At 32.7% G+C, this 50,363-nt stretch carries 44 protein-coding genes and 1 riboswitch; of the genes, 23 read left to right on the plus strand and 21 right to left on the minus strand.

All coding sequences use genetic code 11. The annotated features are described in order from the left end of the window. Positions 1-303: 303 nt before the first annotated feature. Positions 304-1,665: a CitMHS family transporter gene (locus LQ677_RS13610; RefSeq protein WP_159315977.1), complete on the minus strand. Its 1,362-nt coding sequence runs from the start codon at positions 1,663-1,665 to the stop codon at positions 304-306. A gap of 148 nt (positions 1,666-1,813) precedes the next feature. Beyond that, positions 1,814-2,776 carry a biotin synthase BioB gene (gene bioB, locus LQ677_RS13615; RefSeq protein WP_126477985.1) on the minus strand — a complete coding sequence of 321 codons (963 nt, stop codon included), beginning with the start codon at positions 2,774-2,776 and terminating at the stop codon, positions 1,814-1,816. 173 nt (positions 2,777-2,949) lie between these two features. Here bioB and LQ677_RS13620 point away from each other — a divergent pair, with 173 nt between their 5' ends. Both LQ677_RS13620 and LQ677_RS13625 read left to right on the plus strand, forming a co-directional pair. Beyond that, on the plus strand, positions 2,950-3,579 hold the full coding sequence (locus tag LQ677_RS13620; RefSeq protein ID WP_037590173.1) for an NDxxF motif lipoprotein: 630 nt from the start codon (positions 2,950-2,952) through the stop codon (positions 3,577-3,579). A gap of 447 nt (positions 3,580-4,026) precedes the next feature. Continuing rightward, positions 4,027-4,401, plus strand: coding sequence for a hypothetical protein (locus LQ677_RS13625; protein WP_204173484.1), 375 nt, complete (start codon positions 4,027-4,029; stop codon positions 4,399-4,401). 56 nt (positions 4,402-4,457) lie between these two features. Here the strand turns inward: LQ677_RS13625 and add are convergent, their stop codons facing one another. Continuing rightward, a complete protein-coding gene (gene add / locus LQ677_RS13630) occupies positions 4,458-5,435 on the minus strand; it encodes an adenosine deaminase (protein ID WP_204173483.1) in 978 nt (325 codons plus the stop codon). Between the two features lie 242 nt (positions 5,436-5,677). Between add and LQ677_RS13635 the strand changes: the two genes are divergently transcribed. From LQ677_RS13635 to LQ677_RS13660, 6 genes are all read left to right on the plus strand, one after another. After that, entirely contained in the window at positions 5,678-7,027 is a 1,350-nt protein-coding gene (locus LQ677_RS13635) for an amino acid permease (RefSeq protein ID WP_204173482.1), read from the plus strand. A gap of 209 nt (positions 7,028-7,236) precedes the next feature. Further along, entirely contained in the window at positions 7,237-8,175 is a 939-nt protein-coding gene (locus LQ677_RS13640; RefSeq protein ID WP_204173481.1) for an ABC transporter substrate-binding protein, read from the plus strand. 70 nt (positions 8,176-8,245) lie between these two features. Continuing rightward, on the plus strand, positions 8,246-9,232 hold the full coding sequence (locus tag LQ677_RS13645) for a FecCD family ABC transporter permease (RefSeq protein ID WP_103361815.1): 987 nt from the start codon (positions 8,246-8,248) through the stop codon (positions 9,230-9,232). Then, entirely contained in the window at positions 9,229-10,200 is a 972-nt protein-coding gene (locus LQ677_RS13650) for a FecCD family ABC transporter permease (RefSeq protein ID WP_204253277.1), read from the plus strand. The genes LQ677_RS13645 and LQ677_RS13650 overlap by 4 nt, the downstream gene beginning before the upstream one ends. A 118-nt stretch (positions 10,201-10,318) precedes the next feature. After that, positions 10,319-10,882, plus strand: coding sequence for a cysteine hydrolase family protein (locus LQ677_RS13655; protein WP_191836696.1), 564 nt, complete (start codon positions 10,319-10,321; stop codon positions 10,880-10,882). 16 nt (positions 10,883-10,898) lie between these two features. Next, positions 10,899-12,263 (plus strand): MFS transporter, encoded by a 1,365-nt coding sequence (locus LQ677_RS13660; RefSeq protein ID WP_204173478.1) that lies wholly within the window; start codon positions 10,899-10,901, stop codon positions 12,261-12,263. Between the two features lie 738 nt (positions 12,264-13,001). On the opposite strand, the gene LQ677_RS13665 is transcribed toward LQ677_RS13660, so the two are convergent. Then, positions 13,002-13,925 carry an ABC transporter substrate-binding protein gene (locus LQ677_RS13665; protein WP_206166652.1) on the minus strand — a complete coding sequence of 308 codons (924 nt, stop codon included), beginning with the start codon at positions 13,923-13,925 and terminating at the stop codon, positions 13,002-13,004. Positions 13,926-14,094: 169 nt separating this feature from the next. Between LQ677_RS13665 and LQ677_RS13670 the strand changes: the two genes are divergently transcribed. The 3 genes from LQ677_RS13670 to LQ677_RS13680 all read left to right on the plus strand — a co-directional run bounded on the left by LQ677_RS13670 (position 14,095) and on the right by LQ677_RS13680 (position 17,574). Next, positions 14,095-14,364, plus strand: a complete 270-nt coding sequence (locus tag LQ677_RS13670; RefSeq protein WP_037590157.1) for a hypothetical protein — start codon at positions 14,095-14,097, stop codon at positions 14,362-14,364. Between the two features lie 29 nt (positions 14,365-14,393). Continuing rightward, on the plus strand, positions 14,394-15,152 hold the full coding sequence (gene yidC / locus LQ677_RS13675; protein ID WP_239749035.1) for a membrane protein insertase YidC: 759 nt from the start codon (positions 14,394-14,396) through the stop codon (positions 15,150-15,152). 295 nt (positions 15,153-15,447) lie between these two features. After that, on the plus strand, positions 15,448-17,574 hold the full coding sequence (locus tag LQ677_RS13680) for a SpaA isopeptide-forming pilin-related protein (protein WP_239749037.1): 2,127 nt from the start codon (positions 15,448-15,450) through the stop codon (positions 17,572-17,574). A 639-nt stretch (positions 17,575-18,213) separates the two neighbouring features. On the opposite strand, the gene LQ677_RS13685 is transcribed toward LQ677_RS13680, so the two are convergent. From LQ677_RS13685 to LQ677_RS13695, 3 genes are read right to left on the minus strand one after another with little or no spacing between them, the layout of a single operon-like run. Next, a complete protein-coding gene (locus tag LQ677_RS13685) occupies positions 18,214-18,567 on the minus strand; it encodes a hypothetical protein (RefSeq protein WP_191836416.1) in 354 nt (117 codons plus the stop codon). Positions 18,568-18,580: 13 nt separating this feature from the next. Continuing rightward, complete coding sequence (locus tag LQ677_RS13690) at positions 18,581-20,044, minus strand: sensor histidine kinase (protein ID WP_239749038.1); 1,464 nt, start codon at positions 20,042-20,044, stop codon at positions 18,581-18,583. 4 nt (positions 20,045-20,048) lie between these two features. Next, positions 20,049-20,708 (minus strand): response regulator transcription factor, encoded by a 660-nt coding sequence (locus LQ677_RS13695; protein WP_204173474.1) that lies wholly within the window; start codon positions 20,706-20,708, stop codon positions 20,049-20,051. 134 nt (positions 20,709-20,842) lie between these two features. Here LQ677_RS13695 and LQ677_RS13700 point away from each other — a divergent pair, with 134 nt between their 5' ends. Continuing rightward, positions 20,843-22,018, plus strand: a complete 1,176-nt coding sequence (locus LQ677_RS13700) for a DUF418 domain-containing protein (protein WP_126476546.1) — start codon at positions 20,843-20,845, stop codon at positions 22,016-22,018. Between the two features lie 7 nt (positions 22,019-22,025). Next, on the plus strand, positions 22,026-22,247 hold the full coding sequence (locus LQ677_RS13705) for a hypothetical protein (RefSeq protein WP_037590487.1): 222 nt from the start codon (positions 22,026-22,028) through the stop codon (positions 22,245-22,247). A 56-nt stretch (positions 22,248-22,303) separates the two neighbouring features. Here the strand turns inward: LQ677_RS13705 and LQ677_RS13710 are convergent, their stop codons facing one another. Further along, positions 22,304-22,750 carry a MarR family winged helix-turn-helix transcriptional regulator gene (locus LQ677_RS13710; protein ID WP_025906982.1) on the minus strand — a complete coding sequence of 149 codons (447 nt, stop codon included), beginning with the start codon at positions 22,748-22,750 and terminating at the stop codon, positions 22,304-22,306. A gap of 214 nt (positions 22,751-22,964) precedes the next feature. On the opposite strand from LQ677_RS13710, the gene LQ677_RS13715 reads away from it, so the two are divergent. Continuing rightward, positions 22,965-24,608, plus strand: coding sequence for an alpha-keto acid decarboxylase family protein (locus tag LQ677_RS13715; protein WP_159315955.1), 1,644 nt, complete (start codon positions 22,965-22,967; stop codon positions 24,606-24,608). Positions 24,609-24,783: 175 nt separating this feature from the next. Here the strand turns inward: LQ677_RS13715 and LQ677_RS13720 are convergent, their stop codons facing one another. Then, complete coding sequence (locus LQ677_RS13720) at positions 24,784-25,368, minus strand: LysE family translocator (protein ID WP_204259048.1); 585 nt, start codon at positions 25,366-25,368, stop codon at positions 24,784-24,786. A gap of 118 nt (positions 25,369-25,486) precedes the next feature. Between LQ677_RS13720 and LQ677_RS13725 the strand changes: the two genes are divergently transcribed. Further along, entirely contained in the window at positions 25,487-25,993 is a 507-nt protein-coding gene (locus tag LQ677_RS13725) for a P-loop NTPase family protein (protein WP_126476543.1), read from the plus strand. 104 nt (positions 25,994-26,097) lie between these two features. Continuing rightward, positions 26,098-26,979 (plus strand): nuclease-related domain-containing protein, encoded by an 882-nt coding sequence (locus LQ677_RS13730; protein WP_239749039.1) that lies wholly within the window; start codon positions 26,098-26,100, stop codon positions 26,977-26,979. Positions 26,980-27,634: 655 nt separating this feature from the next. Here LQ677_RS13730 and LQ677_RS13735 read toward each other — a convergent pair. The 8 genes from LQ677_RS13735 to LQ677_RS13770 form a co-directional block, all read right to left on the minus strand. After that, the gene (locus tag LQ677_RS13735) at positions 27,635-28,672 is read right to left on the minus strand and encodes a galactitol-1-phosphate 5-dehydrogenase (protein WP_239749040.1); all 1,038 of its coding nucleotides are present in this window, start codon (positions 28,670-28,672) and stop codon (positions 27,635-27,637) included. 26 nt (positions 28,673-28,698) lie between these two features. Continuing rightward, on the minus strand, positions 28,699-28,857 hold the full coding sequence (locus tag LQ677_RS13740) for a hypothetical protein (protein ID WP_088592136.1): 159 nt from the start codon (positions 28,855-28,857) through the stop codon (positions 28,699-28,701). A 41-nt stretch (positions 28,858-28,898) separates the two neighbouring features. Then, positions 28,899-29,930: a zinc-binding dehydrogenase gene (locus LQ677_RS13745; RefSeq protein WP_239749041.1), complete on the minus strand. Its 1,032-nt coding sequence runs from the start codon at positions 29,928-29,930 to the stop codon at positions 28,899-28,901. A 20-nt stretch (positions 29,931-29,950) separates the two neighbouring features. After that, complete coding sequence (locus LQ677_RS13750; RefSeq protein WP_239749042.1) at positions 29,951-31,210, minus strand: PTS galactitol transporter subunit IIC; 1,260 nt, start codon at positions 31,208-31,210, stop codon at positions 29,951-29,953. A gap of 84 nt (positions 31,211-31,294) precedes the next feature. Next, a complete protein-coding gene (locus LQ677_RS13755; protein ID WP_037590477.1) occupies positions 31,295-31,573 on the minus strand; it encodes a PTS sugar transporter subunit IIB in 279 nt (92 codons plus the stop codon). A 57-nt stretch (positions 31,574-31,630) separates the two neighbouring features. Beyond that, positions 31,631-32,098 (minus strand): PTS sugar transporter subunit IIA, encoded by a 468-nt coding sequence (locus tag LQ677_RS13760; protein ID WP_037590476.1) that lies wholly within the window; start codon positions 32,096-32,098, stop codon positions 31,631-31,633. A gap of 19 nt (positions 32,099-32,117) precedes the next feature. Beyond that, positions 32,118-34,145 (minus strand): BglG family transcription antiterminator, encoded by a 2,028-nt coding sequence (locus LQ677_RS13765; RefSeq protein ID WP_239749043.1) that lies wholly within the window; start codon positions 34,143-34,145, stop codon positions 32,118-32,120. A gap of 305 nt (positions 34,146-34,450) precedes the next feature. Next, positions 34,451-36,079, minus strand: a complete 1,629-nt coding sequence (locus LQ677_RS13770; RefSeq protein ID WP_204188179.1) for an APC family permease — start codon at positions 36,077-36,079, stop codon at positions 34,451-34,453. A 287-nt stretch (positions 36,080-36,366) separates the two neighbouring features. On the opposite strand from LQ677_RS13770, the gene LQ677_RS13775 reads away from it, so the two are divergent. After that, the gene (locus LQ677_RS13775) at positions 36,367-37,077 is read left to right on the plus strand and encodes a MerR family transcriptional regulator (protein ID WP_239749044.1); all 711 of its coding nucleotides are present in this window, start codon (positions 36,367-36,369) and stop codon (positions 37,075-37,077) included. Positions 37,078-37,147: 70 nt separating this feature from the next. Here the strand turns inward: LQ677_RS13775 and isaB are convergent, their stop codons facing one another. Further along, positions 37,148-37,654 (minus strand): immunodominant staphylococcal antigen IsaB family protein, encoded by a 507-nt coding sequence (gene isaB, locus LQ677_RS13780; RefSeq protein WP_103361795.1) that lies wholly within the window; start codon positions 37,652-37,654, stop codon positions 37,148-37,150. Between the two features lie 777 nt (positions 37,655-38,431). Beyond that, positions 38,432-38,537, plus strand: a riboswitch (SAM riboswitch). An 81-nt stretch (positions 38,538-38,618) separates the two neighbouring features. Here isaB and LQ677_RS13785 point away from each other — a divergent pair. The 3 genes from LQ677_RS13785 (at position 38,619) to LQ677_RS13795 (ending at position 42,353) form a co-directional block, all read left to right on the plus strand. Continuing rightward, complete coding sequence (locus LQ677_RS13785; protein WP_239749045.1) at positions 38,619-39,434, plus strand: MetQ/NlpA family ABC transporter substrate-binding protein; 816 nt, start codon at positions 38,619-38,621, stop codon at positions 39,432-39,434. A gap of 200 nt (positions 39,435-39,634) precedes the next feature. Beyond that, complete coding sequence (locus LQ677_RS13790) at positions 39,635-40,903, plus strand: pyruvate MFS transporter (protein WP_126476535.1); 1,269 nt, start codon at positions 39,635-39,637, stop codon at positions 40,901-40,903. A gap of 130 nt (positions 40,904-41,033) precedes the next feature. Then, on the plus strand, positions 41,034-42,353 hold the full coding sequence (locus LQ677_RS13795) for an Nramp family divalent metal transporter (RefSeq protein WP_126476534.1): 1,320 nt from the start codon (positions 41,034-41,036) through the stop codon (positions 42,351-42,353). Between the two features lie 27 nt (positions 42,354-42,380). Here LQ677_RS13795 and LQ677_RS13800 read toward each other — a convergent pair whose 3' ends face one another. Next, entirely contained in the window at positions 42,381-42,971 is a 591-nt protein-coding gene (locus LQ677_RS13800; RefSeq protein WP_126476533.1) for a TetR/AcrR family transcriptional regulator, read from the minus strand. A gap of 126 nt (positions 42,972-43,097) precedes the next feature. Between LQ677_RS13800 and LQ677_RS13805 the strand changes: the two genes are divergently transcribed. Continuing rightward, entirely contained in the window at positions 43,098-44,591 is a 1,494-nt protein-coding gene (locus LQ677_RS13805; RefSeq protein WP_239749046.1) for a CoA transferase, read from the plus strand. A 410-nt stretch (positions 44,592-45,001) separates the two neighbouring features. On the opposite strand, the gene LQ677_RS13810 is transcribed toward LQ677_RS13805, so the two are convergent. Beyond that, on the minus strand, positions 45,002-45,289 hold the full coding sequence (locus LQ677_RS13810; protein ID WP_037590620.1) for a putative quinol monooxygenase: 288 nt from the start codon (positions 45,287-45,289) through the stop codon (positions 45,002-45,004). A gap of 97 nt (positions 45,290-45,386) precedes the next feature. Further along, complete coding sequence (locus LQ677_RS13815; protein ID WP_239749047.1) at positions 45,387-46,766, minus strand: amino acid permease; 1,380 nt, start codon at positions 46,764-46,766, stop codon at positions 45,387-45,389. A 258-nt stretch (positions 46,767-47,024) separates the two neighbouring features. Between LQ677_RS13815 and LQ677_RS13820 the strand changes: the two genes are divergently transcribed. Together LQ677_RS13820 and LQ677_RS13825 are read left to right on the plus strand one after the other, a co-directional pair. Further along, a complete protein-coding gene (locus LQ677_RS13820; RefSeq protein WP_239749048.1) occupies positions 47,025-48,026 on the plus strand; it encodes an NADP-dependent oxidoreductase in 1,002 nt (333 codons plus the stop codon). Positions 48,027-48,223: 197 nt separating this feature from the next. Next, a partial coding sequence (locus LQ677_RS13825) for an NEAT domain-containing protein (RefSeq protein WP_239749049.1) occupies positions 48,224-50,363 on the plus strand: 2,140 nt, incomplete at its 3' end.

Raw genomic sequence — 50,363 nt, forward strand, 5'->3', positions numbered from 1 at the left:
CAAAATTAAAAGGCTTATCTCCCAAAAATTACAGGAGACAAACCTTTGAAATAATATACTAATTAAGGTTTAGATTTTTGGGTTCAGTACAGTCGTGGCTTAAGTACAGAATAAAGCCAAGAGATGGTCCAAGTCGTGGCTTAACGCCAGAATAAAGCCAAGAGATCGTCAAAGTCGTGGCTTAACGCCAGAATAAAGCCAAGAGATAGTCCAAGTCTTGGCTTAAGTAGTGAATAAAGCTAAGAGATCGTCAAAGTCTTTCCTTAAACCCTAAACATCCTCACTTTTTTCAAAAATCACATTCTATATCGTCACAATGCCCATCAAGATAGCGATAAATAGCATTAGGATGGAGAAGCCCCAAACCCAGAAGAATGCGTATTTGATATATCTACCCATATTGATTTCTGCAAGTCCAACGGCTAACCATACTGCTGGTGCGAATGGGCTGACGAATGTTCCGATTACGTTACCTATCATAAGTGAAAAGGCTGTTGATTGTGATGGAACACCAAATTGACTGGCTGTTGATTCTACTATAGGTAAGATAGCGAAATAATAAGCATCTGTACTTGTTAATAAATCTAAAGGAACACCTAATACACCGATTATAATGTGTAAATATGGTCCTACAACTGTTGGTAATACTGCAATTAACGATAATGCAATCGATTCTAACATACCTGTTTCATTAAGTATTCCTAGGAAGACGCCGGCTGCTAATATAACAGCTGCCATCATTAAGGCATTTGGTGCATGTGCTCGAATACGCTCCATTTGTTCGTCGACATCTCTAAAGTTTAATGGTAACGCGATTGCGACACCGAGCATAAATGCAAATTCAGGTGGAACAATATCTAATAACATCATAGCTACGACGATGACTGTAAGTATTAAATTGAGCCAAAGTATGTAAGTATGCTTAGTAGCTTCACCTTTAATAGTAGCATTCTCTTCTTGGTCTTTTTCATAGTTTGCAATAATTTCATCCATATTGATTTTCACAACATCTTCATTAGGAAAAGCTTTAGCAATACGTCTTTTTTCGCGGATTCCTAAATAGATAGAGAATAGAATTGCGAGTACGATTCCGACTAGTTGAATAGGTATAACTTGATACCATAAGTCGTTGATATTATCGACTTTAAGAACTGAAGCGGTTCTTGCCATTGGTCCTCCCCAAGGTACCATGTTGATAATTGCTGCACTTAATGCAAGAAGTAGTACTAATAAGTATGGGCTCATTTTTAGTGCCCTGTATAATGGTAATAAAGCAGGAATTGCTAGTAAGAAAGTAGTGGCACCAGCACCGTCTAATTGTGCAAAAGTACCGATAATCGTTGTAACAATTGCTACGATAATAATATTACCTCGTGTTAATTTAATCATTCCTCTAACAAAAGGTCTGAATAAACCACTATCTGAGATAATACCGAAATAGATAATTGCAAAAATAAACATGATTGCGACATTAAATACTTGATCAATACCGGATTCGACATATTTTCGAATATCTCCAAATCCATGACCAATGACTAATGCGCCAATTACAGGTATTAAAATCATTCCTACAACTGGACTAATTTTTTTCATAATTAACATTGCGACAATTGAAATAATAATAACGAGTCCAACTATTGTCAGCAGCGTATTTGGTTCTTCCATTTTTATCCCCCTCAGTTTAATATAGCGCTTACATTATTAAAAATTAAAAAGCTTTCTACAACACATTAAAGTGTAATAGAAAGCATATGTTTATTATATCATTTTACATTAAAAATTAATATAATAATTTGAAAATTCTAATAATACTTTAATAATCAATTTCAAATCCTAAATCTTGAATCATGTCATAATCCATTTGATTTGGTTGACCACCAGTAATTAAATAGTCTCCAACAAAAATAGAATTCGCAACCATGAGTGATAATGATTGAAGCGATCTTAAATTTACTTCACGTCCACCAGCAATACGTATTTCTTTTGTAGGATTAATGAGCCTAAACATACATAGAATTCTAATACATTTCATAGGTGTTAAGTCATCCATACTACCAAACTTCGTACCTTTTATAGGATGTAAGAAATTGACTGGAATACTATCAGCATCTAATTGATTCAATGTAAAAGCCATATCGATAATATCTTCGTCAGATTCACCCATACCACAAATCACACCAGAACATGGTGAAATATTCTTTTCCTTCATTATATTAATTGTATTTACACGATCATCAAAACTATGTGTTGTCACAACTTCATCATGATAGTTAGCACTAGTATTTATATTATGATTATATCGGTCTACACCACTGTTTTTAAGAGACTCTGCTTGTTGTTCATTTGTTAATCCGAGACATGCACAAATTTTAAGTTGAGGATGATTTCTTTTAATTTGCTCAACAGAATCAGTAATGTGAGAAATCTCTTTATCGCTAGGACCACGACCACTCATAACAATACAGTAAGTTCCAATTTTATTTTCAGAAGCCACTTTAGCACCTTCAACAATTTGATTCTCCGGAATCAGTGCATATCTTTGAGATTTTTGTTTAACATCTCTTGATTGTCCGCAATAACCACAGTCTTCGGGGCAAATACCACTTTTGGCATTTAAAATCATATTCAGTTTTACTTTCTTACCATAATAATGATGTCGAACTTTATAAGCTTCTTGAACAAGTGTTAATGTATCAATCGATTCATCTTGATAAATTTTTAAAGCTTCATCAAATGTTAAGTGATGACCATTGATTACGTTATTTCCTAAAGTCATTAAAATTCCCCCTCTATAATTATTAATAGAATACTAATAATATTCTTAATTGTAAACCTAATTATTTTTAAGGTTAACAATTAATGATTAATTGCTAAAATATGGTAGAAATTACAATGAACTAGTGATAGCATATATATTGAAAGGTTTAAATTATACATAGGGGAGATAAAATGAAGGGGTTTAAATCAGTCATTATATATAGTAGTTTAGCTTTATTACTTGTAGGGTGTGGAAACGAAGAAAGTTCAGCAAGTAAAGATAATGAGCACAATAATTCAGAACAGCAGTCAAATAAACATGAAAATGCTAAGTTGCCTACTGTTGTATTTGAATCTGATTTAACAAATGAAAAATTATCAAAGTCAGAAATACATAAAAGTATTCAACGTTATTTAGATACAAGTGAAAGTATTTATAAAGTGACAACAAAGATTGAAGAAAAAGTATGGGACGAACAACCTTTAACGAAGAGAGAAGCAGATCAATTAGAAGAAGGTAGAAAACTTTTAGAAAAGAATGACCAGAACTTCTCAAATTATATAGAAAATAATACACTCCCAAAAGGCTATCAAAAAGAAACAAATAGAATCAGTCAGTACTTTACAAGTTACAATCAAACAGTTAAAAATTTAGACCAACAAGTGCAAAAAATAGAAGATAAAGCAGAAAAAGGTACCATCTCAACAAAAGATATAAAAGATATCGTACCAGATAGTCAAAATGTAAATGGTAGACAACAAGCAAAAATAGAAAAATTCCTTAAACAAATCAATGTGACGACAAATGCGTTTAAAAGGTAAAAAGTTATTTTGAAAGATGGTGGTTGTATGCAGAAGCGACTATTAGAGAATCAAACACTAATAAGAGGAGCAAGCTTGTTTTTAATCTTTGTAATTGGAGCGCTTCTATATTCATTTATGTCAGTTCCGAAAATGCTCGTTTTCATGGTTCCATTGTGTATATTATTGGTGATATTTTGTGATTGGTTAAGAGGTGTAGAAAAAGCCAAGAACATACAACATTTTATGACCTATAGGCTAATTGTACTCTTAATAGGTGTTGTATTATTGGTTCAATATTTTTTAAGTATTTATCGAGAAGACATAAAGTCTTTATACTTGTTTGCATGGCTTATAATATCATTTATCGCTGACATTATTGAAAATAAATATTTCCTTAAACAAAACAATATGAACACGAATTTGGATAAAAGCTAAAAGGTTATTTTGAAAGATGGTGGTTGTATGATGAAACAATTAATTAAAAATAGAGAGTTATTAACGTTGATATTTGTATTTATCATGATAGGAATATGTTTGTTGTTGGGTTTATTCCTAAATCTTGAACAAATTTTGATATGTATATCTCCTGTATTAATCATTTTCATGATGTTTAGAGATTGGCTAAAGGGACAAGAGGAAGCAAAAAATTTGAAGCATTTTATGATATTTAGGCTCATCATTAACATAATAATCTTTGTATTAATGATTCTATATATTTTCAGTTCATACCAAAGTGATAGTGGACCAAATATTTTGTATATGCTTGGCTGGTGTATTGTTATCTTTATCGGCTACATTATTGAAAATAAATATTTCATAAAAAAAGAATCAGGTAAATAATAATCAAGAAACTTAAAAGGCTGGGACAGTACGATCTGTCTCAGCCTTTTGGTATTTTAATATTTCGTCTTTAATTGTTCTTTTTCAATGTCTGATATAAATGCATGGTCTATTGCTTTAATATTAATGTCTTTCATTTCTGGTATTGTTAACAACTGATGGTTGTACAAGAGTTGATATTCTTTGTTTAAGTTTGTATTCGAAACTGTTCTATTATCTGTATTAATATTAAATGGAATGCCTTGTTCTATAAGCTTTCTAATATTAAGTTCTTCTACTGATTGAATTGCTTTTGTTTGTAAGTTGCTCGTTGGACAAATTTCTAATAATGCGTTGTGTTGTTTAATGTATGATAATGCTTGATTGTCTTGAATTGCAGCAACGCCATGTCCTATTCTTCGTGCACCGAGTTCGATTCCTTCTATTATATTATGTATACATCCGCATTCACCGGCATGCAATGTTAAGTGGTGGCCAGAATCTGTAGAATGTTGAATGGCTTCCTGTATGACTTTTGTAGGAAATGCTTCTTCAGGACCTGCAAAATCAAAACCTACAATGTGACGATTGGTTGTATTTAACTGATCTACTGATTTAAATAGTTCAATGTTTGTTTGGTTGTCGTGATGTCGCATGCCACAAATTAGCAAATTGACTTTAATATCATATGTATCTTCAGCTTCGATTGCTCCGTTGTTAACAGCTTCTAAAATTTTTTCAATGTTTAAGCCTTTATCTGTATGGAAAAGTGGCGCAAATCGTATTTCTATATATTTAATGTTGTCGTGATGTGCTTGTTGTGCGACATCGACAACTGCTTTCTCTAAACTATCTTTTGTTTGTAAAACTTTTAAAATGGTGTCGAAAGATTTTAAGTAGTCATCTAAGCTTTCGCAATTTTGGTCTACTTGAATATCTTCTAAATTAATAGATACATGTTGTTCTCGTGCGAGTTGCTGGATTAATTCGATGCTAACAGAACCGTCTAGGTGACAGTGTAACTCTGTTTTTGCTACTTCATTTATTGTAGACATTGGGAATATCCTTTCTTTATCTATTGGTATGATTTTTAAATATAGTTATATATTATAAACAAATTCAGAAATATCTGGTAGTATTTAGCACAAATGTGTAGAATTTGTGAGAAAGTTTATAAAAATATTATTTTTTTATCTGAAAATTCTTGGTTTCGAATTATTAAAAATGCTATATTTATAGAATATTTTTAAAATTACAGTTTCAAAATTTAGTACATACATATTAAGAAGGGTCAGACATGAATAATAATTTGAAAAGAGCGTTAACGTCAAGACAAATGCAAATGATTGCGATTGGTGGCACAATTGGTGTTGGTTTATTTATGGGGGCATCAAGTACGATTAAGTGGACAGGACCATCCGTGTTATTAGCATATGCGATTGCAGGTGTATTTGTATTTTTAATTATGAGAGCGTTAGGTGAAATGGTTTACGTTTATCCAGACACGGGTTCATTTGCTAAGTTCGCAAATGATTATATTCACCCGTCATTTTCATTCGTAACCGCTGGAAGTAGTACATTTAACTGGATTATTGTCGGTATGAGTGAAGTTATAGCAGTAGGGTCGTATTTTAAATTTTGGTGGCCAGATTTACCTTCATGGATACCAGGTTTAGCTGTCGTTCTTATATTGCTTTCTGCAAACTTAGTTTCTGTTAAGTGGTTTGGTGAATTTGAATTTTGGTTTGCCGCTGTAAAAGTTGTAACGATTATATTAATGATTATTGCAGGGTTAGGGTTAATACTTTTTGGAATAGGTAATAACTTTAATCCGATTGGAATCAGTCATTTATGGGATCGTGGTGGTTTCTTCACAGGTGGTCTAAGTGGTTTCTTCTTTGCATTATCGATCGTATTTGGTTCTTATATTGGTATTGAATTAATTGGTATTACTGCAGGTGAAACGAAAGATCCACAGAAAAATATAGTAAAAGCTATTAACGGTGTTGTATGGAGAATATTAATTTTCTATATCGGTTCGATTTTCGTTATTGTAACTGTTTATCCATGGGATGAAGTGAATCAAATTGGTTCACCGTTTGTTGCGACATTTGCAAAAGTAGGTATCACTGCAGCTGCAACTATTATTAACTTTGTTGTGATTACAGCAGCAATGTCAGGGTGTAACTCTGGTATTTTTAGTACGAGTCGTATGCTTTATACGTTATCTAAACAAAAGCAAATTTCTCAAATATTCTATAGAACGAATAAAAATGGTGTCCCACATATAGCTGTTATCGCAGTATCAATTGGTATCTTCTTCGGTATCGTCTTAGATATTGTATTACCTCTGATATTAGGTAAAGATACGAATATATTTGTATATGTGTTCAGTGCAGGTGTGCTTCCAGGTATGGTACCTTGGTTTGCTATTTTAATTAGTCATATGAATTTTAGAAAGAGAGAACAAATTAAAGATCATCCATTTAAGATGCCATTCGCACCGGTTAGTAATATAATCACAATTATTATGCTTGTATTAGTTGTCATTGGCATGTTGTTCAACGCTGAAACAAGAATCTCAGTCATTATTGGGATTGTATTTATTGCGATCATTAGTTTATACGCATTTATTAAAAAACCATAATATATGAATAAAAATACATGTACATTTTGAATGTATATGTATTTTTTTATAGTCTGAATCAAAATAAAGTAAATCTATTTTATAACTACGAATTGTTATATAACAGTTAAATAAAGGGATTTATAAATTAAATATTCAAAATTGACTATAGACATTATTTTATGAATATAATACAATTGATAACAGTTATCAATTAATAGGAGGACATCATGAATAAATATTCAAGAATTTTTATGGCAGTATTAGTTGTTTCAGCAATGTTTCTAGCAGCATGTGGCAATAATAAAGGTAGTGAAGCAGGTGCTAAGAAATCTGAAACAATAGAAATAAAAGACGAATTAGGTACTCAAAAAGTTAAAAAGAATCCTAAAAACATTGTCGTGTTAGAGTATTCTTTTGCAGATGCAGTTAAGAATCTTGGCAATACACCAGTGGGTATTGCGGATGATAATAAGAAAGAAATTATTAAAAAATTATATGGTGAAGATGTGAAATATACATCAGTTGGTACGCGTAAACAACCAAACTTAGAATCAATCAGTTCGCTTAAACCAGATTTGATTATAGCCGATGTTCAACGTCATAAAGGTATAAGTGAAGACTTGAAGAAAATTGCACCAACACTTGTATTGAAAAGTAGAGAAGCAAGCTACGATGATGTGAATGGCTCATTTAAAACAATTGGTAAAGCTTTAGGTAAAGAAGATAAAGCGAATCAATTACTTGAAGAGCAAGATTCAAAAATTAAAAAAGCTAAAGATAAAATAGATACAAAAGAAAACGAAGGTCAAAAAGTGATGATAGCTGTTGCGAGGGAAGATGCATTCCAAGCTCATACTTCTACTTCTTATGCTGGTCAACTATTAACGAAATTGGGATTAGACAACGCTGTAGAATCTAAAAATGCATATGAAGATATTAATCTAGAAAATTTATCTAAAATTAATCCGGATAAAATCATTTTTACAACTGACAAAAAGCATCCAATAACAGATGATTGGAAAGAAAAAGCGATTTGGAAAGATCTTAAAGCATATAAAAAAGGTCAAATATACCAAGTAGATAGAGACTTCTGGACAAGATTTAGAGGTATTAATGCAAATGACTATATCATAAAAGATTTAGAAAAATATAACGAAGAGAAATAAATACTTGAACAATGAACGTACATACAATTGTCCGTTCATTGTTTTATTTCTGAGTTGAGTTGGTGATGTTATGAAAAAAGAAACGATAATCATTATAGCAACAGTCATAATTTTAATAATAGGCATTTTTATAAATTTAAGCTTTGCTTCATCAATTATGAGTTTTAAAACGATATTTCATGCTTTATTACATAATGATCATTCGAAAGATACATTAATTATTAGAACGGTAAGACTGCCAAGACTATTAGTTGCGATTATGGTTGGTGTGAGTTTAGCGCTAGCAGGTGCAATCATGCAAGGTATTACGAGAAATGCACTTGCTTCACCTCAAACTTTTGGTATTAATGCCGGTGCTTCGTTAGTACTTGTTGCGGCATTAGTTTTCTTTCCTGATTATAATGGTAACCAAAGTGCGTATATTGGATTTATTGGTGCGATTTTAGGTGGCGTGATTGTGTATACCTTTATTTATGGACATGAGAATAATCAAGTTCGTTTAGCATTAGCGGGTATGACCATTCATTTACTACTATCTTCAGTCACTGAAGTGTTGATATTAATGAACGAAAACGCCACAGATATTCTATATTGGTTAACAGGTTCGTTAAACGGTAAAGATTGGGATAGTGTGGAAGTCTTATTACCATGGTTTGTAATCGGTACGATTATCACAATTATGTTAGCGAGACATTTAACGGTTATTTCACTTGGTGATGATTTAGCTACAGGTTTAGGTGTTTATAAGAAACTGATTTATATCGTATTTGGATTGATGGTTATTATTCTAGCTGGTTCATCAGTATCTGTTGCAGGTCCAATTGGCTTTGTAGGCTTAATTGCACCTCATATTTCTAAGAGGTTGATTAGAGGCGGTTATGAAAGGCATATTATATTAACAGCACTTATTGGTGCAGTGTTACTCGTTTATTCAGATGCGTTATCACATATTATTGCTTATCCTTATGAATCGCCTGTCGGAATTGTAACAGCTTTAATAGGCGGACCATTCTTCCTTTACTTATGTAAAAATGGAAGGAGTGTTCAAAAAGGATGAAACTTAAATGGAAATATATCATCGTTTCACTCGTACTATTGGTCGCATTATTCATTAATCTACAAGTAGGTTCTCAGTTTATAGGTACATCAAAGATTATATCTACATTTTCTGGCTTTTCAGATGATTATGATTTTGTTGTATATAATTATCGATTACCAAGAATGATTATTTCATTGATTGGTGGAGCCTTATTAGGTGTATCAGGTGCTATTGTCCAAAGTTTATTGAGAAATCCTTTAGCATCACCAGATATCATAGGTGTTACAAAAGGAGCAGGATTATTTGCAGTCGCACAAACATTATTGTTACCAGCACTACCATTTTATTTCTTAGGTATTGCTTCATTTATAGGTGCAGTTGTACTCATCATGCTTATTATGCTTATCGGCAAATTGTTCCAAGCAAGTACATACACCATTGCATTAATAGGTGTTGCTTTAAGTGCGATATGTCAGGCGGGTCTTCAATATTTCATGATTAGATATCCAGACAATATTAATACGACATTATTGTGGTTGTCAGGAAGTGTGTGGGGACGGAATTATGATGACTTATGGTTCTTTATACCTGGCATAGTGGTGTTGCCGCTTATTTTCTTATTTGCTCGTAAAATTGACATATTAAGTTTAGGTGATGAATCTGCTGTCAGTTTAGGTGAAAAAGTATCACTTATTAGAAATGTATATCTTGTAATGGCAGCAATTTGTGTTGGATCTGTTGTGTCAGTAACAGGAACAATTGGCTTTATAGGCTTAATTGCACCTCATATAGCAAGGTTATTAGCAGGACCGAAAGCTATTAAATTGTTACCATTGTCAGCTTTAATAGGTTCAATATTCTTATTAGTAGCAGATGCAATAGGTAAAGGGTTGTTTCCACCACTCGAAATTCCTGCAGGTGTAGTAACAGCCATTATAGGTGCACCTTATTTCTTATATTTATTAAAAAAATCTCAAAGTGTGTAATGAGTTATTTAGCCGAAACAGTCATGATTGTTTCGGCTTTTTTGATAGGCATAATTATTTCTTGAGAAATATGGCTGTGATAACATTGCATTAAAAAGAATATTAAGGAAGTGTAAGTATGTCTAATCAATCTGCTTTATTAGTTATGGATATGCAAAATGGTATTGTTGGTAGTTTATCTAATTCGAGTGAAATTATCGATAAAAACAAAAAGGCTATCGAAAGTGCTAGGAAACATCAAATTCCCGTTATTTTTGTGAGAGTCGCTTTTTCGAAAGGATTTCATGAAGTGTCACCTCACAACAAATCATTTTCACGAATTAAAGCAAGTGGACAACAAATGAGTGTGAATGATGCATCAACTCAAATTATAGACGAACTTGCACCAAATGAAGATGAAGTTGTTGTTACAAAACATCGCTTTAGTGCTTTTACAGGTAGTAATTTAGAAGTGTTATTGCGTGGTATGCAAATTGATCACCTTATTTTAACAGGTGTGGTAACGAGTGGTGTTGTATTATCTACTTTAGTTGAAGCGGCAGACAAAGACTTTGAATTAACGGTCTTATCAGATGCGATGACAGACAGAGATCTTGAAACACATCAATTTCTCATTGATAAAATTTTTCCTAGGTATGCGGAAGTAACTGAGACGATAGATTGGTCAAATACAATCGTATAGATAGGAGATAATTTATATGCGTCAAGTTTCGAGTGAGGAAACCTTTAATACGAAACTATATCCTCCAATGATTTTAGGGTCAATATTGAATCCTATCAACTCTTCTATGTTAGCTGTTGCACTTATACCAATTGCACAAGCTTTTGATATACCTTTTTATCAAACGACATGGCTTGTGTCATCGTTATATTTAGCAACGAGTATTGGTCAACCAGTGATAGGTAAGCTTATAGATATATTTGGTCCTAGAGGGTTGTTTTTATTTGCTACAAGTTTAGTAGGTGTAGCAAGTTTGAGTGCGATTTTTACACCATCTTTTTATGGATTAGTATTAGCAAGATTTCTTATAGGTATTGGTACTTGTGCAGGTTATCCTTCAGCAATGTATTTAATCAGTTATGAGGGTAAGCGTACAGGTAAAGATAGTCCAAGTAAAATATTAACAATGTTATCGATATCCAATCAGACGATTTCTGTTATTGGTCCAACAATCGGTGGTTTGTTAATTCACAGTGGCGGTTGGCAAGCAATATTCTTAGTTAATGTTCCACTTTCCATTCTGTCATTCGTATTTGGATTTTTATATTATCCAAAAGTTGAAAGTCCGAAAAAATTAAATGCATTAAAAGAACAGATAGACTTTATAGGTATAACGTTGTTTACAATTACTTTAACAACATGGATGATTTTCTTTATGGAGCCAGATCAATCCATTTTTTATCTATTTATAATTGGACTGTTCAGTTTAGTTGCTTTTGTCATTGTTGAACTCAAATCTAAAAAGCCATTCATTGATTTAAGAGTCCTTGGTCATAATGGTGCCTTAAACAACACGTATGTAAGATCTCTACTTACAGCAGTTATTTCTTATAGCGTGCTATATGGATATGTTCAATGGTTAGAAGAGGGTAGGGGGTTGACTGCAGCACATGCAGGACTCATGATGATACCACAATTCTTAGTTGGAATTTTTATGGCACAGTTAACAGGCACAAGACTATCAATCAAGTTCAAACTATATTTAGGAACAATTTGTGCACTCATAACAATGATTGGATTTCAATTCATACAAGCTGATACACCATTATGGATATTAATATTATTAGCAGCAATTTTCGGTGTGCCACAAGGATTATTAAATTTAGCAAACCAAAATGCACTTTATCATCAAGCACCAAAATCAATGATAGGCATGTCAGCAGGATTATTAAGAACTGCGATGTATATCGGAGCAATCGTATCATCCACTCTCATCAGTACATTATTCAAAGGTGACCACATCACAAATGGTATACATGAATTAGGGTTATTCTGTATGCTAATAGGCGTAGTTATCATCATTCTAACCTTTGTAAGCAGACGTTCATTAAGCGCAAGGTAAGACTGCGGGTTGTCTGAAGTTAGAGAGAGGGTCGGGTAAGTTTTGGAGTGGATGCTTAGAGTTAGAAGTCGTGGCTTAATGTGTGAGTAAAGCCAAGAGATAGCCAAAGTCGTGGCTTAAGTACTGAATAAAGCCAAGAAATCGCTAAAGTTATGGCTTAATGCCTGAATAAAGCCAAGAGATAGTCCAAGTCGTGGCTTAATGTGTGAGTAAAGCCAAGAGATAGCCAAAGTCGTGGCTTAATGTGTGAGTAAAGCCAAGAGATAGCCAAAGTCGTGGCTTAATGCCTGAATAAAGCCAAGAGATAGTACAAGTTATGGCTTAAGTACTGAATAAAGCCAAGAGATCGCTAAAGTTATGGCTTAAGTAGTGAATAAAGCCAAGAGATGAGCAAAGTCGTGGCTTAAGTAGTGAATAAAGCCAAGAGATCGCCAAAGTCATGGCTTAAGTAGTGAATAAAGCCAAGAGATAGTCCAAGTCGTGGCTTAAGTAGTGAATAAAGCCAAGAGATAGCCAAAGTCGTGGCTTAATGTGTGAGTAAAGCCAAGAGATCGCCAAAGTCGTGGCTTAAGTGTTGAATAAAGCCAAGAGATCGCTAAAGTCGTGGCTTAATGTGTGAATAAAGCCAAGAGATAGTCCAAGTCGTGGCTTAAGTGCAGAGTAAAGCCACAACTCCAACCAATTTCACATTCTCCATCAAAAAAAGAGCTAGGACACGTATCCTAGCTCTTTTCATATTTATTTCATTTCTTTAAATGCTTTTAAGAATATTTCTCTTTGTTTTTCTAATGAAATTGGGTCGTTATATTGTGTTTCTGATACATCGAATTTAACGACGTGATCATTTTTCTTAGCTTCTGTATTTGCCCAAACATTTGTATCTTCGAATGGTGCTTTTTGATCTCCGTTTGCTGCGATTACAACAAAGTCACCTAAATATTTATCGAATTCTTCTGGTGTTATTGAGATAGCATTTGTTTTTTCTGTTGCTTTCTTAAGGTCTTCTGGTTGTTTTAATCCCCAACCGCTATATAAGATTTCAGTACCTCGACCTAATTCATCACTGAATGCCATTAGTCCCTTTGGTGTTTGTTGTAAGACTGTCGCTGTTTTTCCTTTAATAAGTGGATCTAATTCTTCTCTATCATTTTTAAGCTTTTTATCCCACTCTTTAATCCATTCTTTGGCTTTATCTTCTTCGCCGACTAATTCTGCTAATTTAGTTGTATTATCTTTATATGTAGAAGTCATTGCATCAAAAGTAACGGTAGGTGCAATTTTTTTAAGTTTATTAAGGTTTTTGTCTTGTGCACTTGTAATAATTAAGTCTGGCTTAGATTTTGCAACTTGTTCAACATTTGTTTGATCGATTTTCTTAGCATCTTTCGTAACATCTTTAAGTACTTTATTTTGATTAATAAATTCTGGTACCGCTACTGGAGTATGATCAAATTTAACTAATGCGCCGACATATGTAGGATGTAATACTGCAATTCGTTTAGGATTTTTTGGTACGTCAACTTTCTTACCATTATCCATCGTAAATGATTTTGTATCAGAGTTTGAATCTTTCTTACTACTTGAGTCTTTATTGTCATTGTTGTTCCCGCATGCTGCAACAAATAAAATTAACGTTAATACTAAAATTAAAACCTTTTTCATTAAAAAGCCTCCCCAATTCATTGATATTGATAATCTTTCTCAATTGTATCAAAATATAGTGATATTACAATAGGTTTTGCGAAATTTAAAGAGTGTAATTATTTGAATATCATATTTTTACCATGTATATTGAACGTAGTAAATTCAATTGGAAAGGAGTGAAGGCGTAATGGAATGGCTCATAGGGTTGTTAGGTGAAGAGATATTAATTAATTATGTTGCATTTAGCATACATTATTTCATTCCTGTGTTATTAACGCTCTTGTTTGTTTACTTGCAAATGCAGGCAAACATCAAGCTCCACAAAGATTGGATTGTAAGGTTTTCAACTGAAGTAGAGGATCAATACATTTTCGAATGGATAGTCCCTATTTTAAGGTGGAGAACACGTTGCTTATCCAAAACCGTCGATGAAGAAGACGCTAGTCCAATATATTAACGCATAATTAATATATTGGAGGAGAAATTTTGAAAAAATTATATACAGTTTTAGCATTTTTAGTAGTATCGATATTACTAAGTGGATGTGCACCACAAGAAGGTGGTGTATTTTATACTTCATTAGTAGAACCATTCATTTATTTGATTAAATTCTTTGCATCATTCTTTAATAATAGTTACGGAATTGGCATTATCATCGTTACTATATGTGTAAGACTAATTGTTATGCCGTTTATGTTGCGTTCTTTTAAAGGACAGAAGAAAATGCAATTTAAAATGAAGAAAATAAAACCACAAATGGATGAAATTAATGAGAAGATGAAATCAGCTAAAGATGAACAAGAACGTGCACAATATAGCCAAGAAATGATGGCTTTATATAAAGAACATGGTATAAATCCTTTAGGTATGGGATGTTTACCAATGATTATACAGATGCCGATACTAATGGCGTTGTACTTTGCAATATCTCATAATGATGCACTTGCAAGTCATAGTTTCGCTTGGTTTAACCTAGGTACACCAAATATATTTATGGCACTGATTGCCGGAGTACTCTATTTATTACAAGCATATTTATCAACAAAATATTTACCAGAAGAATCAAATGGACAAATGAAATACATCATGTATATTAGTCCAATTATGATATTTATTGTGAGTATGAGCACACCAGCAGCACTGCCATTATATTGGAGTGCAAGTGCGATTGTACTTATCGTTCAACAATATATATCTAATAAGTACTTTAATTATCACGAAGACGAACTTCAAACAAGTTCATAAATAATAAAAGATGCTCGATATGCCGCTAAAGTCTATGACTTTAGTGGCATTTTTTAATGACTTTTTAGACAGGGTTAAAAGAATAATCAATTTTTATAAAATGTTTGTATATTGAATTAAAGGTGACTATTTTTATAGAAATACTATATTTTATTATTAGTAAATAAACTTTTAGATAAAGCTAACTAATTTCTATAATATAAATATTTTTCAAACAATTTTGTTTAGAAAATATTTTTATTTTCGATAAATAATGGTATAATAACCAAAAATATACAAAAATTAGGAGGTTAATATGAGGAAAGTTTCAATTATAATTATGTTTTTATTACTTTTTACACAAATTTTTAGTTTTAACAATCAAGTTCAAGCAAAGGACTTAACGAACCATGTTATTAAAGACATCAATGTTACTAAACAAGATGGTTCTAATGGTGAATTTTCACATAGAGAAAGAACTAAAATATCCGTAACCTTTGCCGGAAATGGTACTAAAATTTCACCAAACGATACTTTATCAGTTTTGCTCCCGAAGGAATTATTAGGATTTAATTCAGCAATTTCTTTGAAAAATTCTGAGGGTACAGAACTTGGTACATGTCAGGTATCTAATAATTCTGTTAATTGTACTTTTAATGACAATGTAGAAAAATTAGATAATATTAGAGGAGAATTCTTCTTTGAAGCAGAAATAAATAAATCAGAAGAAGGATCACATAAAGTTGACTTAGATTTTGGAAATACAAATATCACTAAAGTGATAACTGTAAATAATGGGTCTTCTGCAGGAGGAAAATCGGAAGAGATATTTCATAAAACCGGACAGATACTCCCAGATGACGTAAATAATATACAATGGGCAATAAGATTCAATAACAAGCAAGATTATTTTAGAGGAAATGATCCAGCTTTAATATCTGATAATATTGGAAGCGGTATGGAATTAAATAAAGATAGCTTGCAATTATCGGTAAAACAAGTAAATGAAGCACAACCAAGATTTTATACAGTTGAAGAATTTGAAAATGCTGGATTAGGAAATGTTGATGTTACCAATAAAACGATAAATATTAGGTTCAACACACCTAGTTACAATGAATTAATTGTCTATTATTCAACAAAGATCACTGATAATTCATTGAAATCATTTGAAAATCAATCATCAGTTACATATATAGATAAAAATGAAAAACAAATAATAGAGCATTCTAATGCTGTTGTTCAGAATATTAACTCTGGCGGTAAGGCAGAAGGAGATTTAGCAAAATATAGTGGTAAAGTAGTGATTTCTAAAGTTGGAAATGATGAAAAAGGAAATTCAAAACCACTTGAAGGTGCAGAATTTGAATTAGTTAATTTAGATGGAGAAGTAGTTGGTAAAGGAACGACTGATTCAAATGGGACGTTAGTTTTTGAAAATATTAAAGGTGGAACACACACGCTTAAAGAGACTAAAATTCCAGATGGATATAAAATTAATGAAGCTGATTTTCCTAGTAAGGTTGTATTAGATTTTGAAAAAGATAAAGAAATTAATTTGACTGTTGTGAACATTAAAGATCCAGAACCAGATAACCCAACACCGGACAATCCGGATCCAGATAAACCAGAACCAGACAAGCCGGATCCAGACAAGCCAGAACCAGACAAGCCAGATCCAGATAAACCAGAACCAGACAACCCAGATCCAGATAACCCAACACCGGACAATCCGAAACCGGATGAACCAAAACCAGATAACCCAACACCGGACAATCCGAAACCGGATGAGCCAAAACCAGATAACCCAACACCGGATGAGCCAAAACCAGATAAACCGAAACCAGATAATCCAACACCGGACAATCCAAAACCAGATAATCCAACACCGGATAATCCGAAACCAGATAATCCGACACCGGATGAACCAAAACCAGATAATCCGAAACCGGATGAGCCAAAACCAGATAATCCGAAACCGGATGAGCCAAAACCAGATAATCCAAAACCAGACAATCCAAAACCAGACAATCCGAAACCGGACAATCCAAAACCAGATAACCCAACACCGGATAATCCAAAATCAGATAACCCAAAACCGGATAATCCAAATCCAGACAAACCAGAGCCAGATAATCCAACACCAGATAACCCAACACATGAAAAACCAACACCAGAAGCTCAAAATAAAGAAGAAGCAAAATCAGGTAAATCAAGTGAAGAAAATGTAAATAAAGATCAAGCTAAAAATAATACTGAAAAAGATGGAAATATGACAGTAACATCTGACAAAACACAACAAAAACAAAAAAATGATAAAGATGGAATATTGCCTAATACAGGTGAAGTCATACAAAATCATCCAATAATAACAACAGCAAGCATACTATTATTATTAGCAATTGGATCTGTATTACTATTCTTTAGAAAAAAACAAAAATAAGGTAAATGTTGGCCTTAATTGCAAATAAAGACTAACGACTATACAAAAAAGACGCTCAATTTTTGAGCGTCTTTTTATGAATAAAAACATAAAAAAATAACCTTCTATTCGCTTTAGCATGCATATAGAAGGTTATTAAAATTATGTACAGCTACCGTCACTTAAACGGGCTTATAATTCTATTATAAATAAATTATTAGTATTTGTATAGATATAACTTCACTAAAATTTTATGTGTTTTTTATAGAATTAGAAAAACATATAATGGTATAATGATGTCACAAGCAAGTTGGGTAGATGGTGGCTAATCCAATCTAAGGAGGTTGATGCCTATGAAGGTATTTAAACAATCTTTAGAAAGGAGGATAGCCTTTGTTTTCTATTGAAATTGCAATGCAACTCAAAATAAGCATGAGTATATTAGTACTAATGTTTATTGAAGTAGTCATTGTAATTAATAAAAGACAAAAAAAATAACCATCACAACTTTAGCTAGTTAATGGTTATTTTAAAATAATTATACAGCTACCGTCACTTAAACGGGCTTGTTGAGGTAACGTGTACCAGCACGTTACCTTTATTTGATTATAGAATATCATGAAAAAATACAATTTGTCTAGTGACTTAAACACCTGAAGCTCAATTCTCGAGCTTCTTTTTCTTTCTTCTCTTAATGAAATCATATGTAATCAAGATAACAACAATCACCATCATAGGATATATTCTGTAATCGGGAGAAACGAATAATCTTATTAAGATGAATGCGATAATTAATGAGCTAAATAGTATTAAATATTCTTTAGTAAAGATATTGTATTTTTCTTTTTTATATATATCACTTGCTAAAACTAGTGGCATAACTAGTGAAATTCCGATTATTGAACCAATTAATGACGCTAAATCCACTTTGTTGAAGATAATAAGTTGGGTTAATAAAAGAATTGAAATCATATACAATCCATACGTCACACTATAAAACAATTTCTCCTTCATTCTTCTCAGCTCCTTAATTTAAATGGATTTTGAAGTTTACACCTTTTGTAGAGGGCATAATTTTAAAGGTTCCGTTATGAAATGTGATGCAATCCATGATGATTGTTGAACCGATACCGTGTCCTTCTTTGTTGTCTTTTGTTGTGTAATTTGAATGAAGCATGTGTTTCTCTGTCGTCTTGCTTATGCCAACACCGTCATCTTTGTAGTTAATTTCTAAACCTTCATTTATATTCTTAATGTTGATTTCGATGTTTGGGTTACACTTATTATGATCGATACTATTATCTATAAGGTTCATCATCATACGTTCAAAATATAGTTTATTGCCATAAAATTTTTGTTCTGTTAATTCATTGATAATTTCAAGTTTGTCATATTGTAAGGTTCTTCTCAGCTGCTTTAATGTCTCAGTAATATCGAATGATTCTTTATGAATGGTCATTTGATCTGTTTCGTATCTGAAGTTATTGTTTAAACTATCAATCAGCTCAGTCATATATGCAGCTTTATCTGAAATTAAAATCGCATATTTCTTAGTATCAATTTCTTCTGATGATAAGAGCTTGGCGTAACCATAAATAGATGTTAAAGGTGATTTTAAATCATGAGATAGTTGATTAAGCCATTTCTCACGGTAGTAATTAATTTGATTTTGATAGATTTTATCTTCAGTCAGTTGTAAGTTTAAACTTTCTACAGAATCATTAAGTTCTTTAAATAATTTTTTGCTTCTTTTGTTGTAGTGTTTAGAGCTTGGCTTAAACAATTTACCTTTAGAAAGATTTTCTATCCAATCTGTATAGAAGAATAATGGCTTAGAAAGTCTTTTAGAAATGATAAATGCAAAAATAATCACTAAAATCATGTTGAGTAAAAGTAACAATAGGTATGTTAATGCTAAAAATTTAAATGTCTTATTTTCAATGTCATTAAACTCATCTGTATATTGAACTTTATGATATGCGGGATTATCTATAAATGTTAATTGATTATCCTTTTCGACATGATAATATTTATTATAATTATTGATATACAAGCTACTTATCAATTTCTTTGTATCAATATTTTCTGTTGATTGAATAGCATGTCTATGTGATTTTGGATAAATTAATATGACGCTATAGTCATCACTGCGAAAAGGAATGGCTTGTGTATTATATAAGTTTTCAACAATTTTATTTTTCAAATTCATTTGTTTTTTAGGATAAAGGACATTGGCATTTTTATCGATAATATACAACTGAACATGATTGTCTTTTAATTTTTGTTTTAAATCATCATTTAATTTATAGCCGTTTTCTTCATTTGATATTGAAAAATCCATATAAAAATCATCAACTTCATCTAAATCTGAATAAGCAATTTTTATAACATTGGTAAAGAAAAGCCATATGCCGATAACACCTATAATAAAAGTAATCGTAAGAAAAATAAAAATGTATTTCGTAAATTTCCATGTGAATCTTTTATTCATTTCATTAACCTCTATATATGTAACCTTTGCCTCGAACTGTCTGTATAAGTTGAGGATTATTCGGGTCATCTTCTATTTTTTTGCGTAGTGTACGTATGTGAACCATTAATGTATTGTCATCCACACTGACTGAATAACCCCATACACGTTCGTATAGTTGACTCTTTGTTAAAACTTGGTTTTTATTTTTAATGAAATAAGCGAGAAGGTCATATTCTCTTGATGTTAGATTAGCCTTCTTGTTATTTGTGATGACATCAGTTGTATCGAGATTGACTTTCAAATTCTTATTATGATGCGTATTGATATTTTTGATATGTACGGAAACGCGATAAGCAAGTTCAATAGGATCAAATGGTTTCTTAACATAATCTACGGCACCATTTTCAAATCCTTTATAAACATCTAAATCAGAATCTTTCGCTGTAACGATAATAAGTTTAGTATCTTCATGTTTAATATATTTCACGAGTTCATAGCCGTTTTCTGATTTTAAGTTTAAATCAAGCAACACGACATCAAAGCGATGGGCTTTTAATTTTGCTTCAGCTTCTGGTTTGTCGCTTGCTAAATATATGTCACCTAATTGTTTATTAGATAAGGATATTTTTATCAATGTTTGTATATCTAAATCATCTTCTACTATTAATATTTTGGCAGTCATTTTTACACCTCTATATTATTGTATATTTTCATTTTATATGTATCTACACGTATATGTAAAATTAAGTCAGATTTAAGGTTTATATAAGTCACATTTTATTTTAACTTGTTAATATAATATGTGAGGTGAATAGAATGAACAGAATAGAAGTTGCCGATGCACTAAGAGGATTTAGCTTATTTGGCATATTTATGGCCAATTTATTAATTTTTCAATTTGGTTTAACAGGCCAATTATACATAGAACAGTATCATTTAAGTGGTTTGAATCAAACAATTTATCATATTATCAAGATTATATTTGAAGGTAGCTTTATGCCCATATTTGCGATTTTATTTGGTTTTTCTTTAGATAAGCTCTATCAATCTATGAAAAGTAAACAAGTTAAACGTCCGAGAATTAAACTGTTAAGAAGAGCCATTTTCTTATTAATATTAGGTAGTTTACATGCTTATTTTATATGGGAAGGAGATATATTATTTGGTTATGCACTATCGATGTTAATCGTGATTCCGTTCATTTCATTGAATCGTAAATTTTTTAAATGGGTTACGATTATTGGATTTGGGTTGATATTAGCAATGTCGGTTGGCTCTTTATTTGATACCACAGCTCCTATTTTAGAAACGAGTGATAAAGCTTCGTATGTGCATGAAGTTAAAACATTATTTAGTGAAGGTAGTTATTGGGATATTCGTGAAGCAGATGACACGATACAAGATCCGAAATTCATGCAATTAAAAGCAATGCTTGGCGATAATATAGGATGGTTATTTGTAATGATTCTGTTTATAGAAGTTCCGTATTTTACTTTAGGTATATGTTTATCTAAATATAAATGGTTTGAAAAACGTATTAAAGATCAACACATTTCAAAATGGTTTATATATACAACACCAGTATGGATATTAGGAAAGTCCTCTTATTTATGGTTATCGAATGAAAATGCAGCAGAGAGCATTGCCATGATATTTGGTTTATTGTTGGCCATCAGCTATATTTGTTTATTTAAATATTTATATCAAACGTATCAACAGAACGTAATATTTAGAGGGTTTGAAAGTCTCGGTAAAATGTCGTTATCGATGTATATTTTACAAAGTATTATCGGAACACTCATTCTATATGGCTATGGATTAGGATTATTCGGTAAAGATATACTCATAGTGACATCGTTTAGTTTTATATTAATTTATGTATTACAAATGCTTTTTGCAACATGGTATCAAAAGCATTGGCGATATGGTCCGTTAGAATATATACTTCGTATGTTTACACATTGGAAAATTAAAGTAGGGAAGAGGAGATGAAATAATAATGATTGAAATAGTTAAGAAAGTCGCACGCATATTATTTGTCGTATTTTCAGGGCTATTAGTCGCAAGATATGTCATTCAGCAGCTTAATCAATTTACTGATTTGCAATTAAGTTGGTTCTATTTAGAACGTGTGCCATATAGTTTCATCATCATTGTTATTTTATATTTCATCTGCATTGTCGTTTATAGTTCATTGCGCACATATGAACAAAGAGATTAGTTTTAATATATTAAGAAAGGGAGCCGGACGTGTTGTCCAGCTCCCATTTTTGATTTCTATTCTTTCGGCTTAATAGATTTAACATTTTTAAATCCACTTTTCATACTTGCAAGATGTTCCATAAAATCGTGCCACTCTGTACCAGCTTCTTCAAACGTTTGCTGTAATAATTCATTTTGTGCTTGGTTCAATTTATGAACTAATGCACTACCTTCTTCAGTAGGGTATAAATGTTTCACACGTCTATCATTGTCAGAGTCTACATATCTAATTAATTTTTTTTCTTTTAATTTTTTTAAAGAGGCGTGAGAAGCTTGTTTAGATATTTCGAGTGTATCTAATAAATCTTTAATTGTTATACCTGGCATTTGATCTATAAAAAATAAAAATCTGTGATGTTGTCTATTCATGCCATGGTTTTTAATAATATCGTCAGCTGTATTGATAAATGTTTTGTATGCGAAATAAAAAAGCATATGATCATAATTGTTTTTATTATCCATCGTGTCGACTCCTTTTCAACTATTATAAAGGATAGTTGTTAAAAATTCATTTTTAGGTCAATGAGGTTGACTTAATTTTAAAGTAGGTATATACTAAGAATTGTTAAAGGGATTATTAAACATTTGATATTTAATCAAAGGTTTATTTTTTACATTAATAGGTCAACTATATTGACTTAAATTGATTCATAAAAATAGAAAAGGAGAATCGGATATGAAAAAACGTGTTGGGGAATATTTAATGGATTCATTAAGTACAGTAGGGGTAGAAAAAGTATTTGGTGTTCCTGGAGATTTTAATTTAGCATTTTTAGACGATATTGTAAGCAGAGAAGATATGGAATGGGTAGGCAATACAAATGAATTAAATGCAAGTTATGCTGCTGATGGATATGCAAGAATGAATGGTATCAGCGCAATGGTCACTACATTTGGCGTTGGTGAACTAAGTGCAGTTAATGGTATTGCAGGATCTTATGCAGAACGCGTGCCAGTGATAGCTATTACAGGTGCACCAACAACAGTTGTTGAAGAAGCGGGTAAATATGTACACCATTCATTAGGTGAAGGTAAGTTTGATAGTTATAGAAAAATGTTTAAAGAAATCACAACTGCTCAAGGTTATATAACAGTAGAAAATGCTCAGACTGAAATTCCAAGATTAATTAATGCAGCATTAGCTGAAAAAAGACCTGTTCATATACATTTACCAATCGATGTAGCACAAGCAGAAATTGAAGTTGAAGAAGACTTTAAACCAGCAGAAATGATTAATCAAGATGTTTCACATTACATTGAAATGGTACAACAAAAATTAAAAACAGCACAGCAACCAGTTATCATTACAGGACATGAAATTAATAGCTTTAAATTACATGATGAATTAGAACGCTTTGTTGAACAAACACAAATTCCAGTTGCACAACTTTCTTTAGGTAAAGGTGCATTTAATGAAGAAAGTCGTTATTATATGGGGATTTATGACGGTAGTATTGCAGAAGAAGAGATTAGAAATTATGTAGATAACAGTGATGCTATTTTAAATATTGGCGCTAAATTAACAGATTCAGCAACTGCAGGTTATTCTTATGGATTTGATATTGATGATGTCGTGATGATCAATCACTTAGATTTCAAATTAAATGATACAACTTCATCAGAATATACATTACCAAGTTTAATGAACGGATTACTTGATATTGAATATAAAAATGAAGCACATTTCCCAGAAAATAATCGTCCTGAAAAAGGTGATTACACAGTTGATAATGCGCCGCTTACACAAGAAACTTACTTTAAAATGATGCAAGATTTTATCGGATTAGATGATATCATCTTAGCAGAACAAGGTACTTCATTCTTCGGTGCGTATGACCTTAACTTATATAAAGACAATACATTTATTGGACAACCATTATGGGGATCAATCGGTTATACATTACCAGCAACAATCGGTACACAAATGTCTAATTTATATAGAAGAAATATATTATTAATCGGTGATGGTTCATTACAATTAACAGCACAAGATATTTCAACAATGATTAGAAACGACCTTAAACCTGTTATTTTTGTTATTAATAATGATGGATACACAGTTGAAAGAAAAATCCACGGCGAACACCAAGTATATAATGATATTCAAATGTGGGACTACAAAATGTTACCAGCCGTATTTGGCGGTAAAGATACAGTAGCCGTTCACGACGTAGAAACATCTGCCGATTTAGAAAATGTATTCTTAAAAATTAACAACGAACCAAATCAAATGCATTTCATAGAAGTTAAAATGGGCGTATCAGACGCACCAGAAAAACTAGACGCAATCGGACAAGCATTCTCAAAACAAAATAGTTAATACAAAAAGTCAGGGACATAATGTAACGTCTCTGACTCTTTTAGTATCTTGGCAGTAGATGACTGAATTGAAAATGCGCTTGTAGCAAGCTTTTTTCAACTCTAGTCATCCTTGCCGGGGCGGGACTACGAAATCTTTTTATCTAAATTAGATTTCTGTCCACGCTCCCATTTTTTTATGTGAAGAGGATGGAGAAGGCAGTATAAACGAGAAGTAGTGCCATTATGAGATTAAATGCTAATTCATGTTGATTAATAAACTTTTTAAAGATTGAACCAAAGACACTCCAACTGAACGAGGATAGAAATCCGATGAGTGCTAAATATGTAATTAAGATGATTTGGATAGAGAAGTGTTCAAAGTTTGGCGTTATAAATGCAGCTACAACACTTAACGCATAAATCACACCTTTAGGATTTACGAACTGTAACAACATACCAAATTTAATATTATTGTATCTGTTACTAAATGATTGAGCATCCGTACCTTTACTCGTTCCAATTTTGTATGCTAAATAAAGTAAATAAATTGCCCCGAAAATCTTCATATATAATTGTATTTTAGGGAAAAGGTGATAGAGAGCAGAACTAAAGAAATTAGATACGAGTAGTAATAAAAAGAAGCCAAGCGCAACACCAATACAGAATCTTACTGTACCTCTCAGACCAGTTTGTTTAGAATAATATAAAGACATAATGTTATTAGGTCCAGGCGTGAAGCTAGAAACAATCGCATAAATCGTCATAGATAATAAAGTCATATAAAACGCCCCTTCAAATTAAACTATTGAGAGTATTGTATCGATAGAAGAAGTGATTGTAAATGGTTGGTGGTGGGGGAGAGATAATGTATAAATCTTATAAAAAGAAGGTGGAAGTATGAAACAACGTATTATGGTTATTGGATGTCCGGGCTCAGGTAAATCAACATTATCAAATAAATTACATAATAACTTAGGAATTCCTTTATATCATTTAGATGAAATAAAATGGCAAAATAGTAACCAAACAATAGATAGTGAGACTTTTGAAGAAATATTAAAATATATTACTCAATTAGATGAATGGATTATTGATGGTAATTATAACAGTACTTTGGAATTAAGAATGAAGAAAGCTGACATTGTGATCTGGTTAAATTATAGTAGAACAATTTGTATATTTAGAGTTTTTAAAAGGTTTATTCAAAGTTTTTATAGAAAATCTGAAGGGGGAAATCCTAAAAGAATGAGTTGGAGTTTTATCAAATTTGTTTGGAATTTTAAAGAAAATCATGATAAAAAATTACTTGATTTAAAAGATAAATATAGTAATCAAAATGAATGGGTAATATTAAAGTCTAAATATGACACTAAATTATTTTGTGATAAACTGCAGGAAAGTTAATGTTGTATAGGTTTATTAATTAAGTATAAGGAACTTTAACATTTTAGTTTATCTTTTCCTGCGCATTCTCTATAATAATTGTAAAGAATTATGGAGGTGCATCGATGAACAGTCAAACATACTTACTGGCTCTCAAAAATCGTATCATTCAAGATAAACTTGATGAAGATACGAGGAACTATATTAAAGGTCTGGAGGGTGAACTTTTCATTAAAGATATTCTTGATGAATATCCAGATCTTCATTATTTATATGATTTTCATATAAACTACAAAAATCGCGTTCAAATTGATTTCTTAATTATAACGGATGATGCTATATGTCACTTTGAGGTAAAGCATTATTCTGGAGATTATACGATTAAAGATGGTCAGCTTATGAACGAATTTGGAAACATGTTTTATACACCTTTTCAACAACTGCGACGAGCCAATCATGAATTGAATCATTTAATATCCCATTTGAATATCAACAAACCCTTACATTCCTATCTTATTTTTTCAAACCCCAAATTTACTTTAAAAGGTACAATGCCTAATCAATTCAATATCCTATTACCAACAGAATTACACAAACTCAAATATATGTTCAAAAATAATCATACTATAGAAAATGCTAATATCTTACATATGTTTCAACAAGAGCATAGTGACTTTTCACATCTTTATAACAACATTAAAAAAGTCCCAATAGCTAGTATAAAACCAGGGTTGAAATGCCCGAAATGTAAGAGATTGAATTCAGTTGAGATAGAAGAACGAAAGAAAAATCTGAAATGTAGATTATGCGATTTCAAAGACATACGACAAAATGTGTATTTGTTTAATTTATTAGAACTTAATTTGTGTAAAGGGGAGCCATTTACTTTATCAGAAGCCCAGAAATGGTGTGGGGTGGAGAATAGTTTAACTATTAGAAGGGTGCTTGATAAAAATTTTAGGTTTATAAATAAGAAGCCAAAGAAATATTATCTTGATAATAAATAAGTATCATCTTTAAGTTTTGAAGTGTATTTATCAAGACTGGCCAAACAAGATAAATAGGGACCTCGTATTTATCAAGACTGGCCAAACAAGATAAATAGGGACCTCGTATTTATCAAGACTGAGCAAACAAGATAAATAGGCGCGTTGTATTTATCAAGACTGGCCAAACAAGATAAATAGGGACCTCGTATTTATCAAGACTGGCCAAACAAGATAAATAGGCGTCTCGTATTTATCACGACTGAGCAAACAAGATAAATAGGCGTCTCGTATTTATCAAGACTGAGCAAACAAGATAAATAGGCGCCTTGTATTTATCAAGACTGACCAAACAAGATAAATAGGCGCCTTGTATTTATCAAGACTGAGCAAACAAGATAAATAGGCGCGTTGTATTTATCAAGACTAACCAAACAAGATAAATAGGCGCCTCGTATTTATCAAGACTGGTCAAACAAGATAAATAGGCAGCTCGTATTTATCAAGACTGAGCAAACAAGATAAATAGGGGCCTTGTATTTATCAAGACTGAGCAAACAAGATAAATAGGGGCCGTACTTTTATTATCACCCACCAATCCCCAACCAAAAAAACAGGGGCGCACTCGGCGCCCCTGTTCCTTCTTAAGATAATATTGATATATGGTTATGTTTATTTATGGGTGGAAGATTACTTTATCGTACTGTTTCTTTCTGTTTACTAAGTTATCAAATATTTCTGGTCCTTTTGATAAAGGAAGTACATCGGAGATAATGGGTTTTACATCAATTTCTCCTGTAGACATATAATGTAGTGTAGCTGCCCATTCTTCTCCTGGGAATGGAGCGGATAAACCGTTCCATGAACCTATAACATTAAGCTCATTTCTTAATATCTTTTCGAAATGTTGACGGTGAATCTCGATATCTGAATATGGAATACCTAATAGTAAGACTTCGCCACCTTTAGTTGGTAAGGTAAGTACTTGTCCTATCGTAAACGGTGATCCTGCTGATTCAACAGCAACATCAATTTTTTCAGGTATTGCATATATAGCCTCATCTAAGTCTGTTTCTTTAGAATTAATCGTATAATCCGCGCCGAGTTCCTTAGCGATTTCTAACTTATGGTCATCAATATCTATTGCGATTATTTTAGCTGCCCCGAATATTTTCGACCATTGAATGGCTAGTAATCCGATGCTACCACATCCCATGACTGCTACAGTTGCACCCGGCTTCATTCGTGTTCTGTAAAATCCATGTGCAACGACTGCAGAAGGTTCGACCATTGCTGCAGTATCTAAATCTACATTTTCTGGTACTTTAAGTACATTGCTTGCTGGGAGTTTCACATATTCTGCAAAACAACCAGGTTCATATGATCCAATCACATATAAATTTTCACAACGTGAGTATTCGCCTTTTTCACAGTAATGGCATTGATGGCATACGACAGCGGGGCATCCTGTTACAGCATCTCCGACATTTAACCCCGATACGTCGCTACCAACTTCCTCAATAATTCCTGAAAATTCATGTCCAAACGTCATACCTTGTTTGTAAGGTCCAAGCTTTTTGTAACGGGAGGTATCTGATCCACAGATACCTGTTGCTTTAACTTTAATAATGACATCATTCGGTGCATCTATCTTTGGTACAGCTGTTTCTTCAAATCTTAAATCTTCAATACCATATAAATTTAAGGCTTTCAAAAGTATTATCCTCCCCTCTATTTATATTATGAGGTTTGTTCTGAAGTCACTTTCTTCTTCTTGAAAAGTTTAGAACCGAAATAACTTAAGAAGACAGCACTATTACATACGAGTAAATTATCCATATAGAATTGCGTAATACCTCTCATTGGCCCAAGCATAAAATCTAACATGTGTTCAACCATAATCAACATTCTCCTTTTTTATCTTTAAAAAGATTATTTGTTTATTCAATAGGGCGAAGTAATACTTTAATACCTTCGCCGCCTTTAATGTGATTGTAACCTTCATCCCATTCAGTAATATCAAGCTCAGCAGTAACAAGTGCTTCTGCATTTACTTGTCCAGTACTCATGAGTTGTAATGATGGTTCCCAATCGGCAGGTTTCTGACTTCTACTACCAACAACTCTAATTTCTTTTTGAACGATTTTTTCTAAATCAAAAGGTATTTCTGGATCTTTAAAAATACCAACTTGAACATATAGACCTTTTTTGCGTAATAGATCAAGACCTTGCTTAGCAGCAGGTACAGCGCCTGAACATTCTAATACAACGTCTGCACCGTATCCGTCTGTAATGTTATTAACATATTCTTTTAAGTCTGTATGTTGAATATTCACAACATGATCTAAATTTAATTCTTCTGCTTTTGCTAAACGCGCTTTATCGTTATCTAAACCAGTTATAACGACTTTGCCACCTTGACTTTTAACGACTTGTGCAACGAGTAGGCCAATTGGACCTGGTCCCATAACAACAACAGTATCACCTTGATTAATTTCAATTTTAGATACTGCGTGATGTGCACAAGCAAGTGGTTCAGTCATAGAAGCGGCTTTATAAGAAACATTGTCAGGTAACTTGTGAACACTTGCTGCTCTCGCTACAAGATATTGTGTGAAGCCACCGTTTTGTTGCGTACCTAAACCTTTACGATGATTACATAAATTGTAGTCTCCGGATTGACAGTATTCACATTCACCACAAATATAATAAGTTGTTTCAGACGTTACACGATCACCAATTTCGAATCCTTCAACTTTATCACCAAGCTCAACGATTTCTCCAGAAAATTCATGGCCAAGTGTTACAGGGAAGTTTACATTGTAATGACCTTCATAAGTGTGGACATCTGTACCACAAATACCGGCATAATGAACTTTTATTTTTATCTCATTTTCATTTGGTTCTGGAATTTCTTTATCTAAAACTTCTAAATTACCAAAACCAGGTGCTGTTTTTACTAATGCTTTCATTTAAAGTCATCCCCTTAATGTTAGTTGAACAATGCAAAGAACTTGAAGATAATATAGTTTAAGATGTTACCACCTTGGTCAAGACTTGAGATTTGTGAAGATCCTGATGGCATTTTCACACTAGTACCGTCAGCCATGCTTGTGAAGATAGGTGCTACATCTGTTGCGATGTATAGTGAAATTGCAATCATAATTGTACCTACGATAACTGAATGTATGATATTACCGCGTGCTGCACCTACGATAAATGCGACGATAAATGGAATTGTTGCTAAGTCACCAAAAGGTAATACTTGGTTACCTGGTAAAATAACAGCTAATAATACAGTTACAGGTACTAAGATTAAAGCAGTTGAGATAACAGCTGGGTGACCTAATGCAACCGCAGCATCTAAACCGATATAAATTTCACGATCTCCAAAGCGTTTGTTTAACCAAGTACGAGCTGATTCTGATACAGGCATTAAACCTTCCATAAGAATCTTAACCATACGAGGCATTAAGACCATAACAGCAGCCATTGACATACCTAAGTTAATAACGTCACCAGCGTTGTAGCCAGCTAATAAACCGATTGCTAAACCAAGTACTAGACCAACAATTATAGATTCACCGAAAGCGCCAAAACGTTTTTGAATTGTATCTGGGTCAGCATTTAATTTGTTAATACCAGGCACTTTTTGAAGACCTTTAACAAGGAAGATACCAGGTACATAAGAAATCGTACTACCAGTTGCAATAGATACACCTGGTAAATCATAGAATTTACTCATCATTGGTGCAGTCCAGTCAGCTACTTTTAAGCAGACAATTTGGAATAATGCAGCTGCAACTAATGATTGCCAAATGCTTCCTGAAACGGCATAAACCATTGCACCACAGAATGTATAGTGCCAGAAGTTCCAAATATCAACGTTCATTGTTTTAGTTGTTTTAGTTAATAACATGATGACATTAATCACAATACCTAAAGGAATAATAAATGCAGCGATAACAGATGCCCATGCAATTGATGATGTAGCAGGCCAACCTACATCGATTACATTTAAACTTACGCCTAAATTTTTAACCATTGCTTGTGCTGCTGGTCCTAAATTGTTAACAAGTAAATCAATTACTAAGAAAATACCTACGAAGGCAACACCAATCGTTAAACCAGATCTAAATGCTGCGCCAACTTTCTGTCTGAAAAATAACCCTAATAAGAATATGACAATCGGTAAAATTACCGTTGCACCTAAATCAAGAAATGCTTGAATAAAATTTACAAAACCATTCATTCCCTACACCATCCTCTTTTTAGAAGAATGAGGATGAAATATGATTTATTCCAACCTCATGCTAGTTTTTAATTTTGAATTTGTTTAACTTTGTAAAGCGTCTAAAATTTCTTTCTTAGTATCTTCAACACCAATTCCAGTTAAGAAGTTACGTGCGTTAATAACTGGGAATTTGTATTCTTTTTGTGTCATTGCTGTTGTTACTAATAAATCAGCTGTATCAGCGTATGCACCAACTTCAGAGATTTTGATTTGTTTTAAATCTACTTTAATGTTGTGTTCTTTAGCCATTTCCTCAATTGCGTTGTTAACCACTGTTGACGTTGCGATTCCTGCTCCACATGCTACTAATACTTGTTTCATAATAATTTCCTCCTAATTTGAGTCGATGTGTACATCGAACTCTTCCTGTTAATTTTTTTATACTTCGCTTAATTCTTTATCTATTGCATCTACAATTGTTTGTTTATCTTGTGCATTGGCAATCAATTCAAGTAATTGATCGTTTTGGAAGATTCCCATCAGTTTTTGTAATAATGATAGTTGAGCATCTTCTTTATCCATTGCTAACATGAATATTAATTTCACATCTGTTGTTTCTTCAATTTCTCCCATAATGACAAATGGAACGGTTTCTTTTAGTACTGCAATACCTATTGATCTCGTCTGAACGTGTTGTATGTCGGTATGTGGGATTGCCACTGAGCAATATACAGTTGGTAAACCAGTTGCAAATGACTTTTCTCTTTCTATCACTGCGTCTTTGTAAGTGTCTTTAACATAATTATTTTGATACATAACATCTGACAACTTACTCAACGCTTCAACATTTGTCTTAGCTTCTAAATCTAGAATGACGTTAGAAGCATCGATCTTTAAATCTTGCATATTATGCAACCCCTTTGACTTAATCTATTTTTGAAAAGTGTTGAATGATTTTATATACATCAATTTTTGAATCTGTTTGAACAATTTGTTGTATAGCTTCATCGTCTTGAGACATATCTCTCAGTTGTAGTAGTGGCCTTAAATGTTTGAACTTATCCGTAGCAGCGATTGCTACGAAGATATGAACTTTTAATCCAGTACTCAACTCGAGTGGCTCTTTCAAAATCAACATACTCATTGCAGTTCTATGAACGACTTGATCACCATCAGCATGAGGGATTGCGATATTTTGGTTAATAACCATATACGTATCATCAAATGCTGCATGCATCTTATCTATATAAAGCGGGTCGACATATTTCATTCTTACTAACGGATTAGCGGTTAATTGAATGGCTTCTTTAATATCAGCTACGCGCTCTACAAAATTGATATGATTGGTTGGTAATAAATCTTGTAAGTTCAAAGTACTATTAATAGATAATGTTGATGCTTTAACTGATGAATATGCATACGTATCTTCAAATTGTGCTTTTACGATTTTGAAAAGCTCTGATTCATTATGAATTGTTGCATGTTCTCTAATAGCCGAAATCATTTTTTCGACTTGTATTTCTGTTTCCATCGTATTATTTAATTGACCGAATACATGTTGTCGTAGTTCATGTTTTTCTTGAGCAGTTAATATCGTTTTCGTGATATACAATTTTTTAGGTGTCATGATATGCATCGGTGAAAAGACGATATCAAAGTCTAATTCATACTGATTGAAATCACGTAATGATAATGCATCAAGGAATATAAATTCAGGGAATACACTACGCAACTCTTGTAACATGAGCTGAGAAATGGATGTACCTTGTGTACAAACAACGACTGCTTTTACTTTTTGTTCAATTTCTTCATCTTGCCTTCTTAAACTGCCACCAATCAGTATGGTTAAATAAGCAATTTCATTTTCGGGTAATGATTGCCCGAAGAACTTCTCTAAAGGTTTTGAAGATAATTTAACGAGATGAAAGAGTTCTTTATAATCTTCTTTTAAGGAATTTTCCAAACCTTCTACATCAGATAATTGATATCGAATTCTATAAAAAGCAGGTTCCATATGAAGCATTAATTGGTTTATCAAAGAATCTCGATCTTTAAATTTAATAAAAGTAATTTTTTCAAATTGAACAATCATGTCTATAAGTGCTTTTTTGAGTTCTGGGATATGTTGAACATCACTGACATCTGACCACTGAACACTCGTTGACAACAACTGTAAAGTAATGAATAACTTTTCTTGTCTCGGAATATTTGGGTAGTTCGATGTCAAAATTTCTGTTGCTTGATATTCTTTCGTATCCGATAAATCGTCATATCCTATAGAAAATGATGAAACAATTTTGTCATGCTTAATTCTTCGTAAAATTAAATAAAGTTTATATGGTAATGTTTGTGTACTTTGATCAATGAATTTCCTGTCTAAATATTGTTCGATTTTAGTGATTTGTTTATTGATTAATTCAATTTTTTCATCAATAATACTTAAACTTTTGACGATATCAGACTGAGCAATATGCATTGTAAAGACTTTATCGATGAGCCTCATAAGAAGCCTTCGAATTTCAAATTCACTACCAGCTAAGTAATAACCATTTGTACGACTATATTTCAGATTAACTTCGTATGGTTGTAAAAGTTCTTTCAATTTCTTAATATCATTTAGAATCGTATTTTTACTGACTTCTAAATCAATTGAGAAGTGATTTAATGAAAGACCTTCTTCTTCACTAAACAACATCAATAAAATGAGGTGTGCACGTTGGTATGCGGTATATACCTGCTCATTCTCTTGATAGGTGGATTCAATTGGAACATTAAGAAAATCTTTAATGGTTTCATCAACGATAAAATAACCTTGGCTAGTTCGTTCGATTTCCGGATAATCATGTTCTTTAAACCAGTCATTTAACTTTTGAATCCTGTACCCAAGTTGTCTGCGTGAAATGTTAAACATTGATTCTAAGTCTTTGCCTTTTACTTTTGGATTTTTAATCATTTCTGAAATGATATTAAAGTTTTCTTTTTGTATTTTGAATACCTCCTTTGTTGTTAGTCATAATTTAACACAGGTCATCAAAGAGTTGTACAAGCTTTAATCACAAATGTTATTAACTTTTGTGTACACCTTTGTGATTATACTGATATGACAACGTTTGTAAGACACAACGAATAATTTTAAATGCATGAATATTATTAAAATTGAATACATAGTAGATTTAACTTAAGTAAGAAAAGGGGTAAAAAGGGGATAAGAACATAAAAAAAGCAATCGCTCGATTAGCGATTGCTTTTAATTAATCATTATTCTTGAGTTTCATCTGGTAAGTTTTCTTTCATTTTTTTATTGATTTTCTTCGCGCGTTTGAAATAAATACCTTCAAAGTAACTTGTTGTACCTAATTTATAGAATACAAGTGCAACAACTGCAATGACGATGAAATCATATGGGTAGTGGATCCAATTAAGTCCGTTAAATTCTTTACTTCCGATAAATGATAAGAAAGCAAGAATGATAAGGTATGCGATGATCCAAATACTACCACCAATTTGTTTTTTAGTATTTGTCCAATTTGTCTTATATTCATAGAAGAAGTAAATTGGTAAACCTAAAATGATAATAAATATAACTTGTGCTGTTGTTGGCCACATAGCCCAATATATTGCGAGTGATGCAACAACGAATGAAAATGGCGCCATAAAGCCAAGCATTTTCGCACGGAATGGTCTATGCATATTCGGTGCCATTTTTCTTAATGAAATAACAGTTGTTGGACCAGTTAAATATGCAACAAGTGTTGCTGTAGAGATAACACTTGCTAATACTGCCCAGTCTCTAAATAAAGAAACCATAATCATACTGACGATAGCGTTAAATACAATTGCGACACGTGGAATGTTGTATTTTTCGTTCATAGAACCTAAGAATTTAGGAATATGACCGTTTTTCTCCATTGCACGTAATACACGACCAGTAATCGCTACGAATGAAACACCTGTACCAAATGGTGATACAACGGCTTCTAAATATAATAGAATAGCTAGCCAGTTTAATCCCAAAATGATGGCTAAGTTAGCAAATGGTGAGTCGAAATTAATACCGCTCCAACCACCACTTTCAGAAAGCATGTCTGCTGGCATAGATGTAATAAATGTACTTTGTAAAATAATATATAATGCAGCACTTAAAGAAAGTGAAATTAATATACCTTTATAAATATTCTTTTCAGGATTTTGAATTTCAGATCCCATGTTAATAATTGTTTGGAATGCGTTAAATGAGAATATAATACCAGACGCTGTTGTAGCAGCAAATATTGGTGCACTACCATACGGCATAAATTCTCCTATTGATGAACCATAGTTTCCTGTATCAAATCCAGAAATAATTAACATAATAATCGTTACAAGTGGCACACCTAATTTGAAGAATGATATTAAACTTGTAAATGATGTTAATAGTTTAACTGACCAATAATTTAATAATGAGAAAATAATAATGATAATAAATACTGCAAATAATCCAATATTACTAATTGAACCATCATGCATAAGTTGGCTAGTAGGTTTAGCCCAATCCCATGGCCAAGAGCTGATGTATTGAACAGCTGATACAGCCTCGATAGGGATAATCGTTACTAATGATACCCAGTTTGCCCATGATGCTATGAAACCAAGCAGTGAACCATGTGTATACTGCGCGTAGTTACTCATACCACCAGATTGTGGGAACATTGTTCCAATTTCAATATAGTTATAAGCTATAGATCCTATAACAATAAAGCCTATTACCCAAGATATAATTGCGGCAGGACCTGCAATTGATGATGCTTCCCATGCCCCAAATAACCATCCAGAACCGATTAAAGAACCAAGTCCTAATAGTACGAGTTGGGTCAGGTTAATTTTTTTGTTTTCGTTATGATTACTCATCCAATCTCCCATTCTAATTTTTAATCAATTTTTGTTTGTTTTTATTGTTAAAATTAAAGCACGGGACAATATTATACGCTTATAAAATTAATAGTCAAATTCCGTTGTAAATATCAAACGTTTTCAAATCGCTGTACACACCAGTTTTATAGGAATGAAAGGTTTTTAGAGTTCCGGCAGTCTGACCGACTATAAAGTAAATTAATTTGTATTTTTAAGTTGATTGTGACGCTACGTCATAAAATAGAATATAAGTATAAAAACCAATAATACGAGGAGTGGTTAATATGCAAATGACTACAGGAGAAGTAGCTAAGAGATGTCATGTAACAGTTCGTACAGTACAATATTACGATAAGAAAGGTATTGTCAGTCCAAGTGAAACATCTGAGAATAATAGAAGATTATATACAGAAGCGGATTTGAATCAATTAAAGATTGTATTGATTTTGAAAGGTATGAATTTTTCTTTGAAAGAAATTAAAGAATTGTTGAAATCAAATGAGTCTATCAACACACTCAATGTACTGTTAAGTGAAAAAATCATTGAACTAGAGGAAAATATTAAAAACGAAAGTGACCAATTGAAACAAATTCAATTTATTAAAAAGAATATAAGTGAAGAAAGTGAATATCCAGTATCTAATGTCTTGAATTTACAAAATAAATCTAAAAAGCATCAACTAATGAAAAAATTCAGAAGCAAATTTATGTTAGTATCTATGATTGTCGGCATTGGCCAATATACAAGCATTGCGATGGCGATAACACAGAAAAAATGGAAACCAGTTATCATCGTTTATCCATTCGTACTATTGTATGCAGCATTTGCCGTTAAGAAATATTATGCTGTTGTAAGTTACTTATGTCCAAATTGCCAAAATGAATTTAAACCGATTTTCTCAGAATGGTTCAAATCTAATCATACGTATCAAACAAGAAAGCTATTATGTCCACATTGTAATGTAGAAAGTTTTTGTATCGAGACACATGAATAATGAAAAAGAGCGAGATAGAACGCTGTGGAATCAGAATTCTATCTCGCTTATTTTAATATGAATATATCAATTATTGAGGTATAACACCAATTTCCATATGAACTAAATAACCATCTTTATCAAAAGAGGCGAGGTAATGTTGATTTAAAGTACCATATTTTAAATATTGGTCTCCTTCATCAACTAACATCGTTGCTTCATGTGCTTTTTTAAATTCAGCCTTTGTAACAACACCAGATTTAACATCAAACATGATTGTACCAACTTTACCATTGTCGTCTTTTAATATTGTTGTGTCATAGACTTTAGATGAATGACCACCAGTGCCTGTTTTAGCATCATATTCCGTTTGGTAACCATTAATCGTTACATTATCTGCATAAAGTGCTTCTACAAAATTATAATCTAATACAAAGGACGGGTTATTATATGTGTAGCCATCATAGTTATACCAAGGTGTTGTTTCTGACTCTGAATTTGCTGCAATAGCTTGATCAGAATTTTCGACAGCTGACACACCAAGTAATAAACTCGTCGATAACGCAGTCGTACCAATTAACTGATAAACTTTCTTCATTGTCTCCACTCCCTTTAATAGATATAACAATCCGTTGGCTAAGTGACAAAAAAGTTTGTAATATTACACTACCCGATATAAAAGAAGATAATCAAATCGTGAAGTAGGAGGATTTGTTATTTAGAATGAGGCAAGTCATGGCTTAAGTACCGAGTAAAGCCAAGAGAAGAGGCAAGTCGTGGCTTAAGTGCTGAATAAAGCCAAGAGAAGAGGCAAGTCATGGCTTAAGTGCCGAATAAAGCCAAGAGATGGCTGAAGTCGTGGCTTAAGTGCTGAATAAAGCCAAGAGATAGACCCAAGTCGTGGCTTAAGTGCTGAATAAAGCCAAGAGATGGCCCAAGTCGTGGCTTAAATACCGAGTAAAGCCAAGAGATGAGCCAAGTCGTGGCTTAAGTGCTGAATAAAGCCAAGAGATGAGCCAAGTCGTGGCTTAAGTGCTGAATAAAGCCAAGAGATGAGGCAAGTCGTGGCTTAAGTGCTGAATAAAGCCAAGAGATGAGCCAAGTCATGGCTTAAGTGCTGAATAAAGCCAAGAGATAGTCCAAGTTATGGCTTAAGTACCGAGTAAAGCCAAGAGATGGCTGAAGTCGTGGCTTAAGTACCGAGTAAAGCCAAGATATGGCTTCACACTTATATAATCCCCCCAACTTTCACCCAACTCACATATCTTATTGCTCTCATCACCACCATCCAATCCAAGACCCCCATATACCGGTGTAAAATTTCAAATTGACTAATCTTGAGTACGATGATAGGATTAATAAAAATAATAAAAGACTCTTATCAAGAGTGGCTGAGGGATGTGCCCTATGAAGCCCAGCAACCTTCTATTTGGAAAGGTGCTAATTCACATAAAGTTTGTCTAAACTTTTGAAGATGAGAGGAGGTTTATCTAACTTTCTCTAATTTTTTAGAGGAAGTTTTTTTATTTTTAATTTTTTATCGGAAAGAGGCGTGTATACATATGAGTAAATTAGTAAAGTTTGTTAGTTTTATCGGTATTATTTTATTATTAGCTGCGTGTGGAAAGTCTAGTGGAAGTGAAAATACAAAGATTACGGTTGCTGCTTCTCCGGCTCCGCATGGTGACGTCGTTGAACATGCTAAAGAAAAAATGAAAGAAAAAGGTTATGACTTAGAAGTTAAAACAGTGAATGATTATAAAGTGCCTAACAAATTATTAGATAAAGGTGATGTTGATGCAAATCTATTTCAACATGTGCCTTACTTAAAAGCTGAAAAAGCAACACATGGATATAAAATTGAAGAGGTAGGAAAAGTTTTCACAACGCCAATGGGAGTTTATAGTAAAAAACATAAAGATTTGAAACATTTACCAGATGGCGCAACCATTTATGTGTCTAACAACCCAGCTGAAGAAGGAAGATTTTTATCATTCTTTGTTAATGAAGGATTGATCAAAATAGATCCAAAAGTGAAAATTGAAGATGCTAAATTTGATGATATTATAGAAAATAAAAAGAATTTGAACTTTAATAACAAGCAAGGCGCTGAATTTTTACCTAAAACATATAACAGTGGTGAAGGCGATTTAGTCATTATGAATTCAAACTATGCAATCGATAATGGACTAAATCCAGTGAAAGATTCGATAGCTATTGAAGATAAGTCATCACCATTTGCGAATATATTAGCTGTAAAAGAAGGGCATAAAAATGATAAGAAATTCCAAGAACTTCTGAAAGTTCTACAGTCTAAAGAAATGAAGAAATATATTAAAGATGAATATGGCGATAATGTTATCCCATATGAAAAGTAATCATGTAATGAACCCAGGCATATGTCTGGGTTTTAATTTTATATATTTGTGTATTTATTCACAATGAAATAATATTATAAATCTTTAAAATTTATGTTGTAAGCGTTTCCTGTTTGTGCTATATTCAACTTATTAATAAATAGAGTCATCATATGACCACATGAATTTGAAGGGAAATTAATTAAGAAAGTTGGATATATATGAAAGAAAAAAGAACTAATATAAGATGGTTTTTTGCAATTGCATTCTTTATTATAGGGATTATCGCATATATGGATCGTTCAAACATCTCTATTATCGCCGGACCTATGATGGAAGATTTAAATATGAACAAAGCTCAATTCGGGCTATTAGCATCATTCTTCTCACTTGGTTATGCTTTAATGCAAGTACCTTCAGGTATATTAGCTGAAAAGTTTGGTCCTAAGAAAATGTTAACAATCGCATTATTATGGTGGAGTGCTTTCACAATTCTTACAGGTATTGTGAAAAATCATGGCTTACTATACTTAGTACGTTTCTTATTTGGTGTAGGTGAAGCGCCTATGTACCCATCAAATGCTGTATTTAATAGTTACTGGTTTAATAAGAATGAAAAAGGTCGTGCATCTTCTGCATTATTAGCAGGTTCATACTTCGGTCCAGTAATCGCACCAATTGTAACAATCGCAATTATGAATGCGTTTGGTTGGCAAGCAGTATTTTATATTTTCGGTTTAGTTGGCATATTAATTGCAATTTTATGGGTGATTATCGCTAAAGATTTACCAGAACAACATAAAATGGTTAATGAAGCAGAAAAAAGATTTATTATGGAAACACGTGACGTTGTAGATACAGGTAAAACAACTGCACCTTGGAATGTATTCTTCAAACGTTTCAGTTTCTATGCAATTGCAGCACAATATTTTGTTGTACAATTTGTCATTACATTATTCTTAATTTGGTTACCAACATATATTCACGAAGAATATCATGTAGAATTTAAACAAATGGGCTTTATCGCGGGTGCTCCTTGGTTAGCAATGTTTATATTGATTATGCTAGGTGGTACAATTTCAGATAAAATTTTATCTACAGGTAAATCTAAATTTGTTGCACGTGGTGTAATCGCAATTTCTGGATTTGTTGTATTCTGTATATCACTATACTTTGCGTTAGCTACAGATAACTTATATATGAATATTTTCTGGTTATCTTTATGTCTTGGTGGTGTAGGTTTATCAATGGGTATGAGCTGGGCAACTGCTACAGACTTAGGACGTAACTTCTCTGGTACAGTTTCAGGTTGGATGAACTTATGGGGCAATATTGGTGCATTATTAAGTCCAATCTTAGCTGGTTTACTAGCAGATAAAATTGGTTGGACAATGACATTACAGTTAATGATGGTTCCAGTAGCATTCGCAATCATCATGTGGTTCTTTATTAAACCTGACAATCCTTTAGTAAAAGAAGAAAATGTATAATATTTTAAGGGTCTAAGGCACGTTATGTGCTTTGGATTCTTTTTTTATAACAATAAGTTTAGGTTACCCTAATTAAAATGTTTACAAATTAAATAGATAGGTATATCCTCTTGATATAGAGGTGTTAGACATGGGCAAAAGTTTAGAAGAAATTAATAGTACGGTCTCTTTTGATGCTGAAGCAAATGCATTTAGAAAGTTCCTAATGTATTTAGGTCCTGGTTTGCTTGTAGCAGTTGGATATATGGATCCGGGTAACTGGATTACATCAATGTCTGGTGGGGCTCAGTACGGTTATATATTATTATTTGTGATTTTAATATCTAGTTTATCTGCTATGCTGTTACAAAGCATGTGTGCAAGATTAGGTATAGCAAGTGGGATGGATTTAGCACAAGTTACGGAGCATATGACTAATAAATCTTTAGGCGTATTTGCATGGATTTTAGCTGAATTAGCGATTATGGCAACTGATATTGCTGAAGTAATAGGTAGTGCGATTGCTTTAAATTTACTATTTAACATTCCACTAACTTTAGGGGTAACAATCACAGTATTAGATGTTTTACTTTTACTTTTAATTATTAAACTCGGATTTAGAAAAATAGAAGCAATTGTAGGTGTACTTATATTTACAGTTCTGATTATCTTTATGTTTGAAGTGTATCTTTCTTCACCGGATGCTGGTTCCTTAATGGCAGGATTTTTACCAAGTTCTGAAATTGTTACGAATAAAGGCGCTTTATATATTGCGTTAGGTATTATTGGTGCAACGATTATGCCACATAACTTATATTTACATTCATCAATCGTTCAGTCTAGAAATTATGAAAGAACAGATAAAGGTAAAAAAAGTGCGATTAAATATGCAACAATCGATTCTAATATTCAATTAACAATTGCGTTTATTATTAACTGTTTATTATTAGTATTAGGCGCAGCATTATTCTTTGGTAGTCATGAAGCTTTAGGAAGATTCTTTGATTTATATGATGCTTTAAGCCACTCTCATGTAGGCGGTGCAATAGGTGGCGCTGTTATGAGTACACTATTTGCTATAGCATTATTAGCTTCAGGGCAAAATTCTACAATAACAGGTACATTATCAGGACAAATTGTTATGGAAGGTTTCTTGAAAATTAAACTTAAACCATGGGTACGTAGAATCATTACAAGAGTTATCGCAGTTATACCAGTATTTATATGTTTATGGTTATACGGATCAAGCGATACAAAAATAGAAGATTTATTAATTTTCACACAAGTATTTTTAAGTTTAGCTTTACCATTTAGTATTATTCCATTAATCATGGCAACAAGTAATCCAGACATCATGGGTAAACAATTCGTCAATAAAAGATGGGTTAATATTATATCTTGGATACTCGCAGTAGTTCTAAGTGTGCTTAATATATATTTAATTGTAGAAACAATATCAGAATTTATGTAATTTATAATAAAGCCAAGGCAAATGATTTTATTGCCTTGGCCTTTTCTCTGCGTCTATTAATAATTTGATAGGACCTGTCGAATTAAGTGTGATTAATCTTTGTGCCATTTCATCAGGTGGTGTGTCTAATGCTCTAATGACCCAACCTTGTATCATACCTGCATATGCCGACGCAACGTACTCAGCGACAATATCTTTATCTAATATCATGTCATTTTGAACGCCAGTATCTTCAAAAAAGATAATATATCTTTGGTGAATATGATTTTTAAGCAAAATATAGAAATTAGGATAGTGTTTGAACATCGTTTGATAGAAAGATACATTATGGGATATATGGCTAAAGATATTATTAGCGATATAGAATTGTGATTCACTAATGCTATGATGTTTTAAATAAAATTTATAAGGCTCACCGAATAGTAGTTGAAAGTAACTGGATATCGTATGAGACATTAATACTTCAATTGATGGATAATGTCTATAAAACGTTGAACGATTGATTTCAGCTTCTTCACATAACTGTTTAACTGTTATGGATTGAATGCTCGTTGTATTTAAACATGTTAATAATGCATTCTGAATTTTGTTTCTGGATTGTTTTTGTTTCTTGTCCAAATTGTTCACCTTCTTATGAATGCAACATAATTCGAAAATGTGTTGCTTTTCTCATTTTACACACATTGTTTTTTAAAGTCGAACATTTTTATAATAATAATATGAAAAATATTGGAGGAGAACAAATTGAAACAAGATGCCGAAATGTTGAAAGAAACGTTGTTAAATAATAAACAGAATAGAGTAACTGACGACCACTTTGATTTAAAAGCAGCTTTAGAAGAAATTCTTAATTCAGTTGGTTATACGACTGCAGATAGTGGTGGTAATGTTACATTCTATGGTAAAGATCCAGTGTTACCAAGTACATTACGAATTGCCGGATTAGCAGGATTAGGATTGGCAGCTAAATCAGTCGCTTTAGCGCATTTATGGCAAGTTCGAGGTGGTAAAGGACAAGACATACATGTCGATATAAGAAAAGCATTAAAAAGATTATCACCTTTTTATGAAAGAAAATGGGAAACATTAAATGGATTTCCAGCAAAAGGTCAAGAAGATCCACATACACCATTTAGATTTAATTTTTATGAAACGAAAGATAATAGATGGGTAATGCCATTAAACCCTTATCCAAATGCTAAAGAACATGTATTGGATTTATTAGATTGTCGCGGAACGAAAGAAGCGGTTACTAAAGCGATAAAACAGTGGAATGGTAAAGAACTAGAAGAAGCGGGTTCTAAAAAAGGTATCGTGATGCCGCTCGTGCGCTCTGTTGAAGAGTTTGTTGAAGAAGAACAGTTTAAATATATTGCAGAATCAGAACTCATTGAAATTAAGAAAATAGGAGAATCTGAACCGATACCATTCACTGAGAACCCAGAACAACCATTAAGTGGTATAAGAGTATTAGGAATGGGACATGTTATTGCAGGAGCAGGACTCGGTAGAGGTTTAGCATTACACGGAGCAGACGTACTCAATGTATGGCGACCAACTGAGTTAGAAGTAGAAACTATGTATTTAACTTCTAATGTCGGAATGCGTTCAACTTATTTAGATATTACAAATCAACAGTCACATAGAGATAAATTTGATGAATTGTTAAGTGATGCAGATATATTCTTCATTAATAAAAGACATGGATTTATGGGAAAATACAATGTGACAGCTCAAGCATTAGCAGAGAAGAAACCAGGTATCATACATGCTTCTGTTAATTTACATGGACATGCTGGACCATGGTCAGATAGAAATGGATTTGATCAGACGGCAGGAAGTGTCACAGGTGTCATGAGTTTAGAAGGAACAGATGAACAACCCGCATTGCCACCAATTGTTGTTGTAAATGATTATGTTATTTCATGGTTGTTAGAACTCGGTACAATTAAAGCATTAGAAAGACGAGCAGTAGAAGGGGGTAGTTATAGTGTATCTGTATCATTAAGTAAAGTGTCTGCGTATTTAATGTCTTTAGGTATATTTGATAAAGCATATGCACAAGAAGTAGCAAATAGTAATGAAGAACATCGTGCCGTAGCACCAGAACAATTTGAAGCAGAAACACCACTTGGAACATATGTAGGTGTGACAGATCAAGTAGAAATGAGTGAAACACCAGGACATTACGATACAGTCATGATGGTCAGAGGATCAGATAAACCAGCTTGGAAGTAGAAATTGGTAGAATTTAGTTTGATATAGGAGTTGTTAGGGACAGAATTCTGAGAAATGTCTGTAATAGGCGTCGTTAGGGACATAATTCTGAGAAATGTCTCTAAGTGAGCGCCCATCTAATTACCAGAATTCAGAATAATGGAAGTTACAGCATTCTAACTACCACAATTCAGAAAAATGGAAGTTACAGCGTTCTAAGTACCAGAATTCGGAATAATGGAAGTTACAGCGCTCTAATTACCAGAATTCAGAATAATGGAAGTTACAGCATTCTAACTACCAGAATTCGAAATAATGGAAGTTAGCCCATCGTAATCACACAAAAAATAGGCATATCACTAATCTGAGAAACTCAGATTAGTGATATGCTTATTCGTTTATATATAAAGTTCTTCAGCTACGAGTAAGTTCTATTCTTTGCTTGCACTTACTTTAATATCTGAAGGTCCGGCTAATAATGGTTTGACACTTTTAATAAATTGTTGGAAGTGTTCGCTATTATTATGTGCTTCTATAGCTTCTTGGTTTTCCCAAATTTCATACATTAAATAAGTATTGTCTGACTCAGTTGATTTGAAGTGTTCGTAACCGATGTTTCCTGTTTCTTGTCTTGATGATGCTACTAAATCTTTAATCAATGCTTCATATTGTTCAACTGCTTGTGCTTGAACTTCAAACTTCGCATTTATGATTAACATAAGATAACCTCTTTCTCTCTATCAATTTGATTTCTATATTTGAATCATGACAGAAAGTGATAGAATTGTAAATTTTGAAATCTTGGAATTGAAAAATTTATTTGGTTCTTAATTTTGAGTGTCTTATTCCATACGTAAAGTACATGATAATTCCTAAAATAAACCATATAATAAATGCTACCCAAGTTGTACGTGTTAAGTTTGTCATCAAGTATAAACAGATGATAAAGGATACGATTGGTAATACAGGATATAAAAGTACATTAAAGCCTTCTGATGGTAATGTACGATTTCTTCTTAAGAACAGAACGCCTATTGAAACGGTACAAAATGCAAATAAAGTACCGATATTAATTAATGAAGCGAGTTCTGATAAAGGTACAAGACCTGATACGATTCCCATAGATAATGTGAGAATGACAGTATTTTGTACGGGAGTTTGCTTTTGGTTCGTTTTAGAGAAGACTTTTGGAAGTAAACCATCTCTACTCATCGCGAATATTAAACGCGTTCCGCCATAAGACATGACGAAGATAACTGTTGTCATACCAACGATTGCACCTAGTGACAGGAATCCAGCTATCCAATTTTGATTAATGGATTGTAATGCATAAGCAACTGGTGCGCCAACACCTTCTAAATTTTGATAGGGTACGACACCTGTAAGTACAGCTGAAACGATAATGTATAAAATCGTACAAATCGTTAATGCACCAATAATTCCGATTGGCATGTTCTTTTGAGGATTTTTAACTTCTTCAGCAGCAGATGATACTGCATCAAATCCAATATATGCAAAGAACACCATTGAAGCACCTGTTAACACACCATTGAAACCAAATGGTAAGAATGGACTCCAATTATCAGGTTTAACGTAAAAAATACCTACTATTATAAAGAGTAGGACGACCATTATTTTGACAATCACCATAATATTATTGATGCGCGTAGATTCTTTTACGCCAATAATTAATAATGCGCCAATGATCATAATGATAATAAATGCTGGTAAATCAAAATAATGACCACTAGATGGGTCATATGAACCAGATAAAGCTTTTACGACATGGATATTCATACCAGATAATAAGTTAACGACATATGAAGACCAGCCACTTGCGACTGCTGCTATTGCTAAGCCATATTCAAGTAATAATGCCCAACCTAATATCCAAGCAATACCTTCACCAAAAACATAATAACTATATGTATAGGCGCTACCAGCTTGTGGAATTTTTGATGAAAATTCAGAATAACATAAAGCTGCTAAACCACATCCGATTGCAGCGATAATAAATGAAAGCATAATTCCAGGACCAGTTATTGTAGAGGAGATTTCACCAGGTAAGATAAAAATACCACTACCAACAACAGCTCCGACTCCAAGCATGGTTAAATCAAAAGCGCCGAGTGTTTGTTTAAGTTTTTTATTTGATTGAGAAGAAAGGTGTTCTTTCTTCTTGAAAAATTGATTCATGTTGCACCTCCGGCAGACAATTATACAGAGATTTGTCTAAAAATTCTATATGTTTAAATAATTCTATTAGTGTAATTTTATTTTTAAAAAGGAATTATTATGTATTTAATTTGAAAGTTTAGTGAATTTTAAATAAAATATGATAAAAGTTTAGATAAATCAATTTTTGAACAGACTGTTTGACTCACTCAATAATCACGTTTAATATTGACAAGCGTAAAGTAAGTAATTGTTTTTTATAAATGAGGAGGATAATCCATGAAAAATGAACAAATTGTATTAGCTAAAAGAACTGAAGGTATCCCTCAAGATGATGTATTTCGTTATGAAGAAATAGAAGTGAAAGAACCAAATAATGAAGAAGTATTATTAAAATCAATATATGTTTCTGTAGATCCATACATGAGAGGACGTATGAATGATTCTAAAAGTTATACGCAGTCTTATGAATTAGATAAACCATTTAACGGCCATATCGTTGCAGAAGTCGTTCAATCAAATGCTTCTGGTCTTAAAGAAGGCGATATTGTAACAGGTATTTTACCTTGGCAAAAATATATAACAATCAATGAAAAATATGTTACTAAAATTCCGTCAACTGAAGTACCGTTATACCTATATTTAAGTGTACTAGGAATGCCTGGTATGACAGCTTATCAAGGACTCTTGAAAATTGGTAAACCTCAAGAAGGTGAAACAGTAGTTGTTTCAGCTGCATCTGGTGCGGTTGGTTCTGTCGTAGGACAAATTGCTAAGTTGAAAGGTGCGCACGTAGTAGGCATTGCAGGCGGATCAGAGAAAGTAAATTACTTAACTGAAACATTAGGCTTTGACGAAGGTATAGATTATAAGAAAGATGACTTTGCTGAAGCATTAGAAAAAGCCGTTCCAAATGGTATTGATGTTTATTTTGAAAATGTTGGTGGTGCTCTTTCAGATGAAGTGTTTAAACATTTAAATAAATTTGCGCGTATACCAGTTTGTGGCGCAATTTCTTCATATAATCTTAAAGGCGAAGATATTGGACCACGTATTCAACAAACATTGATTAAAAGCCAAGCATTGATGCAAGGATTCATTGTTGCACAATTTAATGAAGATGTTAAAGAATCAAGTGAACAGTTAGCACAATGGGTACAAGAAGGGAAAATTAAATCCGAAGTAACTATAGATGAAGGATTTGACCAAATTCCAAATGCATTCCGTAAGTTATTTACAGGCGATAATTTTGGTAAACAAGTTATTAAAGTAGCTGAATAAATAAGGTTAAATCAGTTTAGGATGAACATGTCCTAAGCTGATTTTTTTGTGGACTCATTTAGACGAGTATAATCTGTCAAAAAAATGACAAAAATATCCATTTATATATTCCTAAATTTTTGATTAGATGGTATAATTTTGAATTGACAAATGATAACGATTATCATTATCGACTTTAAAATACGGGAGAGATGAATATGACAAAACAGCAAGAAAACAACAAGAATCGTTCTACAATCAAGAAACAACATCATTTTTCAATTAGAAAATTGTCGGGAGGGATAGCTTCAATTGCAATTGGTGCGACTTTGTTTTTAGGAGCAGGTCAAACAGCTAATGCAATGGAAGATAAAGTTGATACAGTAAATGAAGCGGCGACTGCTACAGATGATAGTCAAAGCGAGCCATCAGAAGCTAACGATGCTACAGCTACTGAAACAGCAGAATCAGCAGAATCAGAAAATACAGATAAAGAAGCTACTCCTAATACTGATGTAGCTGAAGAAAATGAAGTGACTGAAGCGGAAGATACAAACTCCGCACCAGCTTCTGAAGAAACACCAGCTTCTGAAGAAACAGCTACAAAAGATGAAACAAGTTCAGATAAAGAAACTGAAGTAAAAGAAGAAACTGAAACACCAGCTTCAAATAAAGAAACGACAGTATCTAAAGACGAGGAAGCATTAACTTCATCTAAAGAATCGAATGAATCAGAAGACAAAGTAGCAACTGAAGAAACAGCTACTGCTCAACCAACACGTTCAACTGCAACTAGTGAAGCAACAAATGATAAAGAGAAAAGTGCTGTATCTGAAGAAAATGAAGCACAAGACTTTGGATTTATCGTTAAGAAAGAAACAGAAGATGCAAAATCTGTAATGGATGATTATTTAGAACATCCATCAAAATTAAGCCAAGAAAATGGGAAAAACTATTTGAATTTCACATTATTACATCCTAGCTGGTGGAAGATGTTTGAATTATATAATGGTGATGAAAAACTTAATATGACAACATTAGAAGAAAATGATGATAAACGTGTTGTTAAAGTTGAAGTACCATCAGGCGTTTCAGAACTTACATCAAAAGTACATATCGTTGTACCTTTTATTAACTATGATAACAAATATACAACACGTGTTATTTTTGATAATGCAGTTCCAGAAGCACCAAAAGTAGAACCAGAAAAGCCAAAAGAAGAAACTTCAAAATTAAGAGAAGATGTTAAAAACAAAGACATTCATAATAAAAAAGTTGATGGTGAAAAACGACCAATTAACTTTAAAGTTATCAACCCTAAAGATGATTCAGAAATGTTCTACTATGGGGCTATGATTAAAGACCCAGCAAGTGTGATTTTTGATGGTGATCAACCAGTATTAGAGTTACGCGTAGATGCGCCTTCTACATGGGTTGAGTTTGACCTCTTTGATGGTGATAAAAAGTTAGACTACGACGTTGTATCATTTGATACAGAAAATGAAGTCGCAACTATTAGAGTTAAAGTTAATGAGAACACGAAAGAATTAAAAATAAAAGGTTCTTCATTAATATTTGGCGAAAAGTCTGAACATGAACTTGGTCATATCGTATTTGCTAAACCAATTACTAAAGACGCTTCTGATTATGTTACAGAAGACGAGTATAAGAAACAAAAAGATAGAGAGAAATATGACAAAGCGATAACTTTAGAAGATAAAGTTCGTGAACTTGAAAAATTAATCAATAAAGTATCTGATGATGAAAAAGCACAACTTCAAGAAGAGTTAAAAGTACTTAAAGAAAAATTAGATAAAGAATTAAAATCTGCTGTAACAGAATTTGAAAAAGCACCCGTTACAAATGTAGATATGTCAAAAGCAAAAGATAGAAACTTTAAAGTATTGCATAGTTCTAAAGATGAACAATCGCATATGGACTTCGAAGTTGAACATCCTGCTAAAGTAGTTGAATATGACGGTAAGAAGATGTTAGCTGTTACTTTAAAACATGATTCAATGTGGAAAGATTTCCAAGTAGAAGGTGAAGATGGATATAAACGTCCTATTATTATTGATAAAGATAGTGAAAAAGATACAAGAACAATCTTATTCCCTATTGTAGAAGGTCAAGAACTCTATAATGCAATCATTAAAATTCATCTCGTTACAGAAAATGTAGATTACGAAGGTGCTTACCATGTCAGAATTCAAGACTTAGGCGATGCTGCTGTTACACCGGAACCAACACCGGAACCAACACCAGAGCCAAGTCCAGAACCAACACCAGAGCCGACTCCGGAGCCAACACCAGAGCCAACACCGGAGCCAATGCCAGAACCAACACCAGAGCCGACTC

It is taken from the genome of Mammaliicoccus sp. Q-M61 (assembly GCF_022386055.1).
GTDB lineage: Bacteria > Bacillota > Bacilli > Staphylococcales > Staphylococcaceae > Mammaliicoccus > Mammaliicoccus sciuri_A.

Coding starts and splice junctions, on each gene's coding strand:
- LQ677_RS13750 (WP_239749042.1), bottom strand. CDS start 31,210: ATGAATGGTTTTGTAAATTTTATTCAAGCATTTCTTGATTTAGGTGCA.
- LQ677_RS13655 (WP_191836696.1), top strand. CDS start 10,319: ATGTCTAATCAATCTGCTTTATTAGTTATGGATATGCAAAATGGTATT.
- LQ677_RS13625 (WP_204173484.1), top strand. CDS start 4,027: ATGAAACAATTAATTAAAAATAGAGAGTTATTAACGTTGATATTTGTA.
- LQ677_RS13650 (WP_204253277.1), top strand. CDS start 9,229: ATGAAACTTAAATGGAAATATATCATCGTTTCACTCGTACTATTGGTC.
- LQ677_RS13810 (WP_037590620.1), bottom strand. CDS start 45,289: ATGTTAATCATAAATGCGAAGTTTGAAGTTCAAGCACAAGCAGTTGAA.
- LQ677_RS13680 (WP_239749037.1), top strand. CDS start 15,448: ATGAGGAAAGTTTCAATTATAATTATGTTTTTATTACTTTTTACACAA.
- LQ677_RS13665 (WP_206166652.1), bottom strand. CDS start 13,925: ATGAAAAAGGTTTTAATTTTAGTATTAACGTTAATTTTATTTGTTGCA.
- LQ677_RS13700 (WP_126476546.1), top strand. CDS start 20,843: ATGAACAGAATAGAAGTTGCCGATGCACTAAGAGGATTTAGCTTATTT.
- LQ677_RS13690 (WP_239749038.1), bottom strand. CDS start 20,044: ATGAATAAAAGATTCACATGGAAATTTACGAAATACATTTTTATTTTT.
- LQ677_RS13820 (WP_239749048.1), top strand. CDS start 47,025: ATGAAAAATGAACAAATTGTATTAGCTAAAAGAACTGAAGGTATCCCT.
- LQ677_RS13745 (WP_239749041.1), bottom strand. CDS start 29,930: ATGAAAGCATTAGTAAAAACAGCACCTGGTTTTGGTAATTTAGAAGTT.
- LQ677_RS13620 (WP_037590173.1), top strand. CDS start 2,950: ATGAAGGGGTTTAAATCAGTCATTATATATAGTAGTTTAGCTTTATTA.
- LQ677_RS13710 (WP_025906982.1), bottom strand. CDS start 22,750: ATGGATAATAAAAACAATTATGATCATATGCTTTTTTATTTCGCATAC.
- LQ677_RS13685 (WP_191836416.1), bottom strand. CDS start 18,567: ATGAAGGAGAAATTGTTTTATAGTGTGACGTATGGATTGTATATGATT.
- LQ677_RS13670 (WP_037590157.1), top strand. CDS start 14,095: ATGGAATGGCTCATAGGGTTGTTAGGTGAAGAGATATTAATTAATTAT.
- LQ677_RS13715 (WP_159315955.1), top strand. CDS start 22,965: ATGAAAAAACGTGTTGGGGAATATTTAATGGATTCATTAAGTACAGTA.
- LQ677_RS13610 (WP_159315977.1), bottom strand. CDS start 1,665: ATGGAAGAACCAAATACGCTGCTGACAATAGTTGGACTCGTTATTATT.
- add (WP_204173483.1), bottom strand. CDS start 5,435: ATGTCTACAATAAATGAAGTAGCAAAAACAGAGTTACACTGTCACCTA.
- LQ677_RS13755 (WP_037590477.1), bottom strand. CDS start 31,573: ATGAAACAAGTATTAGTAGCATGTGGAGCAGGAATCGCAACGTCAACA.
- isaB (WP_103361795.1), bottom strand. CDS start 37,654: ATGAAGAAAGTTTATCAGTTAATTGGTACGACTGCGTTATCGACGAGT.
- LQ677_RS13640 (WP_204173481.1), top strand. CDS start 7,237: ATGAATAAATATTCAAGAATTTTTATGGCAGTATTAGTTGTTTCAGCA.
- LQ677_RS13725 (WP_126476543.1), top strand. CDS start 25,487: ATGAAACAACGTATTATGGTTATTGGATGTCCGGGCTCAGGTAAATCA.
- LQ677_RS13730 (WP_239749039.1), top strand. CDS start 26,098: ATGAACAGTCAAACATACTTACTGGCTCTCAAAAATCGTATCATTCAA.
- LQ677_RS13635 (WP_204173482.1), top strand. CDS start 5,678: ATGAATAATAATTTGAAAAGAGCGTTAACGTCAAGACAAATGCAAATG.
- LQ677_RS13815 (WP_239749047.1), bottom strand. CDS start 46,766: ATGAATCAATTTTTCAAGAAGAAAGAACACCTTTCTTCTCAATCAAAT.
- bioB (WP_126477985.1), bottom strand. CDS start 2,776: ATGACTTTAGGAAATAACGTAATCAATGGTCATCACTTAACATTTGAT.
- LQ677_RS13660 (WP_204173478.1), top strand. CDS start 10,899: ATGCGTCAAGTTTCGAGTGAGGAAACCTTTAATACGAAACTATATCCT.
- LQ677_RS13740 (WP_088592136.1), bottom strand. CDS start 28,857: ATGGTTGAACACATGTTAGATTTTATGCTTGGGCCAATGAGAGGTATT.
- LQ677_RS13765 (WP_239749043.1), bottom strand. CDS start 34,145: ATGATTAAAAATCCAAAAGTAAAAGGCAAAGACTTAGAATCAATGTTT.
- LQ677_RS13790 (WP_126476535.1), top strand. CDS start 39,635: ATGAAAGAAAAAAGAACTAATATAAGATGGTTTTTTGCAATTGCATTC.
- LQ677_RS13720 (WP_204259048.1), bottom strand. CDS start 25,368: ATGACTTTATTATCTATGACGATTTATGCGATTGTTTCTAGCTTCACG.
- LQ677_RS13775 (WP_239749044.1), top strand. CDS start 36,367: ATGCAAATGACTACAGGAGAAGTAGCTAAGAGATGTCATGTAACAGTT.
- LQ677_RS13770 (WP_204188179.1), bottom strand. CDS start 36,079: ATGAGTAATCATAACGAAAACAAAAAAATTAACCTGACCCAACTCGTA.
- LQ677_RS13705 (WP_037590487.1), top strand. CDS start 22,026: ATGATTGAAATAGTTAAGAAAGTCGCACGCATATTATTTGTCGTATTT.
- LQ677_RS13785 (WP_239749045.1), top strand. CDS start 38,619: ATGAGTAAATTAGTAAAGTTTGTTAGTTTTATCGGTATTATTTTATTA.
- LQ677_RS13760 (WP_037590476.1), bottom strand. CDS start 32,098: ATGCAAGATTTAAAGATCGATGCTTCTAACGTCATTCTAGATTTAGAA.
- LQ677_RS13695 (WP_204173474.1), bottom strand. CDS start 20,708: ATGACTGCCAAAATATTAATAGTAGAAGATGATTTAGATATACAAACA.
- LQ677_RS13645 (WP_103361815.1), top strand. CDS start 8,246: ATGAAAAAAGAAACGATAATCATTATAGCAACAGTCATAATTTTAATA.
- LQ677_RS13795 (WP_126476534.1), top strand. CDS start 41,034: ATGGGCAAAAGTTTAGAAGAAATTAATAGTACGGTCTCTTTTGATGCT.